Annotated in this window: 64 protein-coding genes and 1 pseudogene (2 of these 65 running past the window's edge); 32 read left to right on the forward strand and 33 right to left on the reverse strand. The window is 65.1% G+C overall.

Annotated features, from left to right (window positions below):
- Window positions 1-108, reverse strand: the start of a protein-coding gene (locus QA642_RS26615; protein WP_283079494.1) for an adenylate/guanylate cyclase domain-containing protein. The gene continues 1299 nt to the left of window position 1, outside the view; the window shows 108 of its 1407 coding nt (coding positions 1-108); it begins with the start codon at window positions 106-108; its stop codon lies beyond the left edge, outside the window.
- Between the two features lie 132 nt (window positions 109-240).
- Window positions 241-1161: a DMT family transporter gene (locus QA642_RS26620; protein ID WP_283079495.1), complete on the reverse strand. Its 921-nt coding sequence runs from the start codon at window positions 1159-1161 to the stop codon at window positions 241-243.
- A 206-nt stretch (window positions 1162-1367) separates the two neighbouring features.
- Between QA642_RS26620 and QA642_RS26625 the strand changes: the two genes are divergently transcribed.
- Window positions 1368-1691: a hypothetical protein gene (locus QA642_RS26625; RefSeq protein ID WP_283087150.1), complete on the forward strand. Its 324-nt coding sequence runs from the start codon at window positions 1368-1370 to the stop codon at window positions 1689-1691.
- A 196-nt stretch (window positions 1692-1887) separates the two neighbouring features.
- Here QA642_RS26625 and QA642_RS26630 read toward each other — a convergent pair whose 3' ends face one another.
- The 3 genes from QA642_RS26630 to QA642_RS26640 form a co-directional block, all read right to left on the reverse strand.
- Entirely contained in the window at window positions 1888-2142 is a 255-nt protein-coding gene (locus QA642_RS26630) for a hypothetical protein (protein ID WP_283079496.1), read from the reverse strand.
- A gap of 142 nt (window positions 2143-2284) precedes the next feature.
- Window positions 2285-2488 carry a hypothetical protein gene (locus tag QA642_RS26635; RefSeq protein WP_283079497.1) on the reverse strand — a complete coding sequence of 68 codons (204 nt, stop codon included), beginning with the start codon at window positions 2486-2488 and terminating at the stop codon, window positions 2285-2287.
- Window positions 2489-2603: 115 nt separating this feature from the next.
- Complete coding sequence (locus tag QA642_RS26640; protein ID WP_283079498.1) at window positions 2604-2774, reverse strand: Flp family type IVb pilin; 171 nt, start codon at window positions 2772-2774, stop codon at window positions 2604-2606.
- A 338-nt stretch (window positions 2775-3112) separates the two neighbouring features.
- On the opposite strand from QA642_RS26640, the gene QA642_RS26645 reads away from it, so the two are divergent.
- Complete coding sequence (locus tag QA642_RS26645) at window positions 3113-4420, forward strand: hypothetical protein (protein ID WP_283079499.1); 1308 nt, start codon at window positions 3113-3115, stop codon at window positions 4418-4420.
- A 4-nt stretch (window positions 4421-4424) separates the two neighbouring features.
- On the opposite strand, the gene pdxY is transcribed toward QA642_RS26645, so the two are convergent.
- The 3 genes from pdxY to QA642_RS26660 form a co-directional block, all read right to left on the reverse strand.
- On the reverse strand, window positions 4425-5243 hold the full coding sequence (gene pdxY, locus QA642_RS26650; protein WP_283079500.1) for a pyridoxal kinase: 819 nt from the start codon (window positions 5241-5243) through the stop codon (window positions 4425-4427).
- Window positions 5244-5280: 37 nt separating this feature from the next.
- On the reverse strand, window positions 5281-5922 hold the full coding sequence (locus tag QA642_RS26655; protein ID WP_283079501.1) for an FMN-binding negative transcriptional regulator: 642 nt from the start codon (window positions 5920-5922) through the stop codon (window positions 5281-5283).
- 88 nt (window positions 5923-6010) lie between these two features.
- The gene (locus QA642_RS26660) at window positions 6011-6655 is read right to left on the reverse strand and encodes a TetR family transcriptional regulator (protein ID WP_283079502.1); all 645 of its coding nucleotides are present in this window, start codon (window positions 6653-6655) and stop codon (window positions 6011-6013) included.
- 97 nt (window positions 6656-6752) lie between these two features.
- On the opposite strand from QA642_RS26660, the gene QA642_RS26665 reads away from it, so the two are divergent.
- The 3 genes from QA642_RS26665 (at window position 6753) to QA642_RS26675 (ending at window position 8518) form a co-directional block, all read left to right on the forward strand.
- The gene (locus QA642_RS26665) at window positions 6753-7418 is read left to right on the forward strand and encodes a class I SAM-dependent methyltransferase (RefSeq protein ID WP_283079503.1); all 666 of its coding nucleotides are present in this window, start codon (window positions 6753-6755) and stop codon (window positions 7416-7418) included.
- A 186-nt stretch (window positions 7419-7604) separates the two neighbouring features.
- Window positions 7605-7949 (forward strand): multidrug efflux SMR transporter, encoded by a 345-nt coding sequence (locus tag QA642_RS26670; RefSeq protein ID WP_283079504.1) that lies wholly within the window; start codon window positions 7605-7607, stop codon window positions 7947-7949.
- On the forward strand, window positions 7949-8518 hold the full coding sequence (locus QA642_RS26675; protein ID WP_283086984.1) for a TetR family transcriptional regulator: 570 nt from the start codon (window positions 7949-7951) through the stop codon (window positions 8516-8518). The genes QA642_RS26670 and QA642_RS26675 overlap by 1 nt, the downstream gene beginning before the upstream one ends.
- A gap of 15 nt (window positions 8519-8533) precedes the next feature.
- Here QA642_RS26675 and QA642_RS26680 read toward each other — a convergent pair whose 3' ends face one another.
- Together QA642_RS26680 and QA642_RS26685 are read right to left on the reverse strand one after the other, a co-directional pair.
- Window positions 8534-8854: a hypothetical protein gene (locus QA642_RS26680; protein WP_283079505.1), complete on the reverse strand. Its 321-nt coding sequence runs from the start codon at window positions 8852-8854 to the stop codon at window positions 8534-8536.
- A gap of 72 nt (window positions 8855-8926) precedes the next feature.
- Complete coding sequence (locus tag QA642_RS26685; protein ID WP_283079506.1) at window positions 8927-9106, reverse strand: hypothetical protein; 180 nt, start codon at window positions 9104-9106, stop codon at window positions 8927-8929.
- Window positions 9107-9246: 140 nt separating this feature from the next.
- Between QA642_RS26685 and QA642_RS26690 the strand changes: the two genes are divergently transcribed.
- Window positions 9247-9528, forward strand: coding sequence for a DUF3551 domain-containing protein (locus tag QA642_RS26690; RefSeq protein WP_283079507.1), 282 nt, complete (start codon window positions 9247-9249; stop codon window positions 9526-9528).
- Between the two features lie 15 nt (window positions 9529-9543).
- On the opposite strand, the gene QA642_RS26695 is transcribed toward QA642_RS26690, so the two are convergent.
- From QA642_RS26695 to QA642_RS26705, 3 genes are all read right to left on the reverse strand, one after another.
- The gene (locus QA642_RS26695) at window positions 9544-9822 is read right to left on the reverse strand and encodes a hypothetical protein (RefSeq protein ID WP_283079508.1); all 279 of its coding nucleotides are present in this window, start codon (window positions 9820-9822) and stop codon (window positions 9544-9546) included.
- A gap of 169 nt (window positions 9823-9991) precedes the next feature.
- Complete coding sequence (locus QA642_RS26700) at window positions 9992-10984, reverse strand: SH3 domain-containing protein (protein ID WP_283079509.1); 993 nt, start codon at window positions 10982-10984, stop codon at window positions 9992-9994.
- A gap of 152 nt (window positions 10985-11136) precedes the next feature.
- On the reverse strand, window positions 11137-13059 hold the full coding sequence (locus QA642_RS26705; RefSeq protein ID WP_283079510.1) for an FAD-binding monooxygenase: 1923 nt from the start codon (window positions 13057-13059) through the stop codon (window positions 11137-11139).
- 103 nt (window positions 13060-13162) lie between these two features.
- On the opposite strand from QA642_RS26705, the gene QA642_RS26710 reads away from it, so the two are divergent.
- Both QA642_RS26710 and QA642_RS26715 read left to right on the forward strand, forming a co-directional pair.
- Window positions 13163-13627, forward strand: coding sequence for a MarR family transcriptional regulator (locus QA642_RS26710; RefSeq protein ID WP_283079511.1), 465 nt, complete (start codon window positions 13163-13165; stop codon window positions 13625-13627).
- 133 nt (window positions 13628-13760) lie between these two features.
- Window positions 13761-14195 (forward strand): hypothetical protein, encoded by a 435-nt coding sequence (locus QA642_RS26715; RefSeq protein ID WP_283079512.1) that lies wholly within the window; start codon window positions 13761-13763, stop codon window positions 14193-14195.
- A gap of 18 nt (window positions 14196-14213) precedes the next feature.
- Here the strand turns inward: QA642_RS26715 and QA642_RS26720 are convergent, their stop codons facing one another.
- On the reverse strand, window positions 14214-14411 hold the full coding sequence (locus QA642_RS26720; protein ID WP_283079513.1) for a hypothetical protein: 198 nt from the start codon (window positions 14409-14411) through the stop codon (window positions 14214-14216).
- 146 nt (window positions 14412-14557) lie between these two features.
- Window positions 14558-15211: a L,D-transpeptidase gene (locus QA642_RS26725; RefSeq protein ID WP_283079514.1), complete on the reverse strand. Its 654-nt coding sequence runs from the start codon at window positions 15209-15211 to the stop codon at window positions 14558-14560.
- A gap of 277 nt (window positions 15212-15488) precedes the next feature.
- On the opposite strand from QA642_RS26725, the gene QA642_RS26730 reads away from it, so the two are divergent.
- Window positions 15489-16499 carry a hypothetical protein gene (locus QA642_RS26730; protein WP_283079515.1) on the forward strand — a complete coding sequence of 337 codons (1011 nt, stop codon included), beginning with the start codon at window positions 15489-15491 and terminating at the stop codon, window positions 16497-16499.
- 420 nt (window positions 16500-16919) lie between these two features.
- Entirely contained in the window at window positions 16920-17150 is a 231-nt protein-coding gene (locus QA642_RS26735; RefSeq protein ID WP_283079516.1) for a hypothetical protein, read from the forward strand.
- On the opposite strand, the gene QA642_RS26740 is transcribed toward QA642_RS26735, so the two are convergent.
- Window positions 17147-17932, reverse strand: coding sequence for an SDR family oxidoreductase (locus QA642_RS26740; RefSeq protein WP_283079517.1), 786 nt, complete (start codon window positions 17930-17932; stop codon window positions 17147-17149). The two genes, QA642_RS26735 and QA642_RS26740, sit on opposite strands and share 4 nt — an antisense overlap.
- A 132-nt stretch (window positions 17933-18064) precedes the next feature.
- Between QA642_RS26740 and QA642_RS26745 the strand changes: the two genes are divergently transcribed.
- From QA642_RS26745 to QA642_RS26755, 3 genes are all read left to right on the forward strand, one after another.
- A complete protein-coding gene (locus tag QA642_RS26745) occupies window positions 18065-18457 on the forward strand; it encodes a hypothetical protein (protein ID WP_027557742.1) in 393 nt (130 codons plus the stop codon).
- An 88-nt stretch (window positions 18458-18545) separates the two neighbouring features.
- Window positions 18546-19676 carry a hypothetical protein gene (locus tag QA642_RS26750; protein ID WP_283079518.1) on the forward strand — a complete coding sequence of 377 codons (1131 nt, stop codon included), beginning with the start codon at window positions 18546-18548 and terminating at the stop codon, window positions 19674-19676.
- 95 nt (window positions 19677-19771) lie between these two features.
- A complete protein-coding gene (locus QA642_RS26755; RefSeq protein ID WP_283079519.1) occupies window positions 19772-20023 on the forward strand; it encodes a hypothetical protein in 252 nt (83 codons plus the stop codon).
- Window positions 20024-20039: 16 nt separating this feature from the next.
- On the opposite strand, the gene QA642_RS26760 is transcribed toward QA642_RS26755, so the two are convergent.
- The 4 genes from QA642_RS26760 to minC all read right to left on the reverse strand — a co-directional run bounded on the left by QA642_RS26760 (window position 20040) and on the right by minC (window position 22230).
- Window positions 20040-20225: a hypothetical protein gene (locus QA642_RS26760; protein WP_283079520.1), complete on the reverse strand. Its 186-nt coding sequence runs from the start codon at window positions 20223-20225 to the stop codon at window positions 20040-20042.
- A gap of 191 nt (window positions 20226-20416) precedes the next feature.
- Window positions 20417-20698: a cell division topological specificity factor MinE gene (gene minE / locus QA642_RS26765; RefSeq protein ID WP_283079521.1), complete on the reverse strand. Its 282-nt coding sequence runs from the start codon at window positions 20696-20698 to the stop codon at window positions 20417-20419.
- Window positions 20695-21510: a septum site-determining protein MinD gene (gene minD, locus QA642_RS26770; protein ID WP_283079522.1), complete on the reverse strand. Its 816-nt coding sequence runs from the start codon at window positions 21508-21510 to the stop codon at window positions 20695-20697. The genes minE and minD overlap by 4 nt, the downstream gene beginning before the upstream one ends.
- Window positions 21511-21531: 21 nt before the next feature.
- Window positions 21532-22230 (reverse strand): septum site-determining protein MinC, encoded by a 699-nt coding sequence (gene minC, locus QA642_RS26775; protein WP_283079523.1) that lies wholly within the window; start codon window positions 22228-22230, stop codon window positions 21532-21534.
- A 404-nt stretch (window positions 22231-22634) separates the two neighbouring features.
- On the opposite strand from minC, the gene panB reads away from it, so the two are divergent.
- Window positions 22635-23456, forward strand: a complete 822-nt coding sequence (panB, locus tag QA642_RS26780) for a 3-methyl-2-oxobutanoate hydroxymethyltransferase (RefSeq protein ID WP_283079524.1) — start codon at window positions 22635-22637, stop codon at window positions 23454-23456.
- A 30-nt stretch (window positions 23457-23486) separates the two neighbouring features.
- Here the strand turns inward: panB and QA642_RS26785 are convergent, their stop codons facing one another.
- Entirely contained in the window at window positions 23487-24491 is a 1005-nt protein-coding gene (locus tag QA642_RS26785) for an ABC transporter substrate-binding protein (RefSeq protein WP_283079525.1), read from the reverse strand.
- A 100-nt stretch (window positions 24492-24591) separates the two neighbouring features.
- Between QA642_RS26785 and QA642_RS26790 the strand changes: the two genes are divergently transcribed.
- The 6 genes from QA642_RS26790 (at window position 24592) to QA642_RS26815 (ending at window position 29787) form a co-directional block, all read left to right on the forward strand.
- Window positions 24592-25239: a TetR/AcrR family transcriptional regulator gene (locus QA642_RS26790; RefSeq protein ID WP_283079526.1), complete on the forward strand. Its 648-nt coding sequence runs from the start codon at window positions 24592-24594 to the stop codon at window positions 25237-25239.
- An 84-nt stretch (window positions 25240-25323) separates the two neighbouring features.
- Window positions 25324-26094 carry an ABC transporter permease gene (locus QA642_RS26795; protein WP_283079527.1) on the forward strand — a complete coding sequence of 257 codons (771 nt, stop codon included), beginning with the start codon at window positions 25324-25326 and terminating at the stop codon, window positions 26092-26094.
- Window positions 26095-26109: 15 nt separating this feature from the next.
- Window positions 26110-27147 carry an NAD-dependent epimerase/dehydratase family protein gene (locus tag QA642_RS26800; RefSeq protein WP_283079528.1) on the forward strand — a complete coding sequence of 346 codons (1038 nt, stop codon included), beginning with the start codon at window positions 26110-26112 and terminating at the stop codon, window positions 27145-27147.
- Window positions 27134-27955: a GNAT family N-acetyltransferase gene (locus QA642_RS26805; protein WP_283079529.1), complete on the forward strand. Its 822-nt coding sequence runs from the start codon at window positions 27134-27136 to the stop codon at window positions 27953-27955. Before QA642_RS26800 ends, QA642_RS26805 begins: the two co-directional genes overlap by 14 nt.
- Window positions 27956-27961: 6 nt before the next feature.
- The gene (locus QA642_RS26810) at window positions 27962-29017 is read left to right on the forward strand and encodes a dihydrodipicolinate synthase family protein (RefSeq protein WP_283079530.1); all 1056 of its coding nucleotides are present in this window, start codon (window positions 27962-27964) and stop codon (window positions 29015-29017) included.
- Complete coding sequence (locus QA642_RS26815) at window positions 29005-29787, forward strand: ABC transporter ATP-binding protein (RefSeq protein ID WP_283079531.1); 783 nt, start codon at window positions 29005-29007, stop codon at window positions 29785-29787. The genes QA642_RS26810 and QA642_RS26815 overlap by 13 nt, the downstream gene beginning before the upstream one ends.
- A 148-nt stretch (window positions 29788-29935) precedes the next feature.
- On the opposite strand, the gene QA642_RS26820 is transcribed toward QA642_RS26815, so the two are convergent.
- From QA642_RS26820 to QA642_RS26830, 3 genes are all read right to left on the reverse strand, one after another.
- On the reverse strand, window positions 29936-31027 hold the full coding sequence (locus tag QA642_RS26820) for a TRAP transporter substrate-binding protein (RefSeq protein WP_283079532.1): 1092 nt from the start codon (window positions 31025-31027) through the stop codon (window positions 29936-29938).
- Window positions 31028-31497: 470 nt separating this feature from the next.
- A complete protein-coding gene (locus QA642_RS26825) occupies window positions 31498-31755 on the reverse strand; it encodes a hypothetical protein (protein WP_283079533.1) in 258 nt (85 codons plus the stop codon).
- Between the two features lie 64 nt (window positions 31756-31819).
- A complete protein-coding gene (locus QA642_RS26830) occupies window positions 31820-32770 on the reverse strand; it encodes a DUF2778 domain-containing protein (protein ID WP_283086985.1) in 951 nt (316 codons plus the stop codon).
- A 204-nt stretch (window positions 32771-32974) separates the two neighbouring features.
- On the opposite strand from QA642_RS26830, the gene QA642_RS26835 reads away from it, so the two are divergent.
- Window positions 32975-33412, forward strand: a complete 438-nt coding sequence (locus tag QA642_RS26835) for a DUF1810 domain-containing protein (RefSeq protein WP_283079534.1) — start codon at window positions 32975-32977, stop codon at window positions 33410-33412.
- A 10-nt stretch (window positions 33413-33422) separates the two neighbouring features.
- Here the strand turns inward: QA642_RS26835 and QA642_RS26840 are convergent, their stop codons facing one another.
- Together QA642_RS26840 and QA642_RS26845 are read right to left on the reverse strand one after the other, a co-directional pair.
- Entirely contained in the window at window positions 33423-34199 is a 777-nt protein-coding gene (locus QA642_RS26840; RefSeq protein ID WP_283079535.1) for a crotonase/enoyl-CoA hydratase family protein, read from the reverse strand.
- Window positions 34200-34234: 35 nt separating this feature from the next.
- Window positions 34235-34717, reverse strand: a complete 483-nt coding sequence (locus QA642_RS26845; protein WP_283079536.1) for a tautomerase enzyme — start codon at window positions 34715-34717, stop codon at window positions 34235-34237.
- Window positions 34718-34819: 102 nt separating this feature from the next.
- Between QA642_RS26845 and QA642_RS26850 the strand changes: the two genes are divergently transcribed.
- From QA642_RS26850 to QA642_RS46585, 3 genes and pseudogenes are all read left to right on the forward strand, one after another.
- Window positions 34820-35434, forward strand: coding sequence for a helix-turn-helix domain-containing protein (locus tag QA642_RS26850; protein ID WP_283079537.1), 615 nt, complete (start codon window positions 34820-34822; stop codon window positions 35432-35434).
- A gap of 16 nt (window positions 35435-35450) precedes the next feature.
- Complete coding sequence (locus QA642_RS26855; protein WP_283079538.1) at window positions 35451-36236, forward strand: fumarylacetoacetate hydrolase family protein; 786 nt, start codon at window positions 35451-35453, stop codon at window positions 36234-36236.
- A 141-nt stretch (window positions 36237-36377) separates the two neighbouring features.
- Window positions 36378-38458, forward strand: a pseudogene (locus QA642_RS46585) (methyl-accepting chemotaxis protein).
- Here QA642_RS46585 and QA642_RS26870 read toward each other — a convergent pair.
- Window positions 38455-39045, reverse strand: coding sequence for an NAD(P)H-dependent oxidoreductase (locus QA642_RS26870; protein ID WP_283079541.1), 591 nt, complete (start codon window positions 39043-39045; stop codon window positions 38455-38457). The pseudogene QA642_RS46585 and the gene QA642_RS26870 overlap by 4 nt on opposite strands.
- Window positions 39046-39082: 37 nt before the next feature.
- Window positions 39083-40033: an AraC family transcriptional regulator gene (locus tag QA642_RS26875; protein WP_283079542.1), complete on the reverse strand. Its 951-nt coding sequence runs from the start codon at window positions 40031-40033 to the stop codon at window positions 39083-39085.
- Window positions 40034-40335: 302 nt separating this feature from the next.
- Between QA642_RS26875 and QA642_RS26880 the strand changes: the two genes are divergently transcribed.
- The 3 genes from QA642_RS26880 to QA642_RS26890 are packed head-to-tail and all read left to right on the forward strand — an operon-like array spanning window position 40336 to window position 42927.
- Complete coding sequence (locus QA642_RS26880) at window positions 40336-41400, forward strand: DUF2336 domain-containing protein (RefSeq protein WP_283079543.1); 1065 nt, start codon at window positions 40336-40338, stop codon at window positions 41398-41400.
- A gap of 29 nt (window positions 41401-41429) precedes the next feature.
- The gene (locus tag QA642_RS26885) at window positions 41430-41750 is read left to right on the forward strand and encodes a PilZ domain-containing protein (RefSeq protein WP_283079544.1); all 321 of its coding nucleotides are present in this window, start codon (window positions 41430-41432) and stop codon (window positions 41748-41750) included.
- A gap of 55 nt (window positions 41751-41805) precedes the next feature.
- A complete protein-coding gene (locus tag QA642_RS26890; RefSeq protein ID WP_283079545.1) occupies window positions 41806-42927 on the forward strand; it encodes an HD domain-containing phosphohydrolase in 1122 nt (373 codons plus the stop codon).
- Window positions 42928-43309: 382 nt separating this feature from the next.
- Here QA642_RS26890 and QA642_RS26895 read toward each other — a convergent pair whose 3' ends face one another.
- The gene (locus QA642_RS26895; protein ID WP_283079546.1) at window positions 43310-43987 is read right to left on the reverse strand and encodes a nitroreductase; all 678 of its coding nucleotides are present in this window, start codon (window positions 43985-43987) and stop codon (window positions 43310-43312) included.
- Between the two features lie 136 nt (window positions 43988-44123).
- Here QA642_RS26895 and QA642_RS26900 point away from each other — a divergent pair, with 136 nt between their 5' ends.
- The 3 genes from QA642_RS26900 (at window position 44124) to QA642_RS26910 (ending at window position 46862) form a co-directional block, all read left to right on the forward strand.
- On the forward strand, window positions 44124-45086 hold the full coding sequence (locus tag QA642_RS26900) for an alpha/beta hydrolase (protein WP_283079547.1): 963 nt from the start codon (window positions 44124-44126) through the stop codon (window positions 45084-45086).
- Window positions 45087-45199: 113 nt separating this feature from the next.
- Window positions 45200-45448 carry a hypothetical protein gene (locus QA642_RS26905; RefSeq protein ID WP_283079548.1) on the forward strand — a complete coding sequence of 83 codons (249 nt, stop codon included), beginning with the start codon at window positions 45200-45202 and terminating at the stop codon, window positions 45446-45448.
- Window positions 45449-45716: 268 nt separating this feature from the next.
- Window positions 45717-46862, forward strand: a complete 1146-nt coding sequence (locus tag QA642_RS26910) for a type II asparaginase (RefSeq protein WP_283079549.1) — start codon at window positions 45717-45719, stop codon at window positions 46860-46862.
- Window positions 46863-47025: 163 nt separating this feature from the next.
- On the opposite strand, the gene QA642_RS26915 is transcribed toward QA642_RS26910, so the two are convergent.
- Complete coding sequence (locus QA642_RS26915) at window positions 47026-47415, reverse strand: DUF3551 domain-containing protein (protein ID WP_349253795.1); 390 nt, start codon at window positions 47413-47415, stop codon at window positions 47026-47028.
- Window positions 47416-47647: 232 nt separating this feature from the next.
- Between QA642_RS26915 and QA642_RS26920 the strand changes: the two genes are divergently transcribed.
- Together QA642_RS26920 and QA642_RS26925 are read left to right on the forward strand one after the other, a co-directional pair.
- Window positions 47648-48757: a DUF937 domain-containing protein gene (locus QA642_RS26920; protein ID WP_283079551.1), complete on the forward strand. Its 1110-nt coding sequence runs from the start codon at window positions 47648-47650 to the stop codon at window positions 48755-48757.
- A gap of 88 nt (window positions 48758-48845) precedes the next feature.
- Complete coding sequence (locus QA642_RS26925) at window positions 48846-49340, forward strand: hypothetical protein (protein WP_283079552.1); 495 nt, start codon at window positions 48846-48848, stop codon at window positions 49338-49340.
- 85 nt (window positions 49341-49425) lie between these two features.
- On the opposite strand, the gene QA642_RS26930 is transcribed toward QA642_RS26925, so the two are convergent.
- The 3 genes from QA642_RS26930 to QA642_RS26940 form a co-directional block, all read right to left on the reverse strand.
- Window positions 49426-51048 carry an ABC-F family ATP-binding cassette domain-containing protein gene (locus QA642_RS26930; RefSeq protein WP_283079553.1) on the reverse strand — a complete coding sequence of 541 codons (1623 nt, stop codon included), beginning with the start codon at window positions 51046-51048 and terminating at the stop codon, window positions 49426-49428.
- 303 nt (window positions 51049-51351) lie between these two features.
- Window positions 51352-51570, reverse strand: a complete 219-nt coding sequence (locus QA642_RS26935; protein ID WP_283079554.1) for a hypothetical protein — start codon at window positions 51568-51570, stop codon at window positions 51352-51354.
- Between the two features lie 154 nt (window positions 51571-51724).
- Window positions 51725-53175, reverse strand: the final stretch of a protein-coding gene (locus QA642_RS26940; RefSeq protein ID WP_283079555.1) for a CusA/CzcA family heavy metal efflux RND transporter. 1741 nt of this gene lie beyond the right edge of the window; 1451 of the gene's 3192 nt are visible here — the last part of the coding sequence; the start codon falls outside the window, past its right edge; the stop codon is at window positions 51725-51727.

Genomic DNA, 53175 nt, shown 5'->3' on the forward strand with positions numbered 1-53175 from the left:
GGAGAGCGCATGGTCGGGCGCCTCCCGCACCATGCGCTCGATGAGGTCGGCAACTTTCTCGTCGACCGACTGGCGCAGCACACCGAACAGCGTTTCGATCTCGCTCATGCAATGATTTTACGTGAAAGGGGGCGGCGCGGAAATCCGCGTTCCCCATAGCTATGCCGGCGGTGGCGGGGCACAAGCACTAGCAGCCAATTGCCGCCTCACGATGACGGGAGGTTGATCCCTCGACGGGAATCAGCGCTGCCGTTGCGCCAGGTAAAATCCGCACAGCACCGTGCCAAGTCCCGCCAGTTGCAACGTGGTCGGGGCCTCGCCGAGCAGCAGCCAGCCGACCAGCAGCGTCAGGGCCGGCACGATCGCCGGGAACACGGCAGCGCGGGCAACGCCGAGACGCTGGACCGAGACCGCGTAGAGATAGAGCGCGGCGGGCCCGGCGAGCACGCCCTGCGCCAGCGCCTGGATCGCGTTCTCGCTGATGCCAATTGCTGCCAGCCTGGCGAGGCCCCCGGTGGCGAGGTAGATCGGCAGCAGGAGCAGCGACAGCACGTTGATGACCAGCGCGGCCGAGACCGCCGAGACGCGCCAGTGCCGTAGCAGCGCGCCGAAGCCGGCGAACATCAGCCCGGTCAGCACGAAGATCAGATCGCCCTGCACCCCGTCGGCCCCGATATGGCCGATCGATTCGGCGCCGATCACACCGAGCCCGCCGACGATGACGAGGGCACCGACCAGCCGCGAGGCGGAGATCCTCTCTTTGAGGAACAATGCCGCCAGCAGCAGGCCGCCGAGCGTGGCGCAAGAGGGCTGGATCACGCTGCCATGGCCGAGCGGCACGAACATGAAACCGGCATAGGAGATCAGCGCCATCACGGGGCCGCCGAGCACCATCAGCGCAAGGCCCCTGCCCCAGCCGATGCCGCAGAGATCGGAGATTCCGGCGCGCAAGACCAGCGGCAGGAAGGCAATGCCCGACCAGACGTAGCGATGCACGAGCAGATCGACCGGCGTGAAGCCGACCTTCAACCCGTGCCGCGTGCCGGCAAAGCCCAGCGCCCAGAACAGCGCTGCCGACAGGCCGCAGACGACGCCCAGCAGCGCCGGTGTCGCATCATTGTTGTGAGCGAGAGCGTCAGCGCCGCTCGTCCGCTGATCCATGGGGCAAGCCTTATGTCAGGGGGCCGTGCTGCTCAACCCACGTGACTGCAAGGCTGGCACGCAGCCATGATGCGAAGCTTCGCAGCCCGGATCAGCGCGCTTCTAGGCTGTCACGCGCCGCGGCGCGCTCGATGAAGACTCTGTGGTGACGCTCGCAATACGGCTCGGAATCTCCTCGCGCCATCTGGCGCGGTTGTTCAAGCGCCATGTCGGCGCGACGCCGCTTCAACGCCGACTTCGCCGAGCTCTACGGGAGATCGCCATCGAGCCTGCGTTCATCGAACAATGCGCAGCCGGCTTTAGAAAAACCCGGGGCTGAGATCGAGCCCGTAGGTCAGGCTCAGCACGAACACGAACAGAGCGGCGGCTGCGAACAAGGCGAGATGCTTGAGAATGAACGAACGCGGCGAAGCGGTGGCAATAACGGCTTTCTGCGCAACAGGCATGACGAACTCCATTATGAAAACGATTCTTGGCCGCCAATGAGCAGCGCCCGCATCAAGCACCGCGACCTGCAAAGCAACTATTAAAGAGATCACACTCGTTTTGAACGGCGGTACACAACACGCATGTTGCGAAGAACTTTTTCGCCGACGAATTCTCAGTGAGCGCATCGACACGCAACGTGCGATGGATCATCGCGCGCAAAAAAAGGCCGGGACGAGCCCGGCCATGATGTCGCGGAAAGTTTTGGAACCAAGCTCTCGGGCTCGGTGCGATGTCGACTTAACGGGCCGACCCCGTGGTCACGGTCGCGGTCTTCACCTTGCGCGGGGTCAGGACGCTGACCTGGAGCGCCGTCACGCTGGTGGCGGGCGCCGCGACCTGCTGCTCGACATTCTTGGCGCCGAGCACGCTCACCTGCACGGGCGACGCCGGAATGCCATTGGCCTCATAGGCCGGCAGTTCGCCGGCGAAGGTGGCAGTCGAGCCCGCGATGGCGAGGGCCGCAACTGCGATCGACAAAGTCTTCTTGTTCATGGTGATGCTCCTGGAAGAAGTGCGGAGCACATGTAAGCCTGATTTGCTGCATTGCGATATGCATTGCTGCAACGCAATATCGCGCACCATGCATGGCGATATGCCTAACGCGCCCAACTCCTGGACGCGTTCCGGCGAAGGCTTAACCGCCCATCACGTTGCCCCAGCCGTCGAAAACATAGGCCTTCCAGACCACCGTTCCATCGCCGCGCAACCGGCTGGCCCGGCGATAATCGTCGGCCTGATCGGCGGTCCAGGTGATGATCGCGCCGGAAACGCGATCGTGCAGGATGGCGGGCTCGGTGGGATCGAAGGCGTCCATGGGACGAAGCGAGGAATGCGTCATGACCGATCAACGCGCCTGCGACAACAAGGTTGCCGCAAGGCGCCCGGGCAAAACGCCGCGCATCCTCCGCGTCGTCATTTGCGAGCGCAATGACGAAGGGAGCCCGCGTAACGCCCTATTTCAAGGCCGTTGCCAGCGCTTGCAGCTTTGCGACGAGATTGGTCCCGAGTGCATAAATCACTTCGATGATGGCGAGCGCGATGCCCGCTGCAATCAGGCCGTATTCGATTGCGGTGGCGCCGGATTCATCGGCGGCGAAAGCGGCCAGCGTGGATCTCAATTTCACTATTGCATCCTTCCCAACTCTACCGGACGTTGCCGGCGCGGGAGAGATGCACCTGATCAATCCAAGATTGAGTAAATCCAGCCCCCTCAATTTGTTGACAAAGAACCTTGAATTTGCGGACCTTTTCCGGTGTCCCAGCCCTGGAACCGCGATGGAACCCGCGTTGCTGTTGTGCAACACCCACGCGAAAAGCCCAAACTAGGCCATTTGCGCCATTGCGCCGCCACATCGTCCCCCGAACAATCGACGCTGCTACATGCCTTTCCGTGCAAGACTGTTTGCATCAAGACTGTTCGGACAAGACGGGTTTTGAACAGAACCGTTTGGAGGCAGGGATCATGAACGATCGGCGGTCTCTTCTTGTGGCTGTCGCGTGCCCTTCGGCCGTGATGGTCGGCTGGCTGGCGCTCTCCCTCTCCGCCTACGCTCCGGCGCTCATCGAGAACAGCGGCGCCGACGCGGCCTCGGTGTCCCGTACGAAAGATCTTACTCGTCTCGAACTCGCCGATGTTCCGCGCGCAGCCACCATTGAGGATGGCATCGCGCTGACGGCCGACATCGCAGCGGCCGCCGCGGTGGCCCCACAAATCGCGGAAGCAGCGGCGCCCGCGGAGCCCGCCCCCGCCGTCAAGCTCGCTTCGGCTGATCCGGCGCTGATCCTGCCGGCGGAACCGCCGCCCACCCCGCAGATTTCGCCTGAACCGGAGCCCGTGGTTAGCGAGGCTCCGCCTGCACCGGCGCCGGAGCCCGTCAAGATTGCATCCGCCGATCCCACTGAGATCGTGACCACCGACGAACCGTCGCCCGCGGAAATTGCGGGCGGTCCCGCCCCGGCGCCAAGCAAGGCATCGCCGCCGGCCGACACCGTCGCCGTGCTCGACGAATGCTTCGTCATCGATGTCTGCATCGACCGCTATCTCTGGACCCTCTACCAGCGCACGCCCAAGGAAGACTCCATCAAGGTGCAGGAGCGCCGCGCCGTCACCATCAAGCGCAGGGGCAAAACGGTCACAGTGATGCGCAGCTTCACCAAGCTGGTCGACGAGGATTTCGGCTGGAAGGACCCGAAGGCAGCCGAGCACGCCGGCATGTCGATGATGGACTATGTCATCGGCGGCATGGACAAGAGCTTCAAGCGAAAACTGTTCCGCGCGCTGCTCGCCGCCGAAGCCGCCGGCCTCTCCCCCGGCATCACCAGTGCGTTCCGCGACGACTATCGCCAGTCGATCGCGAGCGGCCTGAAGGCCGCCTCCGACCGCTCCTACCACGGCGGCAGCACGCGCGGCGGCTACGGCCACGGCATGGCGGCCGACATCGTCAGCACCCAGGGTAACAATCGCGCGCAGCGCTGGGTCTCCACTGAAATCCTGTGGAAGTGGGTCGACGCCAACGGCAAGGCGCTCGGCATCGGCCGGCCCTATCTCGACCGCGATCCGCCGCATGTCGGCCCGATCGACGGCAAGGAGTACATCTCGAAGCGTGGCGGCGCGAGCGACCGCAAGGAAGCCGCGAACACCAGGTCCAAGAAGGCGCGGGCTGTGGCCAGCACCAAGCCGTCGAAGTCGAAGGCGCATGCTGCGCGCGAGCAGAAGAGCCCGGCCAAGCCGCAGAAGTCGGCGCAATCCGCCGGCAAGCGCACGACCTGATCCGTTACGATTTGGGCTCCGGAATCGGCAGCGGCACGAGACGCATCTCGGCAGTGCCGGATTCCTGCGTGCGCACCAGCACCGCAAAGATGGTGTCGACGGCGAGCCGCACCGCTGCCTCCATCGCTTGGCCCTTGGCCAGATGCGCCGCGATCAGGCCGGTGAGGAGATCGCCGGTGCCGTAGGGACGGATCGGCAGACGCGGCGTCGCAAAGCGCGACAATTGCCCATCCGCGCACAAGATCGTCTCTACCTGCCCCGCCGGCGTGTCGGCGAGCGCGCAGCCGGTGGCGACGACGTCGATGCGGCCGGTCCCTGCGAGCGCCGCACATGCCGCGCGCAGGCCTTTCGCATCCGCAATCGTGATGCCCGACAGCAGTTCGAGCTCGAACTGGTTCGGCGTGGCGATCTTCGCGGCCGGCAGCAGCCGGTGTTGCACCACATCCAGAATGCCGTCGGCGACATAGACGCGGCCATCGTCGCCGATCACGGGATCGCAGAGATAGACCAGCTTCGAATTGCGCGTGAGCGCCCGCTCGACAAAATCGGCGATCATAGCGGCATTGCCGACCGAGCCGAGATAGCCGGTGACGAGCACGGCCGCCTCATCGACGAGACCGCGCTCCTCGACGCCCATCAGGAGATCGGCGACGAGCTCGGTCTCCAGCACACGTCCGCGCAGGGTCGGATAGCGCGGATGGTTCGACAGCAGCGTCGTCGGCACCGCCGCGACGTTCACGCCCTCCGCCTGCATGGCATAGGCGGCCGCGCTGTTGCCGACATGGCCGTGGACCACCTGGCTTTGAATGGAGATCACGAGCATGCGGAGGTCCGTACGGTCAAAAGCTGGATGTGGCAAGCTATGGGACCTCATACCCGAGCTCCGGCCGCAGCGCCCGCATCTTCCGTGCCAGCCGCCGGTGTCCGCTCTCCTCCGACCGCGCCAGCTGGTTTGCCACCGCGACATGGTCCGCATCGGGTTTGTGCTGATTGAGCTTGGCCTGTCCCTCGATCTGGTCCACCACGAGATCGACGACGCGGATCGCAGCCAGCATGCTCTCGCGCTTGCCACCTTCCATCTGAGCGAGGTCCCAGGGCTGTTTCGGAAGCCGCGCCTCGGAGACCGCCAGCAGCGCATCGCCATGTCCGCGGTTCTCATCGAGCCCGCGCAACTGCGCCACGCCCGACAGGTGCACGGCCTCGTAGAGCCAGGTCGAGACGTTGTCGCGCGAAGCATACCAGTCGTTCGAGATGTAGGCGTCGTCGCCGGCAACGATCAGCAGGAAGCGCCGCGAGCCATCCGCCAGCGCGACCAGCGGATTCTTCGCCGTAAAGTGAATCTGCACGATCGCGCGCCCCTCGCGCCGATGCAGCACGAACGGCACGTGCGAGGCGCGTGGTCCGCGCTCATCCGCCGCCACGATCATACCGAAGCCGCGCTCCCCGGCAAATTCCAGCGCGCGCTGCTCCTCGATGCGGAATTGGGGACGGAGGACATGCATGGCGGCGCTCGGACTGGACGAAGGACGATGCGAGGCTAACCCATCATGCCCCGGACTCCGAAACGATATTGGTCCGCAAATGCGGATGTCAGGAATGATCCCGGCCGCGTGCGAGCTCCGCGAGATAGGCGCAGAACATGTCGGCCAACCCGTCGGCATGATGCGCGATCTCGGCCTCGCTGCGCAGTGTCTCCGAAAACCGCTTGCCGACCTCGCTCAATGTCGTCTTGACCAGCTCGCCAGCGAGGATACGTGTCGCATCCGAGGCCTTGGGCAGCGCCTCCCGCATGAAGGCCGCGACGATGCCCTCGCCCGCGGCCCGCGCGTCCTGCGCCTCGGGCGCGTCGCGATAGAGCGGCGCGGCATCGCTAAGCGCCGTGCGGATCGCAGCCTCCTCGCACTCGGAGCGGATGAAGGCATGGACCAGCGCACGCAGCCGCGCCAGAGGCGGCCTCGCCCGGTCTTCGAGAATGCCGCGCAGCATTTCGCTCGTGCGCCGCCACTCGTCGCTCTGGAGGCGGAACAGGATCGCCGCCTTGTTCGGAAAGTATTGGTAGAGCGACCCGACGCTCACCCCGGCCCGCTCCGCTACCCGCGCCGTGGTGAAACGCTGCGCCCCTTCCTTCGCCAGGACCTGAACAGCGGCATCCAGAATGGCCGCCACGAGCTCGTTGGAACGGGCCTGTTGCGGCTGTTTTCGTGAGGAAACTGAACGGCTTCGACGATCGGCCATGGCATGCCCGGGCAATGCGAATAGGAAATGCGACGAATTAGTCGTATTTCAGGCTCCGCGCAAGCATGCGCTTTCCCACCGATCCCGGAGACCTCGAATGACCACCCCGATCATCACATCGCTTGCGCCGCTGCTGGACCGCCTGTTCCTCGAGGCCGACGCCGCAAGCGGCACGACGCAAGCCGCTTTCGCCGACCTGTCTGATGCCGACCGGGCGCGGATGATGCGGAGCAAGACCGATTACGCCGAGCTCTATGGCCGGCTGAAGGACGCACCGCTCGCGGTGTCGCGCGAGACCGGCATGCTGCTCTACATGCTGACGCGCGGCTCCCGCGCCAAGGCGATCGTCGAGTTCGGCACCTCGTTCGGACTCTCGACCCTGCACCTTGCCGCGGGCTTGCGCGACAATGGCGGCGGCCGCCTCATCACCAGCGAGTTCGAGCCCTCCAAGGCTGCGCGGGCACGGGAGAACCTGTCGGCCGGCGGGCTGATCGATCTCGTCGAAATCCGCGAGGGCGATGCGCTGAAGACGCTTCGCACGGATCTGCCCGAGACGATCGATCTCGTGCTGCTCGACGGCGCCAAGGCGCTCTACCCGGAGATCCTGGATCTGGTCGAAGGCCATCTCAGGCCGGGCGCGATCGTCGTCGCCGACAATGCCGACTTCAGCCCCGACTACCTCGCACGCGTGCGCAGGTCCGGCAGCGGCTACATGTCCACAGCCTTTGCCGACGACGTCGAACTCTCCGTGCGGATCAACTAGCGCGAGCCGGAGCCGCTACGACCATCCGAAGCCGCCGCACGCCGTGCGGCGGCTTCGTGCCGTGATCCACGCCTGTCGCAGGCGCGTCACTCACACGTGATAAGTCGTGCAGCCAAAAGCTACGTCCTGCGTGCTAAACATACCTACCGCGCGGTATCTTTCGACCCGGAAACCACCCGATTGCCCATGACCTCCGCCTTCAATGCCTACGCAGCGCTTGCCCTCGCCATCGTGTTCGAGGTCACGGCGTCCGCCTTCCTCCAGCAGTCCGCGCAGTTCACGCGACCCTGGCCGACGCTGGCCATGGTGCTGTTCTACGTGGCCTCGTTCTACGCGCTGTCGGTGGCAATCCGGGTCATTCCCCTCAGCATCGCCTATGCGATCTGGGGCGGCGTCGGCATCATCCTGACCGCCACTGTCTCGTTCGTGCTGTTCCGCCAGATGCTGGACGCCGCGGCCTTTGTCGGCATCGCGCTCATCGTATCGGGGGTCGTGGTGATCAACCTGTTCTCGGAGACCACGGTGCATTGATGGCGGAAAGCGCCTACACCCGCGCCAAGCAGCCCGAGCAGGTGCGGCGCGCCCTGCTCGACTGCGCCGCGGCGATCGCCATGGACCATGGCGTGCCGGGCGTCACTGTGCAGGCGGTGGCGGCGGCGGCCGGCGTCACCAAAGGCGGACTATTTCATCATTTCGGCAGCAAGCAGGCGCTGATCGAGGGGCTGTTCGCCGACCTCCTCTCCCGCGTGGATGCCGAGATCGACGCCGCCATCGAGGCCGATCCCAAGCCGCGCGGCAGCTTCACGCGCGCCTATGTCAATGCGGTGTTCACCGGCAAGGCGTTCGGCTTCGCAACGCCCTGGGCCGCGCTGAGCATGGTCGTCGTCACCGATCCGTCATTGCGCCGGCTCTGGAACGACTGGATGAAGGCGCGCCTGAAGCGCCATCGCGCGACTGACGCAACCCCCGAGCTCCATGTCGTCCGCCTCGCCGCCGACGGCGCCTGGCTGTCCTATGTCACGACGGGACAAACGCGGATCAACGCCGACCTTCGCGCCGTGCACGATCGCCTGATCGCGCAGACCTATCGGCGCACCTAGCGCACTCCAGCCGGGCTACGGGCTCTGAACCGGCTTTGGCGGACGCGACACCAGCTTGGAAGGCTTTGCGCGATGCTTGCCCGCGGCGCTTGACGGCGGCCCATCGACGGATTCCAGATAGGCCGCGAGCGCCCTGGCGGAGTCCGGGCTGGTTGCGTAATGGTCCTTCAGGAACCAGGCGAGAGTCACACTGAAGCGACCCTTCGCCAATCCCCGCGGGCTGCGATGGCACGTCGCGCAGCCGTCCGCAAAGAGTTTTGCGGGCGATTTGCCGGCGTCAAGATTCTGTGCGGACGCGACCGTCGCTGTCAGTGCGGCGGCGACTGTGAGAGTCATCAAGGGCGCGATTATCTCGCGCCCCGGTCGGAATAGCGAAATCAAGTCTGGTCCCCTAGCCCCGTCGCGCGGTCACGCCGCCAACAACTGATCGAATTCGGGCGGAGTATATGACTTGCCGTCCTGGTCGGTGATGACAACCTGCCATCCCTCGCTCGCCCACACCTTCGCCTTCGCCACGATCAACAACCGGCTCTCGCGGGCAAAACTGCACTTCTCGTTGTCGCGTTCTGCGACCATCTTATAGGCCAATGCGCATCCCCTTGCGTTGCCCTGCCACCCGTTCCCCTCGTGGCAGCGGGCTTTGGCGGCAATTCGCCGGGAGCGTGGCAATTTGGTGCCAACCACGGCAGCATTGTGCCTGGGTCCTGCCTGAACGAAGAAGGTTGATCATGTCAGGCGTCAAAAACGCGATTCTGCTTGTCGCGAGCTTGCTTGTCGTGAGCCTGCTTGGCGCGGGATTGCCGGCCGAGGCGCAGACCTACGATCCGCGTTATCCGGTCTGCATCGAGGTCTATACCCTCGACGGCAGTTCCATCGCTTGCAGTTTCATGTCGATGGCACAATGCGCGGCGACCGCATCCGGGCAGTCCGCCCAGTGCTACGCCAATCCCTATGCTATGCAAGATCGCCAGCCGGGCCCGGGCCCATCGCCGCCGCGACGGAACCGCTAAGCGCCTGCAATCCGCTCAGTGCACGCGGATCACGTGAGGGCGGCCGAGATCGATCAGCCCCTGCACCGCCGAGAGGCGATCATCCAGGGCTGCGATGGTGAGCAGCAGATTGTTGCGACGCTCGTCGAGCATGCCGATCTCGGCGCCAGTGAGCTTGGAGCTCGCCCGCTCCTTGTGAATCCCGTCAAGGGATTTGCGCAGTCCGGCGATCAGGCCGGCCAGCTGCTTGGCCTTCTTGGTCATCGAACGCTTCGCGACATTTTGGCGGCGCGTTTCCGCCTGGCTCTGTCTCATCGTCATCCTCCCGTGCCCCGCTGCCCCGAGTGGATGCCGACATCTTTGGGTACACATCTTACGATCGATGAAATCTGCCCGCGAAGAACTTTCTTAAATTGTACGCGCAGGGAACTCGCCCCAATCCAAACGGAAAGCCCGGCGCGAGGGCCGGGCTTTCGTCGCAATGCTAATGCTTTTGATGACCGCCACCGGGGCCGCCGGCCGGCGCGCCACCGCCATGCGGAGCAGGAGCAGCATTGATGTGCGGGGCACCGCCGCCGCCGGCATGCGGCATCGCAGGCGCTGCCGCGCGCGGCGCCGGCATCTGCGCATGGGCATTCATCGGCGCGCCATGACTTACGTTCGGCTGAGCCACGTGCGGCATCGCCGGCCGGGCCGACGGCGCCGCCGACACGCGCGGCGCTTCGTGCGCGCGTGCCATCGGCTGCGCATGCACCGCGGCGCGGCCCGCCGCCTGCTCATGCATCATGCGCGCTTGCGCATCGCGCGGATTGCGGCTCGGCATATTGGCCCGCTCATGCGCAAAGCGCTCACTTCGCCCGGCGCGAGCCCGGTCCGTCGTCACCGCCGCGTCGCGTCTGCCGATGGCGGCATCATGGCGTGTGATTGCGGCGTCGCGCCCGGAGACCGCGGCATCGCTCCTGACACTAGCCCTGGCGTGCACACCCTCACGTCCCAGCGCGACCGCGGCATCGCGCGTCGCCGTGCGGCCGATGCGGGCCGCACGCGGATCGATCGTCATCCGTGTCGCGAGGCGCTGGTGCGAGGTCCAGTAATTATTCCAGTAGGCGTGGCGGCGATACCACGGCCGCCCCTCATAATAGCTCGACCAGTACGAGGTCAGCACGAAGGGGACGACGGGCACGTCGATCTCGTCGACATAATCGGGGAGATAGACGTAATGATTGCGGTAGAGATATTCGAGATATTGCGACGACACCCAGCCGCGATCGTCCGAGAAGCTCACGTCGCACCAGGCATTGCCGCGCAGGCAGCCATGGATGTTGACGCGGGCACCCTCGGGGATGCGATCGACCAGGGGAAAGCCCGAACCCGGACCGGCGCGCAGGCCGGTCGAGACGGTGACGATGCCCGGCGCGGCCAGCGCGGCCGTCGGGGCGAGCAGCAATGCTGCAACCAAAACGCTTTTCAGTCTCATGGCGTATTCCTCCTCTCAAGGCCGAACGCGCCATTGAAACGAGCGTTCCGCGCGCGGTCGCTGCATCATCTAAAAGATTGAGATGCGGGCCGCACGCGGTTCAATATTCATTCGTCGTTCATCGGCACAGCGCTGGCAAGCGCTGCTTGGCATCAGCTCGCCTGCAGCATGAAGCCGTCGAAGTACGACGCAAGCGCAGCAAAATCATCGAGCGGCAGCACGGTCGAGACATACTGGTCCGGCCGCACCACCACCATACAGCCGGCCTTCCGGTCGATGCCACGCATGGCGAACACGTCCTGGCCACTCTTGAGGTCCGGACAGAACATCTTCTCGTAGTCGATGAGACCATAGCGGCCTTTGCGCGGGAGCAGCAGCGGCGGCATCGCTTCGATCGCGAGCGCGCGATGATCTTGCTGAAACACCGCGCGCAGATCGATCACGCTGTCGATGTCGGCGCCAGCAGGCGTATAGCGCCGCACTGGCGACTCTTTCGCGCTGGTGAGGAAATTGCACAGCGCGCGAATGGCTGAGCCCGCGGCCGCCGGATCTTCCGCGGGAGAAAACGCGTAGATTCGGAAGCGACCATCCGCCTGCGCGGCATGGCCGAGATGCACCGGCTTGGCGTCTCCCAGCCGGATCACCGGCGCAGAGTGAAAACGCTTGCCGATGACGATGCCTTCGGCGAGTCGCTGATGCGACGCCGCGCCGGTGAGGATCGATGGCCTGTAATGCGTCGCCGTGCCCGCGGTGTAGCGGCCGTGCCGGACAAAATAGTCCTGCGTCTTGGCTGCATCGGCGCCGCCGGCTTTCGCGGCGGACGCCAGGATCCCCGCCCATTCGCGGTCGAAGTCGATCAGCTCCTTCGCAACCGCTTGCCGTTCCGCCGAATAGGAATGTAGCAGGTGTGGCGCACATTGCTTCCGCAGCACGGCGGCGAGCTTCCAGCCGAGATTGAAGGCGTCCTGCATCGAGACGTTCATGCCCTGCCCGGCCTTCGGGCTGTGGGTATGGCAGGCATCGCCGGCGATGAAGATGCGCGGCAGGCGGCTCTCGATCTCTGCCTCCGGCACGTCGTCGAACTTGTCGGTGAGGCGCTGGCCGATCTCGTAGACCGACCACCACGCGATCTCCTTCACCTCGAGCGTATGCGGCTTCAGGATCCGCTGCGCTTTCGCGATCACGTCATCGGCGGTGATGTTGCGGTTGGCGACACGTTCGCCGATGTCGAGCTTGGCAAGCTCGACATAGAGGCGCACCATGTAACCGCCCTCGCGCGGAATGATCAGCAGGCTGCCGTCCTTCGCCGACTGGATCAGCGCCTTGAAGCGGATGTCGGGAAAGTCGGTCACCGCCAGCACGTCCATCACGCCCCAGGCGTGATTGGCGGAATCGCCATGCAGCTCGCGGCCGATCGACTTGCGCACCGTGCTGCGCGCGCCGTCGCAGCCGACGACGTAGCGCGCCTTGATGGTCTCGATCGTCCCTTCGTTCGCGGCATCGACGCGTTCGAGGCGCACGGTTACGGCATGATCGGCCGGGCCCGCGGCCGGATCGACCGCGAGATCGAGCAGGCGGCGGCTGTAATGCGGCTCGAGCTTGGCCGGCGATCTGCGCATGACGTCGAGAAAGCCGTCATGGATGCGCGCCTGGTTGAGGATGACGTGCGGGAATTCGGACAGGCCGTCCTCGACGTCCTGCACCCTTCCGCTGCGGACGATCTTTTCCGGCGCCCGCTCGTCGGGCTTCCAGAACGTGGTCTCGTTGACCCAATAGGCCTCCTTCAGCACGCGCTCGCTGAAGCCGTAGGCATGGAACATCTCCATGGTGCGGCAGGCGACGCCGTCGGCCTGCCCGACCAGCAGGCGTCCCGGCTTCTGCTCGACGATGCAGGTCTTGATGTCAGGGAATTGCGCAAGCTGCGCGGCGAGCGTCAGGCCCGCAGGGCCGCAGCCGACGATGAGCACATCGACCTCGTCAGGCACGGCGCCCGGCGCGCCCGAAGCCTGAATGCGCTCGGCGGGATCGGCGATCTCAGGATCGCCCGGCTGAAATCCATTGAGATGGAATTGCATGAGCACCTCTCCCGGCAAACGTTCTGTTTGGATATTGATCAGTATGCTGACTATCAGTATACTTGTCAACGTCCTGCCTTTCCTGCCCCGAACGGAGAATACGGTGAAAGACCACGACGACATGCCCGGGCATCTGGCGCGCCGGTTCCAGCAGATCGCGGTGGCGGTGTTCCTGGCGGAGGTCGGCGATGCCGGCTTCGACCTCACGCCGGTGCAATACGCCGCACTCGCGACCATCAAGGCCAATCCGGGGCTCGACCAGGTGACGCTCGCCGGCCTCATCGCCTACGACCGCACCACCATCACCGGCGTGATCGACCGCTTGGTGCAGAAGGGTCTTGCCGAGCGCCGCGCCAGTCCGCGCGATCGCCGCGCCCGCGAGCTCGAGATCACGGACGAGGGCCGGCGCACGCTGCGCAGGATCACGCCGGCGGTGGAGGAGGCCCAGCGCATCATGCTGCGGGGCCTCACCGCGAAAGAAGGCGACGAGCTGGTGCGACTGCTGCGCAAGGCCATCGCGGCCGGCAACGAGCTCAGCCGCGCCCCGCTGCGCGAGACCCACGCATAATCCGGGGTTTTTGGTCCCGTCGTTTGTCCGTAATTGCCGCAGGCGTGCGAAACCTGGAACTAACCTTCGGCTGCTACCGTCGGCAACATTCGGCGCTTTACGCGCGATTAACTTTGCCGGTTGGGAGCTTGGAATGCGCAGATTGGTCATTTTTGCCGCGGCGGTTGCGCTCTCGACCGTCCCTGCGCTCGCGAACGGCCATGGCGGCGGCGATGCCCCTTCTCCGCCGAAGCCCGAGGCAACCAGCGCACCAGCGAAGGTGGTCCTGACCAAGCAGGGTCCCAAGCTCGTCGATCTCAAGGGCATGACGCTCTACACGTACGAGCGCGACACCACCGGGAAGACCTCGAACTGCAACGGCAAGTGCACCGAGAGCTGGGTGCCGCTGCAGGCAACGGCCGACGCCAAGGCCGTCGGCGACTTCACCGTGATCAGCCGCAACGACGGCAGCAAGATGTGGGCGTACCGCTATCGCCCGCTCTATACGTCACCCGCCGACAAGGCGCCGGGCGATGCCAACGGCAACGCCACGACGCTGCAATGGCGCATCGCGCGGCCTGACGAGTAAGGAGCGGCGGCAGACGGATCAGCGCCCCGGCGTGCTGACCGTTTTCGCGTGCACGCTGGAATCGACCGAGGCGTAATTCACCTCCGCATTCCAATGCATGGCCACAAAGAGCGCCATGCCGGCCAGGAGCGATCCATAAAAGCCGAGTGTCGCGAGCCGCCACTTCCGGACAACACGGCGGTCAGTCTCATTCAATGGATGAAAGAATTTCTGCATGATGCCTCCGATGGCAACGAGCCATCGGGGCATAACGCAACCGCAGCAAAAAGACTGTGAGGTATTTCACTCTGGACGAAGCGCCGATCGCGCGCGCCTTCACGCTTGAGTGAGCGCCGCGACCGCTACGCGCAGAATCCCGCGCCTTACCCGTGCCAGCTGGGCCCCGCCTCGACCCTCGCGTTCTGGCCCGGCGGCAACACCACGACGGTCGAATTGAGCTTCACCCGGTCGTAGAGATCGATCACGTCCTCATTGCGCATCCGGATGCAGCCGGACGAGATCGCCTGCCCGATATATTCGGGCTGGTTGGTGCCGTGGATTCGGTAGAGCGTGTCCTTGTTGCCGACATAGAGATAGATGCCGCGCGCGCCCAGCGGATTGGCGGGCCCGCCGCGAACGCGCGCCGGATACGGCCCGAGCCGCGCCTGGATTTCTGCGGTCGGCACCCAGTCCGGCCATTCCGCGAGACGCCCGACGCGCGCGACGCCGGAGAAGGCCATCGCCTCCTCGCCGACCGCGACGCCGTAGCGGATCGCCTTGCCGTCGGGCAGCACGTAATAGAGATAGCGCGCGTCGGTATCGACCAGGATCGTGCCCGGCTGCTCCTTGCGTGGATAGTCGACGATGTGACGCAGATATTGCTCAGGCACACTGGCCTGCGCGTAAGGCGTGTGCGCGAGCAACTGCCGGTCGCGCAACGTCATGCTCGCATCCGTCGATGGCGAGAGCGTCGTCTGCACGCAGCCGCCAAGCGGCAGCAAGGCAACGACGAGCAAAGTGATCAGAGATTTTGGCACCACCGGCCCCCCGATAGCAGATAGCAGCAGCGCCCCCAGCCGCTCCAGATGCTGCCCAAATCGTGCTGAAAACAAGGCAGACCGGGAACAATTGCGCGTGTTCAATCGACCGGGTTCCATCACCACAAACGGCGGAAGAGCGCCGCATCATCTCCACCCCCTCGCCTTGCTTTGGTCAAACCCGGCTGGACTCGTGCGTCATGGGACTTGGGAATGGGCTCACCTCAACGAATCGGCTCGCGCCAATGCGGACGAAGAGCGCTTCAAAGGAGCTGCGATGCTCGCGACGCTGAACAGCAAGCAAATCGTCGATGAGATCGTGAAGGACACGATCAAGGACAACGATCCGCACGATGCGGTTCAGATTTCGCCGGATATGGTGCTGGCTTCACGCCCCATCAGCGTTTCTCCGACGCTGGCGCCTGACATCGCGACTCGCCCGGAGCCGAAGTTCGCGCCGGAGCAAAAGATCAGCATCGTCTACGGGCCCCAAGCTGCGGCCCCGTCGGTCGACACCGCGGTGCGCGTCGAGGCCGGCGATGGTCACGGCCGGCGGAAGCGATCCGCAGTCGGCACATGGTTGCGCGGCGCATCTGTCGCATTTCTGTTTGCGGGCGGCAGCGCGGCGGCCGCGATCGCCTGGGAGCAGCACGGCGACACCGCAAGGCAGATGCTCGCGCAATGGACACCGGCATTGGCCTCGCTGCTGCCTTCGACATCGCAGCTGCTGCCTTCGACACCGCAGACGGCGCCGGTCGCCGCTGCACAGGCCGCCCCGCCCGCGGCAGTTGAGGCCCCGCCTACGGCGATCGATCAAACCGCCGATCAATCTGCCTCGCCGCCTCCGGCTCAACCTACGGCCGCCACCGCAGCAACGCAGCCCGATGCGACGCAATCGATGGAGTCGATGACGCGCGACATGGCCGCGATGGCGCAGCAGATCGAGCAGCTCAAGACGACCATCGCCGAGTTGAAGGCCGGCCAGGAGCAGCTGGCCCGCGAGATGACCAAGCCGCCAGTGCCGAAGCCCGTGGCCGAGGTCAAGCCAGTCGATCCGCGCGCACGCGTGTCTGCGATTCCGCCGCGGCCCGCACCGCCGCCGGTTCGCAAACCGAAGCCGGTCGTGTCGCGCACCTACATGCCGCCCTACTCGCCCGCACCGCTCGCGCCACCGCCGCCGCCATCACAGGCAGCCGCGGCACCGCCGCCGGTCGCGCCCGTGACGACGACGCAGGCTGTTGCCGATGACGACGGACCAGTCGTGCGTCCGCCGATGCCGGTGCACTAGACGAACACCAGTCAGCGTCTCTGCACGCTGTCCGAGTCGATGCGATGCGTTGAGTCCGGGTGATTACGGGAAGCGATGCTGACTCGTCTTCGCCAAGGACGCTTTCGTGAAGCAAGTTCACGACGAAAGCTTCCTTCAAGAGAAAAGGCCGTCGGGATCTATGCCGCCGGCCTTCTCTTGCAGCTGCCGGTTCCCGGAGCCCGGTTCTGCTGCAATTCCATGCTTCATGATCACGCGGACATATTTAATAAAATCTTAACGATGCCGTTCATTGCTCATCATTTCTGCGCCTTAGGCACAGAGATTGTGCGGCTTGTTCATCCGATAAATATCGACTCAGTGGTACGATCCAGCATGTTGTGAAGACTTCCGTCGAAGGCTTCCTTTTGGGAATTTGGGTCGTCACACCGGAGAATTCGGATGCCATACTACTCCTTCGATCTCGTGGTTGGTGAAGAGTTCAAGAACCAGGGCGGAATCATCCTCGAAGACATCGAGGTCGCTTCGGATCGCGCCGTTCAGCTCGCATGCGAGCTGTCGCAGGTGAAGCCGGAGCTGCAGCAGAGGGGCTGCGCGGTGCGCGTCACCGATCGCGACCACAACGAGGTCTATCGCACGCCGCTCGATCCTGTGCCGGCCTGGCAGCGCTAATCTTCCAGCACCGGCGCTTCGAACCAGTTCGTCAGCGACAATCCGCCGTCGACGACGAACGCTGCGCCAGTGACATAGGCTGACAGCTTGTTCGAGAGCACTGTGAGCGCCATCGGCGCGAGGTCATTTGCTTCGCCGAGACGCCCAAGTGGAATGTGTTTCGCCAGCGAGGCATCGGCAACGAATCCGCCTGCCGCGATCGCGCCGGGCACCAGCGCGTTGACGCGGATGTTGTGACGACCAAAGGTCTTCGCGAGCTCCTTCACCAGCATCGCCATCCCCGCCTTCGTCGTCGAATAATGCGGCAGGTTGCGCGGCGTGCCTGCATGCAGCGAGGTGAGGAACAGGAACGAGCCGGGCCGCTTCGCCGCGATCAACCGTTTTGCAAGTTCGCGCGCCAGATGAAAGCCGGCGTCGAGATTGACGGCGTGCATCTCCTGCCACGTCCTGCGGTCGACCGCGAGCGCATGATCGGCCTCGCGCCGCGGCGGCGAGGCGCTGTGCACGAAATGCGTGACATCGCCCAGCGCGGCATGCGCTGAGGCCAGCAGCTCGTCGCAAGCCTCGAGCTTCGCGAGATCGCCGACCCAGGGCACCGCCAGCTCAGGCGAGCTGCTCGCGCCGATCGCGGCACTCACCCGCTCCGCGCTCACATCGGCGAACATGGTCCGGACGCCCTCGCCGACCAGGGCCAGCGCGATCGCGCGGCCGATGCCGTTACCGGCGCCGGTGACGAGCGCGATATCGTGGGCGGGATCGAACGGGGTGCTGAACAGGCTCATGTCGCTCTCCGTGGCCGGGATATCCGCTACGATAGCGCACCGCATCGAGGCGCCACAATTACGTCCCGGCACCATTGCGGAGCGGCCCGCCTGACGCTAGCCTCCCAAAAAAATCGAGGAGGATACCCAAGAATGCGCACCGGTTTTCTGATCGCAGGCCTGTTGTTGATCGCCGCGCCGGCCCAAGCGGGCGATGCGCCAGTCCGCTCGACCTATGTGACGATGGTCCTGCAGGCCTTCGCCGCCAAGGTCGAATGCCCAGGCACGGATCTCGTTTATCAGGACCTCGTGCAGAAGGCACAGCAGATGCAGCTGCCCGACGGCACCACCGAGAAGGTGCGCAAGGCGATCGCCTGGATGCACACTGGCGGCAAGATGGGCGAGAAGCAGGACGACGATCTAATGGCCGAGGTCGCGGTGGCGACGCAGGCAACCGACATGGATCAGCGCCGCCTCGGCATGCCCGGCTGGTGCGAGGCACAGAAGACCAATCTCGCCGGCCTGATCCGCAGCAAGGGCGGCTAGCCGCCCTCGGCGGCCCGGCTTTGCCGGTGAACCTTGGCGCGCCCCTCCGAGTCCAATGCTTCGAGCTGAGGACAATGCGAGAGGGGCCATGTCTGCCGATATGCTTTGGACGCGCCGGATGGCGGCGCTTGCGGCACTCGTCGCCGCCAATTTGGCCCTCCCCGCTTTTGCCGCGACCGCGGACAATCCGGTCGCCGGCAAGCAAGTGCGCTTTCCGCAAGGGGTATGGAGCGCCCTGCCCCAGATCGGCCCTGACGGCAAGGTGAGGCAATGCGTGCTGATTGCGCCGAGGCAACGCAGCAAGGCGGGCGGCAAGGTCGACACCGCCTTCGCCCTCAACATCAGCCGCGGCTCGGGCCTCTCCCTCATGTTGATGGATGACGGCATGCCGAGCGAACGCGTGCTGGACGACCAGGCCGAGATCGTCATCGACGGCCGCAGCTTCCCCGCGATCGGCTTCCCGGTCGGCAACGCCTTCGCGCTGCATCCGGGCGATGCCGAGGGCATGCTGGCGGCACTCGGCAAGGCGCGGGACGTCACGCTGCGCTCGGACGGGGCCGGCGTCGATTCCGGACCGATCGCACTCAATCTGCCGGCGGATGCGCTGAGCTGGCTGAAGCAATGCGGCAAGACCTTTGACATCGCGATCGACAAGCCGACCGATCCCGATGCGCCGGAGCTGCCGGCGGCGCTGCCGCGCTCGCCGAAGGTCGCGGTGATGCAGCAGACGCCGGCCGGCCCGCCCGGGATCGAGGACAAGCAGAAGATCGAAGGCTGGGATGCATCCGAGCTGCGCAACGGCGACGGGGCGATCGTCGCCTGCTTCATCCGCCGGCGCTATCTCATCGGCACGGACGCGCCCGCGCCGCAACGCCGTCTCGGGATATTCCTGATCGTCAGCCGCGCGAAGGGGCTGACCATGATGCTGAAGGATTCCAAGCTCAACCGGCCGGAAGGCCAGGCCATCGAGGCGACGCTGAGAATCGGCAATGCGCCGTTCGAGGCGTTCTCCGCGCAGGTCGAGGGCCCCGACGAGATCGGTCTATTCCCGCAGCATGGGGCCGCGTTGGCCGAAGCGATCGAGACGGGTTCGGTCCTGGCGATCAAGGCCAAGACGATCGAGGACAATTACGAGTTCTCGGTGCACCCGGGCGTGATCGGCTGGCTGCGCGCCTGCGCCAGGCGCAACGCCATTGCCATCGAGCTCGCCGGACGATGAGGCGCCGTTAAGCATCGCGGCGTGGAACCGCCGCGTTGGCAAATATTCGTCACAATCGTCACCAGCATGCGGCCTGCTTCGAACAGGAGCACCGCATGCGAATTGCCAACCTCGTTTTCGCCGGAGCTCTCATGGCCGGCTCCGTGCTGACTGCCCCGGCACCGGCGAAGAATACCGAAGCCCAGAAAGGCGAGGACAAATCGGCCCCGTCGTCATCGTGCAGCGCCTATCAGCAGGCAGCGGACGGATCGTGGGAGCAGCTGCCCTGCAAGGAAACCGGCGAGCGCGCCCAGCCGCAGACGCAACACCGCGCCCCGGCACAAGGACCGGATCACGAGGAGCGCTGACCGGCCGTTTCCGCGGTCAGCCCTGGGTAGGGCCGCGCATGATCTTCATGGCGGCCTCGATGTGGCGCCATTCGTTGGCCTCATCGGCCTCGCCGCGGCCCTCGCAGGCCTGGGCCTGCTCGGCGGCCTTCGCAATCGCAGCGAAGCCGTGCTTTTCCAGCATCTGGCGCGCGATGGTGTGGACCTGGACCTCGGACATCATGGGCGCTCTCCTATTTCAGGAAACCGCGGCGCCTGGCTCGGCGCTCCGCGGTCTCTGACAACGATCGAGCCGCCGCCCTCGTTCCGCGCCGGTCCACATCCACACAACAACAAAGGCGGCCCGCCATGCCCGGCGGACCGCCTGTTCACCCACCCCAAGTACGCCAAGGTTGGCAGCCTTCGTCAGGTCCCCTACCCGACGGCGACCCTCTTGCGCTCGATATCGTTGGGCACCTCGATATCGACCTCCAGGGTCGAGACCTCGTCGCCGCGCTCGAGCCGGACGATGACCTTGGTCGGATCCAGCGTGACATGCCTGGAAACGACGGCGAGGATTTCCTCACGCAGCACACCGAGCAGATCGGGCTGGCCGCGCAGTCCGCGTTCATGCGCAAGCAGGATCTGCAACCGTTCGCGGGCGACCGGTGCGGAGGCTTTCTTGCCGCGAAGAAGTCGAAGCAGACCCATGCTCATGCAGCCCTCCGTCGCAGCAGGCGATCCATCAGACGCCTGCGCTCGGCGGGAACATGCATCGTCACGCTCTCACCGCAGAGGCGCTTGGCCGCGTCCATATAGGCCCGCGCCGGCGCACCATCCGCGTTCGAGAGCGTCACCGGCGTGCCGACGTTGGAGGCCTTCAACACGTCCTGGCTCTCGGGGATGATGCCGAGCAAGGGCGTTGCGAGGATTTCCAGGATGTCGTCGATCGTCAGCATCTCGCCGCGCGCGGCGCGGGAGGCATCGTAGCGCGTGATGAGAATGTGCTTCTCGACGCGCTCGCCCTTCTCGGCCCGCACGGTCTTGGAATCGAGCATGCCGATGATGCGGTCGGAATCGCGCACCGAGGAGACCTCCGGATTGGTCACGATCACGGCCTCGTCCGCGAAGCGCATCGCCATGGAGGCGCCGCGCTCGATGCCGGCCGGGCTGTCGCAGATCACCCAGTCGAAGCGGCTGCGCAGCTCGGCGATGACCTTGCCCACCCCCTCTTCGGTCAGCGCGTCCTTGTCGCGCGTCTGCGAGGCCGGCAGCAGCCAGAGGTTATCGAGCCGCTTGTCCTTGATCAGCGCCTGCGGGAGTTTCGCGACGCCCTGCACCACGTTGATGAGGTCGAACACCACGCGGCGTTCGGCGCCCATCACAAGGTCGAGGTTGCGCAGGCCGACGTCGAAATCGACGACGACGACCTTGTCGCCACGTTGCGCGAGCGCAGCCCCTAGCGCGGCGGTCGTCGTAGTCTTGCCGACCCCGCCCTTGCCTGACGTCACGACCAGTACCTTACTCATCTGAAATGTCTCCTTTGCTGGTCAGTTCAGTGCTGTAATTCGCATGGTATTCCCCTGCAGCCAGGCCTGCGCCGGCTTGCCGCGCAAGGCGGCATCGATGTCGTCCGCAGTCTGGTAAAACCCATCAATTGCAAGCAGTTCGGCCTCGATCTTCTGACAATAAATCCGCGCGCTCTTGTGCCCATTGACGCCCGCCATGGCGCGGCCGCGCAGCGCGCCATAGATGTGAATGGAGCCGCCGGCGACGACCTCGGCACCGGAACCGACCGAGCCGAGAATGGTGACGTCGCCTTCGGGAAAGATCACGGTCTGGCCGGAGCGCACGGGCGCCTCGAGCAGCAGCGAGGTCGGCTTGGCATCGGCCTTCGCCTCAGGCTTCTTCGGCGCGCTCGGCTCGACCACGCAGCTGCGCCCGCCCGAGAGCAGCGGCGGCATCGCCGGCGTCAGCCGCGATTCGTCCACGCCCTCGATGCCGAGCACGCGGATGTTGCGGTCCTGAAGGCTGGTGAGTAGATGGCCGATGCCGGACTGGCTAAGGTCGACCGAGGACAGGTCCACCACCACCGGCCGGCCGACGAAGAAGCCCGGCGAGCGGGCGATCGTGGTATCGATCTCCTGCAGCCAGTCCTGAATCGGAACCGTCGGCACGAACACGAAGGCCACATAGGAGCGCCCGCGCAGGCGCACCATTTGGCGTTGGACTTTTGCTGCAGCCTCCATGACGGCCGACTCGTTCCCCGTTATTGAATAGTTAACGATGCGGCCGATTTGGTTAATGGCTGGTTAATTCCGCTGTGGGGTTACGTGGGGGCGAGCTGCGCTGCGATGACCGGCAGGGCCCCGGGCGAGCGTTGGACGGACGCCCTCGCCCAGCACGCCACTGTCATCGCCCGGCTCGACCGGGCGATCCAGTACTCCGAGACGGTTGTGGGTCAGTTGAGAAGCCGCGGCGTATTGGATGCCTCGGTCAAGCCGGGGCATGACACCGGTGTGTGGGGCGGGCGCTGCCCCCTCTTCCTTCACCTTTGCTCGCGTCCATTTTGATCGCAACGTCAATCATCCCGCATTGACATGCCAATGGCATCTGGCTTCGATCCGCCTCCCCCCGGATATGGAGCCCGAGCATGTCAATCCAGTCGTCCATCAGGCGGAAGACCGCGCCGGACATTCGGGCCCGCAAGCGTGGCGAGCCGATCGTCATGCTGACGTCCTACCATGCGCATACGGCAGCGCTGGTGGACCGGCATTGCGACGTCATTCTGGTCGGCGATTCCCTTGGCAACGTCATGCACGGCTTCGAGACGACGGTGCCTGTTACGCTCGACATGATGATCCTCCAGGGCGCGGCGGTGATGCGCGGATCCAGGCAGGCGCTGGTCGTGGTCGATATGCCGTTCGGATCGTATGAGGCCTCCAAAGAGCAGGCGTTCAACTCCGCGGTCCGGATCATGAAGGAAACCCAATGCGGCGCGGTGAAGCTCGAAGGCGGCGGCCGCATGGCCGAGACGATCGCATTCCTGTCCGGGCGCGGCATCCCGGTGATGGGTCATATCGGCCTCACTCCGCAATCCATCAACACCCTCGGCTCGTTTCGCGCCCAGGGGCGCAACGAGGTGGACTGGGGCCCGATCGAGGACGATGCCAAGGCGGTCACCGATGCCGGTGCATTCTCGGTCGTCGTCGAGGCCGTGGCCGAACCGCTGGCGCGCAAGATCACCGAGGCGATTGCAATCCCGACGATCGGCATCGGCGCGAGCGCGGCGTGCGACGGCCAGGTGCTCGTGCTCGAGGACATGCTGGGGCTATCGCCGCGAACGCCGAAATTCGTCCGGCGCTACGGCAATCTCGGTCCGGCCATCGAAGCCGCGATCGAAGCGTATGCCGCCGACGTGCGCTCGCGCGCCTTTCCCGGGCCCGAACACGTGTACGACATGAAAAAAAGCTGACGACGCGCGGCCGCCATCAGGCCGCGTGCCCTACTTCTTCACCTTGCTCGCATCCATCTTGATGCTCGGATCCAGCATCTTGGTCGAAAACGCCGTCGTCACGTCGAACGGCTTCTCCATGCCGAGATAAGTCTGGACCAGCTCGTAGTCCTTCTTCATCCGTTCGCCGTCGATCCAGCCGAGCCCCTTGGTCGTGGTGAACTCGTCGGTCATCAGGAATTTGATGCGCTCCCACTGGCGCTCCTGGTTCTCCTTGTCGAGGCCGGAGACCTGATCGAGCAGCGCCTTCAGGCACGGCGAGACGTCGGCGACGCAGGCCGCGAAGGCCTTCTGCGAGATGCGCACGAAGTCCTCGACCAGCTTTGGATTCTTCTGGAGGTAAGCGCCGTTGACGATCAGCGAATTGCCGTACGGGTTGAGCCCGATGTCCTTCCAGTTGACGTAGCCGAGGTCCTGTCCGAACTCGATCACCTTCAGATCGTGCTCGTTGTAGAAATCGCTGATGATGTCGACGGTGTGGCTCTTGAGCCCAGCGATCTTCGCGGTCGGCCCGATATTGACGAAGCTGACGGAGTCAGGGGCGATGCCCGCGGCCTTGGCGAAGGCCGGCCACATCACGCGCGAGGCATCGCCGGGCGGATTGCCGATCTTGTGGTTCGGAAAGTCCTTCACGCCGTTTACGCCGTAGCTCTTCAGCCAGTAGAAGGTCTGCCCGGTGTTGGCGTAGATGCTCATCAGCGCGACGTCGTCGGCGCCCTTGCTCTTGGCGACCAGCATGGTGGCGAGATCGGCGATGCCGAAGGGCGAGCCGCCGGAGCCGACCTTGGCGGCGGAGACGCCGGAGCCCTTGCCGACCTCGATGGTGAGGTCGATGCCGGCCTTCTCGTACCAGCCCCGCGCCTTGGCGTAATAGAACGGCGAATGGTCGGCCGTCGGCGTCCAGTTCAGGATCAGATTGACCGCCTCGCCCGCGCTGGCCGGCACCGCCGGCAGACCGAGCACCAGCGCCACAACAGCCGCCTGCAAACGCTTCATCGCATCTCTCCCTGTGCCCGCGACCCGGCTTGTCGCTCTCCCCATGTGAGGATACCAATGCAACAAGGCCGCCCCTAACTTGTCAACTGTTTGGTTGGAAATGCCCGCAAAACGTTCAGGCGACACCGCGCCGCAGCGGCGCGACCCCGTCGCCACCCGCAACAAGCTGCTCACGGCGGCGCGCCTGGAGTTCGCCAAGCACGGCTTTGCCGGCGCCCGCGTCGACGAGATCGCCGAGCGCGCCGGCGTCAACAAGCAGCTGGTCTACCATTATTTCGGCGACAAGGACGCACTCTATCTCGCCGTGCTCGAATGGGTCTACGCTGATATCCGCGAGCAGGAGCGCCAGCTCAATCTCGAAGGCTTGCCGCCGGAAAAGGCGATCCGGAAGCTGATCGAGGCCTCGTTCGATTACCTCGCCACCAACCCTGATTTCATCGTGCTGCTGAACGACGAGAACCGCGGCGGCGCCCGCCACGTCCGCGGCTCGACGCGGCTCGAGGCGATGCACTCGCCGCTGGTCCGGAGCGTGTCCCACATCCTGCACGAGGGCGTCCGCGCCGGGGTGTTCCGCAAAGGGATCGACCCGATCCAGCTCTACATCTCCATCGCCGGCCTCAGCTATTTCTATCTCTCCAACACGCCGACGCTGTCGGCGATCTTCGGCAAGGACCTGTCGAGCCGGGCTGCGCGGCGCGCCCGCCGCCGCCACGTCGCCGACCTCGTGCTGCATTCGCTCCGGCCGTAATCAACCAACTGGTTGAAACTTACCCCAGGGACGTTTAAGCTGACCACCAGCGGCATCGTCGCTGCTAGCAACAGGGAGCAAACGGTGGCAGGAGACGCAGCCCGCACCTCGCGCAGCTTTGCGGTCATCCTGATCGTGCACCTCGCCGTGCTCGTGCTGTGGCAGGTTGCGGTCGACGCTTTCCACGTGCCGAAATTCATCCTGCCGTCCCCGCTGGCGACGGTTCAGACGCTGGGAACCGCAAGCTATGCCTGGGGCGCCAACACGCTGGTGACGGCGGTCGAGATCCTCGGCGGCTTCGCGCTCGGCGCTTTCGTCGGCGTCGCGCTCGCGGTGATCTTCAGCTGGGCGCCGCTGGTCAGCCTCGTGCTGCTGCCGCTGTTCGTGACGCTGAACATGATCCCGAAGGTCGCGCTCGGCCCGCTCTTTATCGTCTGGTTCTCCTACGGCATCGTGCCGAACATCCTGATCGCCTTCAGCATCTGCTTCTTCCCGATCCTGCTCACCACCGCGCGTGGGCTGCGCGAGGTCGAGCCTGATCTGCTCGATCTCGTCAAATCGCTGCGCGGCTCGCGCTGGACGCTGTTCCGCAAGATCCAGCTGCCGGGATCGCTGCCTTACGTGTTCTCCGGCATGAAGGTCGGCGCCATCCTCGCGGTCGCCGGCGCCATCGTCGGCGAGTTCATCGCCTCCGAGCGCGGGCTCGGCTACCTCATGATCCAGGTGCAGTCCTCACTCGACACGCCCGCGATGGTGATGGCGGTCGTGCTGCTGACCCTGCTCGGCGTCGCCCTCTACGGCCTGGTCCTCGCCCTCGAACGCGCGTTCGTGGTCGGCGACGCCAGGCAAGCCTAACTGAAGGACCGCCCCATGCTGCTCACCCGCAAGAACCTGCCGAAGACCATCCCCGATATCGCGGCACTGGACGATCTCCTGTGCCGCCCGACCCAGGCGCTGATCGACGACCTCGATAAGGTCGAGGGCGACATCATGATCCTTGGCGTCGGCGGCAAGATGGGCCCGACACTGGCGGGGCTCGCGAAGGCCGCTGCCCCGGATCGCCGCGTCATCGGCGTCGCCCGCTTCAGCGAAGCCGGTGTGAAGGACTGGCTGCACGCGCGCGGCGTCGAGACCATCAATTGCGATCTGATGAACGAGAAGGCGATTCATTCGCTGCCGAAGGCGCCGAACATCATCTTCATGGCCGGCCGCAAATTCGGCGCCGAGGGCGATCTGTCGCTGACCTGGGCGATGAACGCGCATGTGCCGGCGCTGGTCGCGCAGGCGTTTCCCTCGTCGCGTATCGTGGCGTTCTCGACCGGCTGCATCTATCCCTTCGTCCCCGTCGACGGCCAAGGCTCGACCGAGGAGATGGCGCCGAACCCGCCCGGCGAATACGCCCAATCCTGCGTCGGCCGCGAGCGCATGTTCGAGTATTTTTCCCGCAAATTTTCGACGCCCGGCCGGCTGTTCCGCCTCAACTACGCGATCGACATGCGCTACGGCGTGCTGCACGACATCGCCACGAAAGTCCTGAGCGGCACCCCGATCGACGTCAGCCTCGGCCACGTCAATTTCATCTGGCAGGGCGATGCGTCCGCGCAGGCGCTGCGGTGCCTTGCGCATTGCACGGCGCCGACCTCGCCGATCAATGTCAGCGGCCACGAAATTCTGGCCGTGCGCGATCTCGCGCAAAAGTTCGGCGCGCGCTTCGGCCGCGCGCCGGTGCTGACGGGCAAGGAAGAGCCGACGGCCTGGCTCACCGACACGTCCAAGGCGGTCGAGCTGTTCGGCCTGCCGGTTGTCGATACCGAGCAGCTGATCGCATGGACCGCGGACTGGGTGTCCCGCGCCATGCCGAGCCTCGGCAAGCCGACCAAATACGAGGTGCGTGATGGACGCTACTGACGCTCCGCCGATCCTCAAGCTCGGCGTCGCCGACGCGATCGCCGGGCTCGCGCTGTCGACGGAGGCGCACTGGAACCAGACTGAAGAGGACTGGCGCATCTTCCTGCGCGACGGCATCGTGTTCGGCATTCGCGACGGCATGCGGCTGGTCGCCACCGCAGCCCTGCTGCCCTATTCCGGCAACAACGCCTGGATCAGCATGGTGCTGGTGTCGGCCACACATCGCCGCCGCGGCCTCGCCACGTGCCTCGTCGATGCTTGCCTCCAGACCGCGCGCAAGAACGGCCTGACCAGCTGGCTCGACGCCACCCCCGACGGCGCCGCCGTCTATGGCCCGCTCGGCTTCACGCCGACGCTGCAATTGCGCCGGCTGAAGCTGGTGAAGCCGACGCAGGCCTCCGCGCCGTCGCTGTCAGCCTCCACGCCCGAGGCGCTTTGCGTGCGCGACCGGCGGGTCACCGGGTTCGACCGGACCGCGCTCCTCACCGCCTTTGCCCAACGCTCCGGCTCTCGCATCGTCGCAGCGAATGGATGCATCGCGCTGGTCCGCGACGGCCGAACCGCGCGCCACATCGGCCCATTATTCGCCGACAATGCCGCGGACGCGCTGGCCCTTGTCCATGCGATCGCCAGCTCCGAACCCCGCCCCCTCCTGATCGACGCCGTCGCCTCGCAAGCTGCGTTCCTGGAAGGATTGACCGCCTCTGGCTGGACCATCGAGCGGCCGTTCCAGCGCATGCGGTTCGGCCCTGCCACATCAGCGGGCGACGAAATGCCATTCGCCGTCGCCGGCCCCGAATTCGGATAGGACATCATGCACCACAGCCAGATCAACGCAGACGTCCGCAAGCTGATCGCCGAGGGCACCGTGCTGCCGGCGCATCCGCTCGCCCTCACCGCCGAGCGCCAGCTCGACAAGCAGCATCAGCGCGCGCTGACGCGCTATTACATCGACGCCGGCTCCGGCGGCCTTGCCGTCGGCGTGCACACCACGCAGTTCGCGATCCGCGATGTCGGCCTCTACCGCCCCGTGCTCGAGCTCGCCGCCGAGACTGCCGCCAACTGGACCAAGCGTCCGCTGGCGATGGTCGCGGGCCTTGCTGGCCCCACCACGCAGGCCGTCACGGAGGCCCGCACCGCCCGCGACATCGGCTATCACGCCGGCCTGCTCAGCCTCGCCGCGATGAAGAGCGCCTCCGAGGACGAGATCATCGCGCACTGCACCGCCGTCGCGGCGGAAATCCCGCTGGTCGGCTTCTACCTCCAGCCCGCCGTCGGCGGTGTTGTCCTGTCGAGCCGGTTCTGGCGGCGCTTTGCCACGATCGACAATGTCATCGCCATCAAGATCGCGCCGTTCAACCGCTATCGCACGCTCGACGTGCTGCGCGGCGTCGCAGCGGCCGGCGCGCTCGACCGCGTCGCGCTCTACACCGGCAATGACGATCACATCCTGCTCGATTTGATGCTGCCGTTCGATCTCCGCAACAAGGGCGTCACCACGCGTACCTACTTCAAAGGCGGCCTGCTCGGCCATTGGTCGGTCTGGACTGCGAGCGCGATCAAGCAGTTCGAGCGCTGCAAGGCGGCGCGGCACAAGGACAGCGTGCCAGCCGACCTGCTCGCGCTCGATGCCCGCGTCACCGACTGCAACAGCGCCTTCTTCGACGTCGCCAACAATTTTCACGGCTGCATCGCCGGCTGCCACGAGATCCTGCGCCGTCAGGGCCTGATGCCGGGCCTGTGGTGCCTTGATCCGAACGAGGGCCTCAGCCCCGGCCAGAAGGACGAGATCGACCGGGTCACGCGCGAGCATGCCGACCTCAGCGACGACGCTTTCGTTGCGGCAAACCTCAGCAAATGGCTGGCATGAGCTCCGAGGCCTTCATCAGCCTGCAAGGGGTCCGAAAAGTCTATCGGACCGGCGGCGCCGAGTTTTTGGCGGTGTCCGACGTCACCATGGACGTGCAGGAAGGTGAGCTGGTCTCGCTGGTCGGCCCCTCCGGCTGCGGCAAGACCACGGTGATGAAGATTCTTGCGGGCCTGCACAGCGCCGACGGCGGCAAGGTGAAGATCGGCAATGCCAAAAGCCCGTTCGATCCGACCCGCGACATCGGCATGGTGTTCCAGCAGGCGTTGCTCCTGAAGTGGCGCACCATCCTGGACAACGTGCTCTTGCCGGCCGAGATCGTCGGCCTGCCCATGAAGGCCGCGCGCGAGCGGGCGCGCGACCTGCTCGACCTCGTGGGCCTTGCCGGCTATGAGCAGAAATATCCGCAACAGCTGTCCGGCGGCATGCAGCAGCGCACTGCGATTGCACGCGCGTTCATCCACGATCCAAAACTGATCCTGATGGACGAGCCGTTCGGCGCGCTGGATGCGCTGACGCGCGAGCAGATGAACCTGGAGATGCTGCGGATCTGGCGCGAGAGCGGCAAGACCATCATCTTCGTCACGCACTCGATCCAGGAAGCGGTGTTTTTGTCCTCGCACTGCGCGGTGCTGACGGCGGGCCCGGCGAAGATGGCTGATTATTTCCCGATCGACCTGCCCTTCCCCCGCGACCTGCCGCTGAAGACGACGGACGCGTTCGGCGCCTATGCGCGGCGGATTTACGCGAAGCTGGGATTAGGGGCGGGCTAAGACGCCACGATCAGTCCCGTAGGGTGGGCAAAGCGAAGCGTGCCCACGCATCTTTGCGGACGGAGACAGATGGTGGGCACGGCGCAGATGCGCCTTTGCCCACCCTAGGAGAGTCGGGCGCGGCGTGAAAACCGCACCCTCCTCATGCTCACGTCTTGTTGCGCATCTTGCTGAGCAAATAGTTGTCGTAAAAATTCTCAGCGATCTGCGTGTAGAACAGCAGTTCCTTCTGATACGCGTCGTGACTCTCCTTGGTGCGCTTGAACAGGTCGCTCTTGGCGGCGAGCTCGTTCAGATGCTCCTGGGTGGCGTTGTAGCAGGCCTCCAGCACCGGCTGCGGGAATGCCTTCAGCTCCGCGCCGTTGGCGATCAGCCGCTTCAAGGCCGCCGGATTCACGCTGTCGTACTTCTCGAGCATCCAGGCGCCGGCCGCCGACGCGGCCTGGTTGACGATCGCCTGATAGTGCTTCGGCAGGCTCGCCCATTTCTCGTCGTTGACGATCATGTGCAGCATGGCGCCGCCTTCCCACCAGCCGGGGAAATAATAGTACTTCGCGACCTTCTGGAAGCCGAGCTTCTCGTCGTCATAGGGACCGACGAATTCGGCCGCATCGATCGAGCCCTTCTCCAGCGCCGCGTATACGTCGCCGCCGGCAAGCTGCTGCGGCACGATGCCGAGCCTGGCCAGCACATGGCCGCCCATGCCGGCGATGCGGAATTTGAGGCCCTTGAGATCGTCGACGGTCTTGATCTCCTTGCGGAACCAGCCGCCCATCTGGGTGCCGGAATTGCCGCAGAGGATGGCGTGCGCCTTGAAGGGCTTGAGCGCCTCGTTGGCGAGATCGGCGCCGCCGCCGAAAAACCACCAGGACTCCTGATGGCGATGGTTCATGCCGAACGGTGCGCCCGTGGCGTAAGCCAGCGCCGGCTCCTTGCCGATGTAGAAATAGAGCGGCGTCTGCGCCATCTCGACCGAGGCGACGCTGACGGCGTCAAGCGCCTGCAGGCCGGGCACGAGCTCGCCGGCCGCAAAGGTCTGGATCTGGAATTTGTTGTCGGTGGCGTCGGCCACGTATTTCGCAAAGGTCTGCGCCGTGCCGTAGATGGTGTCGAGTGACTTCGGGAAGCTCGAGGTCAGGCGCCATTTGATCTCGGGCGCGCTCTGCGCGATCGCGGGTGCAGCCACCAGCGTCGTCGCGCCGGCGACCGCGCCGCCCTTGAGAAATGTACGGCGTTTCATAATGGGGGCTCTCCCTTGATGTCAGCTTCGAAACGGGTGGCCTCGTGAACCGGCTTCGGCCACGATCTTGGCGGACCGTTTGCCCGTTCCTGGCGCAGAGTTCAAGCTGCGAGAACACATGGGGGCGCGGCCATCGGCGCCAAAAGAGCGCACCGAACCAAGGGCTTGCCGAGAATGCCTCAGGCGTCGTTGGATCAGGTCTCCTGGAGGAAGACCGATAGCGCCCGCTGCAGTTCCCTGAACGCGCGGGGCCCGGCCGCTCTGCGTCTACCCGAAGATCGCGTCCTACAAGGGCAGCGGCATGACCAACGACGCCGGCAACTTTGCCTGCATCGACCCCGGCTTCAGGCACGGCGGCGACCACGACTTCCACGATGACGACGACGGGCGCGGCGACGAAAGGCACTGAGGCGCTGTCCACGCATTGACAAGCGAAACGAGCACGGCAATTTGTGGAATGAGCATACCGCTCAGAGCAGCTTCGCGCTCACGAACAGCGCCCGCACGGCGTTGGTTGCCTGCACCGCGAGCATGGCGTTCTCGGCGGCGCCTTCGAGGGCCGCGACCGCGTCTTCGTGCAGCGCGCGGAATTCCATCCACTCGACAGATTTGAAGTTGGTGAGGAACTGATAGGCTTGGCCGACGGTCGCGATCGCCAGCGTGTCACCGTTCAGGCGGATCTTGAACGTCGTACGCAGCGGGGTTTCGGACTTTGATGGATCACTCATGGGCTGCTTCTGGACGATGACGGCTTAACGAAGGGAAAACGGCAGCCCCGCCGTCCGGCGAATATCAGGAAGCGGTGCTGGCGCGTTGCGACGCCGTCGCCGATCCGCCCAGGCTCGGCACCACGACGAGGCGGTTGAACTCGCCATTGTCCCAGGCCTTGAGGAAGCGGTCATAGTCCCTGATCGAGACGCAGCCGTTGGAATCGCCGCGCGGCCCCAGCATGTAGCTGTGGGTGAGCAGGCCGACGCGGCCGAGCGCGCTTGTGCCCTCGGTCGGCGTCAGGCGCAGCGCGCGGATGCCGTGGAACAGCTTTTCACGCGGCTTGAGATCGTAGATCGCGGGCGGGGTCGCGCCCACCATGCGCTGGTCGACATGGTCGGGGTCGTCCATCAGCGCGCCCATGCCCGAATGCGCTTCCAGCGCGACGCCGCTCGGCAGGTAAAGCGCCTTGGCCTTGATGTCGTAGACCGCGGTGCGCGAATCGTAGCCGAGGGCGGCGAGATCAGGCCCCTTGGCGAACAGACCATCGCCGGGGGTCAGCGAGGCGAGCTTGATCTTGTCGGTGAATTTTTCGAAGAAGCTCCGGTTATCGACCTTGGGACTGGTCTCGGCATAGGACTGGCTGGAGGCGACCTGGGAGGCGAAATCGGCCTGCACCGGACGCGAGCGCGGCATCGGGACGGCGTCGGCGCGCTGCGCGGGTCTCTGCTCCTCGACGGCATGCCGGTCGTCATCGGTCAGCGTCGAGCGCCACTCGTCGCCCTGAAGCTTCTGGGCGAGCATCGCCTTGGCGTCGCGGAGCTTGAGCTGGACCGCGTTCAGGGCGGAGCGCTCGATCGTCCGCAGGCCCAGATCACGAGCAGGCGGGTTGCCCGACAGCGATGCGAAGCGGTCGTCAAATGAAGGGGTATTGGCGGGCGGCAAGGACGCGGTGACCAACGGGGCCGAGTCGCCGATATCCGCAACCCAGGCGGCGGCACCCAGCGCCAGCGCGACGGCGGCCAGAGACAGCAGTATCGTTTCGGTCCGCCCAATACGGCGGCGCGACGACAACAGCCTCTCGGCGCGTACGCGGTCGGAAACCATCAGATCCCCAAATCGACCCCCGGGGGACCCACCCCCACCCGGAGATTCTCTATACCAGCTACCACATTGGGAGCCAAAAGTTAGGCATAATCGCGGCCGGCAACGGCCCGTCTAGGCGTCCCAAGGTATCCTATGTCCGATCCTTTCGATCTAGATCGCTTCATCCGGGCCCAGGACCCGGTTTTTCACGCCGTCCGGGAGGAGCTGGCCCGGGGACGGAAGCAGAGCCACTGGATGTGGTTCGTCTTCCCGCAAATCACCGGCCTCGGCTTCAGCGCCATGTCGCAGCGCTACGCCATCGGCTCGCGGGCGGAGGCTGAGGCCTATCTCGCCCACCCCACGCTCGGCCCGCGCCTGATCGACTGCACGCGCCTCGTGCTCGCCGTCGAGGGGCGTACCATCAACGCCATCCTCGGCGCGCCGGACGACGCCAAATTCCGCTCCTCGATGACGCTGTTCGGCGCGGTGTCCGACCAGCCCGTCTTCGGCGAGGCGCTCAGGCGGTATTTCGCAGGCGAACGCGACGGCGCGACGCTGGAGATCCTGTCGAAGCTCGACCGGCCGGCGTAGCCGCCTGCGATCAGCGGCCCTGGAAGAGCGCCGCGCGGCGCTCGATGAAAGACTGGATGCCTTCCTTCGCATCGGCGCTGCCGAGCACGCGATCGCGGATTTTCGGGATGTAGGCGATCGCAGCCGCCTCGCCGCCTTCGATATATTTCGCCGCCGCTTCCTTGGTCACCTGAATGCCGAGCGGCGCGTTGCGCGCGATGATGGCGGCGAGCGCCATCGCCCGCTCGACCTGCTCTCCCGGCGCCACGATCTCCTGGACGAGGCCGATCGCGTGGGCGCGCTCGGCCGAAAACTCGTCGCACAGGAACAGGTGATACATCGCATCACCCCAGCCGGCGCGCGAGAGAAAGCGGAAATGCGCGCCGCCGAGCGGCGCGATGCCGCGCTTCGCCTCCATCTGGCAGAAGCGCGCATCGTCGGCCGCAACCACGATGTCGCCGGCGAGCATCAGCTCGATGCCGATGGTGAAGACGATGCCCTGCACGGCTGTGACGATCGGCTTGCGGCAGCGCTTGTTAAGCCCGAACGGATCGACGTTGCCGTCCTTGATGTTGCGCTTCTCCGCGGTGGGACCGAAGAACTTCGGCATATCCAGTCCCGCAGTAAAATCCCTGCCGTCGGCGCAGATCACGCCGACGCGGTAGGCCTCGTTGTCGTGCAGCTCGGTGAGTGCATCGGACAATTGTTCCATCATCACCGGGGTGAACGCGTTCTTCTTCGCGGCGTTGTCGATGATGATCTTGAAGACGTGGCCGTGCACCTCGGTGCGGATCTGACCTTCGCTCATGTGCTTCTCTCCAGATTGTTGGTGTTGGCAGCAGATCAGGCCGGCGGCTGAATCGCGGCGCGGATCGCCTCGATCCGCGCCGGCGTGAACACGCCGGAGTCGAGGAGCTGGAGGATCGAGAGCACCCCGCCCCGCGATCCCCAGCTGCCCTCGTCGATGATCTCGAAATTGACCCACCATGTCGGCGACGGCGCCGGCATCCCGCAGGCTTCCGCAAGCCGCGCCAGCACGTTGCGGATCACCTCCGCGCGCACCGCCGCAGGCCAGGCCGCGTTCATCACCGCGATATTGACGGTCATGATGTCGCGCGGTGCGTCCTGGTCGGACAGCAGCCGTCCGCCGATCGCCATGCTGTCGGGCGGCAGGTCGTGGAAATGCACCTGAAAACCCATTCGCGCCGCCGGCGCGTGCTGACCGACTTCGGGCTCAAGCACGGCGTCGGTCAGGCTTTCCGCAAGAAGCCGGCGCTGCGGCAGGCCAAGCCGCCCGGCCGGCGCGGTCACGGTGATGATGGTCAAGCTGGCACCTCCGCATACTATGACACGCGTCATATTTCAGCATGGCTTGCCTATGTCAAGCGTCATAGTCTAGATGGAGGGCAGCCAATTGTGGAACTCCCGATGACCACCACCACCACACGCGACAAGATGATCGCCGGCGCCGCCGACCTGATGAGCCGCCGCGGCGTCAATGCCACCAGCATGCGTGACGTCGTCCGCCATACCGCCACGCCGCGCGGCTCGATCAGCCACCACTTCCCGGACGGCAAACGGCAATTGATCGCCGAGGCCGTGACCTTCGCCGGCAAGCAGGTGGCCGTTCCCCTGGAGAAATCCATAAACCAGCACGGCGTGATCAGCGGCCTCGAGGCTTTCGTCGCTTCGTGGCGTCGCAGGCTGGAAGCGACTGGCTTCGAGGCCGGCTGTCCGGTGCTGGCCGTCGCCGTCGACCGCTATGTCGGTGAAGGCTCCGACAAGGACGACGAGACGGCGCAGCAGCATCTGCTCGATCTCGCCGACGGAGTGTTCGCCGATTGGCGGCAGATCATGCGCGCTGCCTTGCTGCGCGAAGGGCTGGCTGCGGAGCGCGCGGAGCGGCTTGCCACGCTCGTCGTGGCCTCGATCGAAGGCACGGTCGCGATGTGCCGCGCCAATCGCAGCGCTGATGCGCTCGATCAGGTTCAGGACGAACTGGAGGCGGTGCTGTCCACCGCCCTCGCCCGCACGGCCCGATAGAATGGGAGACGCTCCGATGGACCTGTCCCGACAACGCGAGCTCGCCCGCCATCTCGCCAGTCTGCGGCGCGAGAGCCGCCAGCAAAGCGGCCTCGATGCGCATCTTGTGCCGCCGGACCCCGACACGGCGTACCGCGTCGCGCAGATGGTGGAAGAGGAATTGGGCTGGGCCGTCGTCGGCTGGAAGATTGCCGGCATGAAGCCCGGGCTGCAGCGCCAGCTTCGCACCTCCTCGCCGATCTACGGGCGGGTGTTCGCGCCGCTGATCAAGACCTCGCCCGCGAGCGTCGAGCATGCGAGGCAATGCAGCCCGATCCCGGAGGTCGAGTATCAGGCACGCCTCGGCGCGGACCTGCCGCCACGCGCCAAGCCGTATACCGTCGAAGAGATCGGCGCTGCCGTCGCCTCGCTACATCCCGGCATCGAGCTTGCCGAATGCCGATTCGTCCACGACGCGGCGTTTCCACCGTTGCCGGCGATCCTGGCCGACGGCGCAGGATCGGGGACGATCGTCCTTGGCGAGGCGATCGCCGACTGGCGCAGCCGCGACATCGCGAATCAGGAGGTCGTGCTGAATTGCAATGGTGTGGAAAGGCGCCGCGGCAGCGCGGCGGAGGCGATCGATCATCCGCTGGTGCCGCTGACCTGGCTCGCCAACGAGCTGTCGCGAACCGGAATTGGTCTCAAGGGCGGACAGACCATCAGCACCGGCACGCTCACCGGCATGCTGCGGCCGAAGGCGGGCGAGACGTACATTGCCGACTTCGGTCCGTTCGGGACCGTGAGCGCGACCTACGCCTAGTTTCATCGGAACGGCGTCTTGGACGAATGGACGCATGCGGGCCAGGCATGGCGGCCGCCAGCGTAAACCGGCGATTAAGACGGTCCGCCTATTTTTACGAGAATATCTTTCTCCTCTCCCGCGCCAATTGCCGGGCTGCACATGAAAATCGGTACTCTGCTGACCACTGCGATCGTCTCGCTCTCGACTGTCGGCGGCGGCCTCGCCGTCTACGTTGCGGTGACCAAATACCAGACGATGGAGCGGATCACCGAGGCGCAAGGCCGGCTTGCGATCGTCCGGGCCGTCAGCGACATCCCGCGCTATCTCAACCCCGAACGGGGCTATTCCACCAACATCCTCTACGGGCCCGCGACCATCGACCCCGCGCTGCTTGCCGAGCAGGACAAGCTGCGCAAGCAGACCGATGGCGCCCGCGACAAAATGAGCGCGCTGCGCAAGGAGCTGCCCGGCCCGTTCGACGACGGCACCACCATCGGCAGCAATATCGACGGCATCGATGCAAAGTTCACGGCGCTGCGCGAGGCCATCAACAAGGCGCTGGCCGGGCCGGCCGAGGCGCGCAAGGACGCTGCCAAGAAGATCGTCGCCGACAACGCCGTGCTCAACGGCGGCGTGACCGCGCTGCTCAACGAACAGGTGCGCCGCATGGCGATCCTCAACGGCGACGCCTACCGGCAGGCCAGCTACGCCAACATCGCCATGACGCTGCGCGACGTCGGCGGCTTCAACTCCAGCCTGCACAAGAATCTCGTCGGCGGCAAGAAGCCGGCGACCGATGCCGAGAAAGCAGACATCAGCCGCTCGCAAGGGCGCAACGACCAGATCGTGATGTCGCTGCTGGAACTGCGCGGCAATCCGGCAACGCCCGCGAACGTCGCCGCTGCGCTGGAGAAGTTCAACGCGATCTATGTCGAGGAGTTCGGCCGCGAGCTCAAGCTGGCCAAGGACGGTGCGGTCACCGGCAAGTACGAACACGACGTGGACACCTATTACACCGCCACGCAGCGCGGCCTCAGCACCATCATCGAGGTCCGCGATGCCTTCTACGACAATGCCGAGCAGATCCTCGCCTGCGCCTCCTCCGCGGCGCGCACCAGCTTCACGATCGCACTCGTCGGCCTCCTCGCCGTACTGATCGCCAGCGCCGGCCTCATTGTGATCGTTCACCGCCGCGTCTGCGCGCCGATCGTGAGCCTGACGAATCGGATGTCGCGGCTCGCCGATGGCGAGGTTGCCGAAGAGTCCCGGGCGCCGCGCGTTCCGACGAGGTCGGGGCGATGGCCGCGGCCGTCCAGGTCTTCAAGGACAACATGATCCGCGCCGACCGCCTCGCCGCCGAGAAACAGGCCGAGAACGACGGCAAGATGCGCCGCGCGCAGGCGCTCGACGAGCTCACCCGCGCCTTCGAGGCCAAGGTCACCGAGCTCGTCGGCGGCCTGTCCCGGGCCTCCTCCACCATGGAAAGCACGGCGCAGTCGATGACCTCGACCGCAGCCCAGACCAACAGCCAGGCCGCCGTCGTCGCCGCCGCGTCGCAGCAGACCTCGACCAACGTGCAGACGGTCGCCAGCGCCACCGAAGAGCTGACCTCCTCGATCACCGAGATCGGCCGCCAGGTCGCGCAGAGCACCGAGATCGCGGCTCGCGCCGTCGACAATGCCCGCCGCACCGGCGACACCGCGCGTGCACTCGCCGAGGGGGCGCAGAAGATCGGCGACGTCGTCACTCTGATCCAGAGCATTGCCGAGCAGACCAATCTTCTCGCTCTCAACGCCACGATCGAGGCCGCCCGCGCCGGCGATGCGGGCCGCGGCTTTGCCGTGGTGGCGTCCGAGGTGAAATCGCTGGCCGGCCAGACCGCCAAGGCGACGACCGAGATCTCCGAGCAGATCACGGCGATCCAGACCGCGAGCGACGAGACCGTGGCCGCGATCCGCAACGTCGCCGACGTCATCGCCGAGATCGACCAGATCGGCACCGCGATTGCGGCGGCGATCGAGGAACAGGGCTCTGCGACCAAGGAGATCGCCCGCAGCGTCCAGGAGGCCGCCCGCGGCACCCAGGAGGTCAACACCAACATTTCAGGCGTGCAGCGCGCCGCCGACGACACGGGCGCGGCCGCCAGCGAAGTGCTGGGCGCAGCCGAGCAGCTCTCGACCCAGTCGCGCGACCTCGCCGGCCAGTTCGACCGTTTCCTCAGCGAAGTCAGGGCGGCTTAGTAAGGCGGCGGCTTGCGCGCCCGCTGCGCTTTCGCCGCCTCGATCCACCAGGCGAGATCATCGGCAAAGCGCGGGAACGACCGTTCCAGCGCCTTGCCGCCCTCGCCGATCGGCTCGCTCTCGGCCGACAATGTCTGCGCGATCGGGCCGACGCCGATGGTGCTCGAGATCACCACCATGCCCATCTCCGACAGCGTGCCGTGCCAGGCGGTCGATGCGCGCGCGCCGGACAATCGGCCGGCGGAATAGCTCACGATCGCGGCCGGCCGCCAGAACCACTCCTCGAGGAAATGGTCGGTGAGGTTCTTCAGCCCGGGCTGGATGCCCCAATTATATTCCCCGGTGACGAAGACGAAGCCGTCGGCGCCGCGTATCTGCCCGGCCAGCTTCTCCAGCGCCTCGGGCGCCGAGCCCTTGGGATATTCCTTGTACATGCGGTCGAGCATCGGCAGGCCGATCGCCTTGGCGTCGATGAACTCAACCTCCTCGCCGCGCCCGCGCAGCCGCTCGATGACGAAATTCGCAAGGCGGATGCCCATGCGGTCGGAACGGTAGGAACCGTAGAGGACGAGGATGCGATTGCTCATGGCCGGCACGTTAGCACGAAACGGCGGGCTGCCCGCACTAACGTTTTCGTCTGAGCTCCAGCGTCTGTGACGGCGTCTCGCCGAACTGGTCGCGATAGCTTCTGGAGAAGTCGCTGAGATGCCAGAAGCCGAAGGCGAGCGCGACGGCCTTGACGCTGTCGGCTCCTCCGCCCAGCAGCCGCTGGCGCACCAGCCAAAGCCGGCGCAGGCGCAAATAACGGTGCAGGCTCATGCCGCGATAGCGGCGGACGACGTCATGCATGGTGCGGACCGGCACGCCGAGCTTGCGTGCGAGGTCCTCGCTGTAGATGGGCTGAGACAAATCGCCGGAGAGCAGCGCGCGGATGTCCTGGAAGATCTTGAAGTTGCGCGCGTCATTCGGCCACACCGTCCATCGTGCCGGAACGATGTCGGCGATGGCCGCATCGACGACAGCGAGCAGGGACTCCCGCATCGCGGCCGCCTTCATCGGCACCTCGGCGGCCTCGACGGGCTCCGATGCGGCGGCGACCACCTCCGTGACGGTTCGCCGCAACCGATGCAGGGCGTGGTCGCTGGTCTCGAACAGCTTGAAGTTCGACTTCGCTTCCGGCCAGCCACGATCCTTTACCTCCGGCCTGAACACGACGGAGCCGACCTGACGCTGAACCTCCTCGATCGCGTTGTAGGCCGCACCGCTGCTGCCGACGACGATGACCGAGCGATCCCGCTGCGCGCCGTTGAAACGAACGGGCACCTCGAGATCGTCCATCGCGAAACCGATCGCGGTGCAATCGTCAACAAGCTGCCCATCCACGACGCGCGGGAATGCGCGCGTGACGTTCACGTCGCAGCCGGGCAGATGCAGGATGATCTGCTCGGTCGCAATCCTACGCACGAACGGCGTGAACTCGATGTTCAGCCCGCGTATCGAACTGCGAAACTCGTCGACGTCGAAAAACCGAAATCTCTTTGGCGCCAGCAATGGCGCACCATCAATGCTGCTCATGACAAATGAAAAATCGCGTCCTGAACGACGCAAGTCCGGCAATAAACGCCGATCTGTTCCCCCTTTCGGTGCCCCCGTTAGAGCGAAAGAATCATCCTACCCGTAACGCATCAATTGGCGAGTGTCCCATCTCAAAGGACAAGTCGTCGCAACTCGCCTCGCCGAATTTCGATAGCGATTCCGGTTGTATCGGCGGTGCATTAATACCCCAGCGTTCAATACCTAAATTTCAAATTAACCGCGGTGCGGCGCAATCAGGGGCGTTGAATAGTCGAAATATATTTTGAGCACAGGCCACTGCCATGATGGCAAATTCGCCTGCAGATATTCTGGTTGAATTGGAACAGGCGGTCGCAACGTGTCCGCTTGACCGCTGCGACCGCATCCTCGCCGGCATTGTGCAGTTGCTCACTGGCAGCCGCGACCGGTCACAGGAACTGCTCGCCAGCGTGGTCGACGGCGTTCTGCTCCGATTGACGGAGCGGGTCGAGGCCCGCGCACTGGCTCAGCTCAGCACCACGCTCGCCGAGCTGAAGGTGGCTCCGCCGCAGACGTTGCGGCGTCTCGCAGCGCACGATGATCCGGACGTCGCATGTCCCGTCCTGCTCAAATCACAGATACTCGGCGCGGCCGACCTTGCGGCCGTCGCGGCTTCCAGCGGCGAGCGGCAGCAACGCGCGATCGCCGCCCGGGACGACATCGAGCCGGTCGTGACCGAGGCGCTTGTGCAGTGCGGCAGCCCGATCTGCCTCGCGCTGATCAAGAACCCCGGAACCAAATTCTCCGACGCGGCCTACGCCGCGCTGATCGCGAAGGCTGACGAGGACGGCGAAATTGCAAAGGCGCTGGTGCTGCGGCCCGGCACGCCCGACCTCGTCGTGCGGAAGCTGCTCTCCGCCCCACCCGGCCAGAAGGCGTCGGCCAAGCCCAACGCCTCCGCCGTGCCGCCCGCCCAAACAGCCGCGCCAGCGCGCCCCTGCCCGGCCGACTATGCCGGCGCACGGCCGGAGATCGTCGCGCTCAATCGCGTCGGCAAGCTCAACGATTCCACGGTGAACCGCTTCGCGATCCGCGGCGAGACCGCCAGCCTGTTCACGGCGCTGTCGGTGCTGTCAGGCGCTCCGATCGAGGTCGTCGAGCAGATCATGGCCGACGGCGATTGCGAGGGCCTGGTGATGGCCTGCCGGGCGTCGCGGCTGAACTGGACGACCACGCTCGCGATCCTGAGCAACCGCCGCGGCAAGCGGCTCTCCTTCGCCGAGCGCGAGCGCGCACACCACATCTACGAGACCCTGCTTCTGTCGACCAGCCAATGGACGGTGCGCTGGGGGGAAATTGCGGCAAGCGCCAAAACGAACGATCGGTGACATCGCGGCGCGACAATGGGGGATAGAAAATGAGGTTCGACGGTCGAAAGGCGGCTCGCGTAAGGATGGATCACAAGCAACCCGTCAACCTGATGGGCTCGGACGGCACGTGGCGGCGCAGCTGCGTCCTGCTCGACGTCTCGCAAACCGGCGCGAAGCTCGAGGTCGAAGGCACGCTCGACGTGCTCCAGGCCAAGGAGTTCTTCATGCTGCTGTCGTCGACCGGATTGGCTTACCGGCGCTGCGAGCTGGTCTGGATCGACGGCACTACGGCCGGCGTTCACTTCATCACCGCAGATGGCAAGAAGAAGCCGAAGGCCAAGGCCGAGAGCGCGGCCCAGAGCAAGTAACCCGATCATGCATCCAGCGAATTGAACGCAAGTGCGGTAACATCCAGGTCAGACCGTGCAGAACGCGGGAACCATACAAGACCCCGTCAATCGAGACGGCGGTATCCGGGAGACGGAGGCCGCGCGCCCTCTCGTGCAAGTGCTGGCCGACACGTCCGACAAACTGTCGCGCATTCACTCGATCCTCGAAGAGAGATTTACCGTTGCCGGCGAACGGCTCGATGCCGATGCCAAGCTGGCGCAGGTACCGTCCGCCGTCATCATCCGCGCGGAGCTACGCGACGTCGACAATATCGCCGCCATCAAGAAGCGCGCCGGCAAGCTCGCCAAGGCGAAGAAGCGCATCTTCCTGCTCGAGCACACCTCTCACGTCGGCATTTCACAAGCCTACGCGCTCGGCGCGACTCTCGTGCTTCCGGCGATGCTCACCCGGACCAGACTGCTGGCGGCGCTGTCCGATCCTGCCGACCCGGCGTCGGCCTCGTCGAATGATCCGGCCGAGCCCGACAATGCGGTCGAGACCGCGGCGACCGCCATCGCCTCGATGTTCACCGCCGTCACGCTTGGCGAGCCGCTCGACGTGGACGGCACCAAGCAAGCCGGTCGCCAGATCGCCGATCGCATCACCCAGCACGGCCTGTCCGAATGGCTCTCGACGGTACGGCGCCACCACGAGGGAACCTACCAGCATTGCCTGCTGGTCACCGGCGTCGCCATCGACTTCGGCTTGAGCCTCGGCGTCCGCCCCGCAGACCTGGAGCGCCTGTACACGGCGGCGATGTTCCACGACATCGGCAAGGCCCAGATCCCCCTTGCCATCCTCGACAAGCCCGGCCGGCTCGATCCGCAGGAGCGCGCAATGATCGAGACCCATCCGGCCGCTGGCTACGATTTTCTGAAAAACCACGACAAGATTACGCCGGAGATCCTCGATGCGGTCAGGCATCATCACGAATATCTCGACGGCAGCGGCTATCCGGACGCGCTCTGCGCCGAGAACATCAGCGACATCGTTCGCATCCTCACCATCTCCGACATCTTTGCGGCGTTGATCGAGCACCGTCACTACAAGCCGACCATGCCACGCACGGAGGCCTATAACATTCTCTGCGGAATGAATGGAAAGCTGGAGAAGGTGCTGGTGAGATCATTCAAGCAGGTCGCGCTCACGCGGTGAGCACGTCGACCTCGTCTTCGCGATGGCGCTTCATCGCGCTCTAGTGCGTGGCCCGGAATTTGGCCCGCTGCGGCATCGATCGGCGGGCCAAGCCTTCCGCAAGCAGCCTCATGTCCTCGCGTCTTCCGCTGCGTATGAGCCTGCCGAACTCTTCAGGTGTGAAGGGAAGACTTGGATCCTCATCGATCGGGCGCCGCAATCGCGGACCGAAGAACCACCGAACCAGGCTAGCCAGCCGCCGCATATCAATTCCCTCGCGCCAGCAACAAACCTTTTAGCCCGCATATTGTTCCTCCTGCACGATCGAGATTGCAAGAGGTCGTAACAACTCCGCACCAAAAATTTCCGCGAGAGAATATTCTCCTCCTCATGAATCGTCGTGCTAATCGGCAAAACCGACGTAGCGCACGAACTCCGCATTGTGCTCGCGATCCGAGCGCACCGCGTTCGCGGCAAAGTTGTCGTCGGGATAGCCCATCGCCACACAGGTGATGATGACCTCGTCCTCTGGAATTCTGGCGACTTCGCGCACGATGTCGGAACGCATGATGCCCTGCCCGTTGATGACGGAGCCGAGACCGCGGTCCCAGGCCGCGAGCACGATGCCGTAGCAGAGCGCGCCGAGATCGAAATGGCAGACCGCGCCGGGGTCGAGCACGCGGTCATAGGTGAGGACCAGCGAGACCGGCGCGTCGAACTGGCGGAAGCCGCGCAGCACCCAGTCCTGGCGCATCGGCTTGTCGTCGCGCGCTATTCCCATCGCCCCGAACAGCTTCTTGGCGATGTCGACCTGCCGGCTGCGGTGCACGCCCTGGTACTCGCCATGGCTGACGATGTCGCGCTTGACCTTGGCGCCGCCGACCATCTCCTCCATATTGCGCCGACGCACCTCCTCCAGCGGCGCGCCTGTCAGCACGTGGACATGCCAGGGCTGGGTATTCATCGACGACGGCGCGCGCTTGGCGCTTTCGATGATCGCCTCGATCACGGCGCGATCTACCTGCTGCTGCTTGAAACCGCGCACGCTGCGGCGCGACTGGATCAGCGTCTCGAATTCCACCTAGGACCTCCCTGCCCGTATATTCGCGCGCATTGCAATCGTAACGCCTCTCCGGTTGCCGATGCGGCGCACCAAATCTATGCTAGGCCGCAAGCAAGACCAAGAACCAAGACCAAGAACCCTTGTGAGGATCATCATGCCTGCACCGCTCGATCCCGTCATCGCCCAGATCATTCCGCTGCTGCCGCTGCGCGATCCCACCACGATGACGCCACAGAGCGCTCGCGATTCCTTGCGCGAACTGGCTGCCTCGCGCGCGGCGGTGCCGCCGCCGCCTGTCGACAGCGTGCAGGATATCAAGGTGAAGGGCGGCGCCGGGCCGCTCGATGCGCGTGTCTACCGGGCCGGCACCAATCCTGCGCCGACGGTGGTGTTCTTCCATGGCGGCGGCTGGGTCGCGGGCGATCTCGAAACGCATGACCGCCAGGCGCGCAATCTCGCGATCGACACCGGCGCGGTCGTCGTCTCCGTCGATTATCGCCGTCCGCCGGAAACCCGCTTTCCCGGCGCCTTCGAGGACGCCTTCGCGGCCATCAGCGACGTGTTTGGCCGCCTCGCGGAATTCGGCGGCGATGCCAAGCGCTTCGGCGTTGCCGGCGACAGCGCCGGCGGCAATCTCGCGGCCAGCACCGCGATCGCCTGCCGCGATGCCGGCATCAGGCTTGCCGCGCAACTGCTGGTCTATCCCGTGACCGACGCCGTCGGCCTCTACGGCAACGCCACCGAGAACGCGCGCTTTCCCTCGCGCGCGGAGAATGCCGAAGGCTACTTCCTCACGCGTGCCACCATGCAATGGTTTTGCGGCCACTACCTCGCCGATCCCGCTCACGCCGCCGACTGGCGCGTCTCCCCGCTCCGCGCTGCCTCGCTCAAAGGCCTCGCGCCGGCGGTCGTGACCACCGCCTGGTTCGATCCGTTGCGTGACGAAGGCACCGCCTATGCGCGGGCGCTGGAAGCTGCCGGCGTGCCCGTCAGGCATCATGAGGGCGCCGGCCTGATCCACGGCTATTTCGGCCTCGGTGATGCCTCCGAGGTGGCGCGCGCCGAGGCGCAGCGCGCGCGGGCCGATTTCAAGGCGTTGCTGGCGCGCGGAATCTGAACCACAGATGAATGGAAACAGCTGCGATTGAGCATGTTGCGCGCGATCCTGCTTGATTGCGCCACGATTCGCGGCTCCAATCCGCTCGCCATGTCTGGTTTAGGGAGACACCCATGATGAAGCGGATTTTCCTCGCAGCGATCGTTGCCACCTTTGCGGCCGGCTCGGCCTTCGCGGATGACACCTGCGAGAGCAAGGCCGTCGGCAAGGACGGCAAGCCGCTGGCCGGCGCCGCCAAGACCTCGTTCCTGAAGAAGTGCAAGGCGGACGCCTGCGCGCCCAAGGCCCTCAGCGCCGATGGCAAGCCGCTCGCCGGCGCCGCCAAGAGCAGCTTCATGAAGAAATGCGAAGTCAGCGCGTAACGCCTGCGCAGCCGCGGCTTCCTTGAATTTGCTGCTGCCTTAGCGAGCAATCGCCCGCTCCCCCGAACTCACGATGCCCGGGCTTGTCCCGCCTGCGAGGCTGAAGCCTCTTCGGCGAGGCGAAGGCCCGGGCATTCGCGTTCTTGTATCCGAATAGAGATAGAGCGGGAGAGCCTTCGCCGCCTCCCCGCAGGCGCCGCGCACCCGAACCAACTCATCCGACGCTATCACAACCCTAGACAGAAAGCTCCGGCTGACGGATCATGCAGTGCTGAGCGAAACGGGGCGCATCGACGAGGCTTTCCAGGAAGGGGACGTCAAGATGTGGCAACTGCGAGTGCGTCATCAGATCATGGCGACAGTGAGCGTGCTGTTCGCGCTGCTCATCAGTCTCGAGGCTGCGAACGCGAGGGGCCCCGGCCTGCCCAACGTCATGGTTCTGGCCACCGGCGGCACGATCGCCGGCAGCGGCGCGAGCAGCACCACCGTTGTCGGCTACACCGCAGCCACGGTGGGCATAGAGACCCTCCTGAACGCCGTCCCCGAACTGAAAACGGTGGCTAACGTCAAGGGCGAGCAGGTCTTCCAGATCGCCAGCGAGAACATGAACAATGACTACTGGCTCAAGCTTGCGAAGCGCGTCAACGCGCTCCTCGCGCAGGACGACGTGGACGGGATCGTGATCACGCACGGGACCGATACGATCGAGGAGACCAGCTATTTCCTGAACCTGGTCGTCAAGAGCAAAAAACCCGTCGTCATCGTCGGCGCGATGCGGCCATCGACGGCGATCAGCGCCGACGGGCCGATCAACCTCTTCAATGCGGTGATCCTCGCAGGCAGTGACGAGGCCGTCGGCAAGGGCGTGCTCGTGGCTCTCAACGATCAGATCAACGCGGCGCGCGACGTCACCAAGAACAACACATCGACGGCAGACACCTTCCGCACCCCGGAACTCGGCTTCCTCGGCTACATGCAGGGCAACAAGCCGTACTTCTATCGTCAATCGACGCGCCGGCACACGGCGGACTCCGAATTCGACGTTTCCAGCCTCGATGCTCTGCCGCAAGTCGATATCGTCTACGGCTACGCCAACATGAACCGGGTTGCGATCGACGCTTTCGTCGCCGCCGGGGCCAAGGGGATCGTGCATGCCGGCGTCGGTGACGGCAGTCTCGCCCGGCCCGCGGTCGAGCCGGCGCTCGACGAGGCCCGTAAGAAGAATGTCGTCATCGTGCGGAGCAGCCGCGTCGGCAACGGCATTGTCGCGCGCAACGGGGAAGCCAAGGACGACGAACACGACTTCGTCGTCTCGGATACGCTCAATCCGCAGAAGGCGCGGATCCTGCTGATGCTGGCGCTGACCAAGACGACCGACACCAAGGAAATCCAGCGGATGTTCTATACGTATTAGACTGCCGGACACACGGCACGACCGTCCGTATGGCACGAACCCGGATTGCGCTTCGCTCCATCCGGGCTACCCCTACGACTACGACCGCAACCCCGGCGCGCCTCCTGCCCCGCCCTCGCGACATATTCCGTGTAGCCGAGCACGTCGAGGTGAGTAAGCCGCATCAGTATGGAGCGGAAGAACGCAGCCGGCCCCCTGACAACCTCGGCTGCGGTCGCCGCCAGTAAGGGTTCTCCAGGCACATCGCTGCAAGTCCGATTGCCGCCGCCCGGCACTGATCCCATGTTGTATAGGCGCATTCGAAATAGGTGCTGCCACCCCACTCCCACTTCTGAAGGCAGACAGGGTTCCTGGGATCGTAAGTTTGAGCAGTAGCTGAGGTGATCACCAGGATCGTCGCACTGCTCAGGATTAGCCAATGGAGCATCCGCATCGCCACCTCCTCGAATGGGTCATCCAACTTATCCGGTTCGACCGCCGCTCGTGTGTCCAAAGGAGACGCTTTGCGGCGCTTCCATCCTCCTGCATTGCTCGCAAAATCACGTGAGAGCATCACGATGGCCGGTTTTGGCTCATCAGCGAATTAGCGATGCCTCTCAATTAGATGCGCCGGATGGGGAACTCGTCACATTTGACCCGCACCGCAAGACCATTGATCTGGATCAAAGTGTCGGACGATCAGTGCAATCTCAGCTTGCGTGATAGGCGAGGTTCGGAACCATCGAAGTCTGTCACATCAAATTATGGGGGCATCAACACACCTGCAACGTAGTGGAGAGACCGCCATGGCCGTCAATCTCATTTCAGCTGCACAACAGCTCTTGACCCCTGAAGTCATCGCGAAGATCGCCTCCTTTCTCGGCATGGACCAAAGCGCGGCGCAGAAGGCCGCGCTAGCGACCATCCCGGCGATACTCGCCGGCCTGTCCGATCTGGTCGGAACCCCGGCTGGCGCCAATCAACTGTCAAAACTGCTGTCCCAACAGCAAGGCAGCAATCCCATCGATCTGCTGCACAGCTCCGGCGCTCCGGGCCTTGCTCAGATGGGTTCGAGCATGTTGTCCGGACTGCTTGGAGGCCGAACCATGGATACCATGGGCCAAGCGATCGGCAACTTCGCGGGAATGGGCGATGCCGGCGGCAAGTCGTTGCTCGCCGTGGTGGGCCCGTTGGTCCTTGGCATGCTCGGCCGGCAGCAGCATGAGGCCGGAGTAGATGCAAACGGACTGGCATCACTTCTGCGCTCGCAGAAAGATCAATTCATGGCGGCGATCCCTAGGGGACTCGGTGATCAACTCAGCGCCTCGGGCCTGATCGACCAAACGCGCAGCGGAATGGCGACGGCTGCCGCCACAGGGAGCCGGATCGCCGGCGCTTCCGGCGCCACTGCCGCGAGCCAGGCCGCCATCGCCGCCGGCCGGACGCAATGGCCGTATTGGCTTGTCGCGCTGGTTATCCTTGGCGGTTTTCTCTTCTATGCGCTTCAACGTCCGACCGAGCAGACGGTCGCTCAGAGTACAACTGCCACGCGGCCCTCAACCGCAACTGTGGGCATGGCGCCCGCGGATTTGACCGTTGACGGGGTGAACCTCGCGAACCAGGTCAATTCGTCCCTTGGTACGCTGAAGGCCCAACTGCCAACCATCACCGATGAAGCCAGCGCGCAGGCGGCCATGCCGAAGATCAACGACGCCATCTCACAACTGGATGGCATCACGGCGCGGGCGGCCAAACTTTCTCCAGAGGCACGACGCACGCTTGCCAAGCTGATCGTCGCGGCGGCACCGGCCATCAACGAGATGTGCGACAAGGTCTCGGCGACGCCCGCCGGCACGATCGCAAAGCCTGTGATCGACAATCTTCGTGCCAAGCTCGACGAGCTGGCGAAAGTCTGAGACGCCACACGCCGCAAAACTCGCCACACCTCAAGCGACGGGAGGTGTTTCGCAGCCTCCCGTCCGGCAGGTGGAAAGGAGAAGACTCATGGCCGACAAGACCAATTTCACCAAGGATGAATGGGCGCTGCTCTTGAGAAGCCCGATGAATGCGGGCATGGCGATCACGGCTGCCGCACCGAGCGGATTGTTTGGCCTTCTGAAGGAATCGTTTGCTGGCGGCACCGCGCTCGCCCAAGCGGCCACCGATCCCAATGCCAACCCTTTGGTAAAGGCTGTAGTCGCCGACTTCCAGACGAGCGACGGCCGGGCCGCCGCTCATGACGGGTTGAAAGCAGAACTCGGCCAGAGCGCACCGGCCGAGATCAAGAGCAAGACGATCAACTCGTTGCGCGAAGTTGCCACGCTGCTGGCTGCAAAAGCGCCGGATGATGCCGCGGCCTTCAAGGGCTGGCTGCAGCAAATCAGTCAGAAGACGGCTGAGGCCGCTTCGGAAGGCGGAGGCTTGTTCGGTGGAGGCGTTCAGGTCAGCGACGCGGAGAAAGCAACCCTCGGCGAAATCTCCAGCGCGCTTGGCATCTGATCTCGGCGGACCGCACGGCCTACCCCTCCGCGCTCTGCGCGGTGGGGTAGCTGGATGACGGACCGATCGAGTTCCGGACCAGCAACTACGATCGCAACCCCGGCGCTTCCTGCCCGGTCCGCGCGACATATTCCGTGTAGCCGCCGCCGTACTGGTGGATGCCCTCCGGCGTCAGCTCCAGCACGCGGTTCGACAGCGTCGCCAGAAAATGCCGGTCGTGCGAGACGAACAGCATGGTGCCCTCGAAATCCGACAGCGCCGTGATCAGCATTTCCTTGGTGGCGAGGTCGAGATGGTTGGTCGGCTCGTCCAGCACCAGGAAGTTGGGCGGATCGAACAGCATCTTGGCCATCACGAGCCGCGCCTTCTCGCCGCCTGACAGCACGCGGCAACGCTTCTCGACGTCGTCGCCGGAGAAGCCGAAGCAGCCGGCGAGCGCGCGCAAGCTCCCCTGCCCCGCTGTCGGAAACTGGTCTTCCAGCGACTGGAACACGGTGCGCTCGCCGTCGAGCAGGTCCATCGCATGCTGGGCGAAATAGCCCATCTTGACGCTGCCGCCGAGCGCCACCGTGCCCTGGTCCGGCTCGCTGGCACCGGCGACGAGCTTGAGCAGCGTCGACTTGCCGGCACCGTTGACGCCCATCACGCACCAGCGCTCCCGGCGGCGGATCATGAAATCGAGTCCGTCATAGATGCGCCTGGCGCCATAGCCCTTGTGGACGTTCTTCAAGGCGACGACGTCCTCGCCCGAGCGCGGCGCCGGCGGGAAGTCGAAGGCGACGCTCTGGCGGCGGCGCGGCGGCTCGACCCGCTCGATCTTGTCGAGCTTCTTCACCCGGCTCTGCACCTGCGCGGCATGCGATGCGCGCGCCTTGAAGCGCTCGATGAACTTGATCTCCTTGGCAAGCATCGCCTGCTGGCGCTCGAACTGGGCCTGCTGCTGCTTCTCGTTCTGCGCGCGCTGCTGCTCGTAGAACTCGTAATCGCCGGTGTAGGTGGTGAGCGAGCCGGAGTCGATCTCGATCACCTTGGAGATCACGCGATTGATGAACTCCCGGTCATGCGAGGTCATCAGCAGCGTGCCTTCGTAATCGTGCAGGAACTTCTCCAGCCAGATCAGGCTTTCGAGGTCGAGATGGTTGCTCGGCTCGTCGAGCAGCATGACGTCGGGACGCATCAGGAGAATACGCGCCAGCGCCACGCGCATCTTCCAGCCGCCGGAGAGTTTTCCGACGTCGCCGTCCATCATCTCCTGACTGAAGCCGAGACCGGACAGCGCTTCGCGCGCACGGCCGTCCAGCGCATAGCCGTCGAGCTCCTCGAAGCGGTGCTGCACCTCGCCGTAGCGCGCGATGATCTCCTCCATCTGATCGGCCTTGTCAGGATCGGCCATGTCGGCCTCGAGCTCGCGCAGCTCGGCTGCGACCTCACTGACGGGACCCGCGCCATTCATGACCTCGGCCACGGCGCTATGGCCGCTCATCTCGCCGACGTCCTGGTTGAAATAGCCGATGGTGATGCCGCGATCGGTCGAGACCTGCCCTTCGTCGGGCAGTTCCTCGCCCGCAATCATGCGGAACAGGGTGGTCTTGCCGGCGCCGTTGGGGCCGACGAGGCCGATCTTCTCGCCCTTGTTGAGGGCGGCGGAGGCTTCGATGAACAGGATCTGGTGGCCGGCTTGCTTGCTGACGTTGTCGAGGCGGATCATGGGGTCTTTTGGAGGGATTTTTGCGTTGCAGCGTGATAGTCCATGCTGGGCCCCAGGGGAAGCCCGGCGGGGTACGGATTTTCGCGCTTGCCAGACACCAACCTCCGGCAAACGGTCCCGACGCGGCTAGGCGCCGCTCTCGCCGGGCTGACTGCCAGCCCGGCGTCCGCTTCAGCCCTGAAGCGTGCCGTCGTCCCTGTCGCCACCAGCAAACATCAGCGTCGAGCGCTGCAATCAAGATCGCTCGATCATCGCGCGATATGGCCGCCACGACGGCGGCGGGAATTCATCACGGGCATCGTTTCAGGGTTGCAGCAGCGAGAGGAGACGTTGCCGGTCCTGATCGCGGCATCGTTGCTCTGTCCGCATGCGTTCGAGTTCGGCTTCTGCTTTGGCCGTCTCCTCATTCTGCTGCTTCATCTCGACAATGAGCGCCTCTTGCTCTGCGAGCCGCCGTTCGCCTTCGACGACTTCGCGCTCCACCTGCTGCAGTTCATCGTATATCGCAGTCCTGTACATCATGATCCCCGAGCGGCTGCGCTGCGAATCCGCCGCAGAGTGGTTTCCGTCAGGCCATCAGCCGTGCCGCAACGTGCATGATTTTCAACTCAATCATCTTCGCGAACGTTCCGGCTGATGCCACTTTTTCCCGTTCATGGCGGAGCGCGGGGAGCAATCATCTCGCGGATAACCGCTCCAGCCGATCGCTCGCTCCCTGATGGGCTTCGGGCGGATAATACTTCCGGTCCTGCTCCTCACGCGGCAATCGGAAGCCCTTCACCAGCCCGAAGATCGCCGGGATCACGATCAGAGTGAGCAAGGTCGACGAGATCATCCCGCCGATCATGGGAACGGCGATGCGCTGCATGATCTCGGAGCCGGTGCCGGTGCTCCACATGATCGGCAGCAATCCCGCCATGATGGCGACGACCGTCATCATCTTCGGCCGGACCCGTTCGACCGCACCGACCATGATCGCCTCCCGCAGGTCGGCCCGGCTCACGCTCCGCGCCTCGGCGGCGCGGCGCTGTTCGATCTCCGCGAGCGCGTGATTGAGGTAGATCAGCATCACGACGCCGGTCTCGGCGGCGACGCCGGCGAGCGCGATGAATCCGACGGCAACCGCGACCGAGAGATTGAACCCCAGCCACCACATCAGCCAGAGCCCGCCCACCAGCGCGAATGGCAGCGACAACATGACGATCAGCGTCTCGGTGACCGACCTGAAATTCAGGTACAGCAGCAGGAAGATGATCAGCAGCGTCACCGGCACGACGATCTTCAGACGGGCGACGGCCCGCTCCAGATATTCGTACTGACCGCTCCAGACCAGATAGTAGCCCGGCGGAAATTGGATGCTGGCCTGGACGGCGTGCTGCGCGTCGGCAACGTAGCCGCCGAGGTCGCGATCGCGGATGTCGACGTAGACGTAGGTGGCGAGCTGGGCGTTCTCGGTCCGGATCGACGTCGGGCCGCGGGCGATCTGCACGGTGGCGACCTCCGCGAGCGGTACGGCACCGCCTGCCGGCATGGGAACGAGGATGTCGCCGGCGATCTTGTTCGGGTTGTCCCTGAGATCGCGCGGGTAGCGCATGTTGACGGTGAAGCGCTGCCGACCCTCGACGGTCGTGGTGACGGTCTGACCGCCGAGCGCGGCGGCGATGGTGTCCTGAACGTCCTGGACCATGATCCCGTAGCGCGCGAGCGCCGATCGGTCGGGCGTGATCTCCAGGTAATAGCCGCCGATGCCACGTTCCGCGTAGGCGGACGAGGTCCCGGGCACCGCCCGCAGCACCTGCTCGACCTGTTTGGCGAGCCTGTCGATCTCGACAAGGTCGGTGCCGATGACCTTGACGCCCACCGGCGTCCGGATGCCGGTCGACAGCATGTCGATGCGCGCCTTGATCGGCATCGTCCAGGCGTTCGACACGCCGGGAAACTGCAGCGCCCTGTCCATCTCGGCGATCAGTCCGTCGATGGTGATCCCTGCCCGCCACTGCTCCTTCGGTTTGAGATTGACCACGGTCTCGAACATCTCGGTCGGCGCCGGATCGGTCGACGTCGCGGCGCGGCCGGCCTTGCCATAGACCGACGCCACTTCCGGAAACGACTTGATGATCCGGTTCT

The organism is Bradyrhizobium sp. CB2312 (assembly GCF_029714425.1).
GTDB lineage: Bacteria > Pseudomonadota > Alphaproteobacteria > Rhizobiales > Xanthobacteraceae > Bradyrhizobium.

What these genes read in the sequence shown, in the direction of transcription:
- QA642_RS26735 (WP_283079516.1), top strand. Translation starts at nt 16,920, where the DNA reads ATGCCATACTACTCCTTCGATCTCGTGGTTGGTGAAGAGTTCAAGAAC.
- pdxY (WP_283079500.1), bottom strand. Translation starts at nt 5,243, where the DNA reads ATGCTCGTGATCTCCATTCAAAGCCAGGTGGTCCACGGCCATGTCGGC.
- QA642_RS26880 (WP_283079543.1), top strand. Translation starts at nt 40,336, where the DNA reads ATGATGGCAAATTCGCCTGCAGATATTCTGGTTGAATTGGAACAGGCG.
- QA642_RS26635 (WP_283079497.1), bottom strand. Translation starts at nt 2,488, where the DNA reads ATGACGCATTCCTCGCTTCGTCCCATGGACGCCTTCGATCCCACCGAG.
- QA642_RS26925 (WP_283079552.1), top strand. Translation starts at nt 48,846, where the DNA reads ATGGCCGACAAGACCAATTTCACCAAGGATGAATGGGCGCTGCTCTTG.
- QA642_RS26900 (WP_283079547.1), top strand. Translation starts at nt 44,124, where the DNA reads ATGCCTGCACCGCTCGATCCCGTCATCGCCCAGATCATTCCGCTGCTG.
- minD (WP_283079522.1), bottom strand. Translation starts at nt 21,510, where the DNA reads ATGAGTAAGGTACTGGTCGTGACGTCAGGCAAGGGCGGGGTCGGCAAG.
- QA642_RS26660 (WP_283079502.1), bottom strand. Translation starts at nt 6,655, where the DNA reads ATGGCCGATCGTCGAAGCCGTTCAGTTTCCTCACGAAAACAGCCGCAA.
- QA642_RS26820 (WP_283079532.1), bottom strand. Translation starts at nt 31,027, where the DNA reads ATGAAACGCCGTACATTTCTCAAGGGCGGCGCGGTCGCCGGCGCGACG.
- QA642_RS26850 (WP_283079537.1), top strand. Translation starts at nt 34,820, where the DNA reads ATGACCACCACCACCACACGCGACAAGATGATCGCCGGCGCCGCCGAC.
- QA642_RS26695 (WP_283079508.1), bottom strand. Translation starts at nt 9,822, where the DNA reads ATGAGACAGAGCCAGGCGGAAACGCGCCGCCAAAATGTCGCGAAGCGT.
- QA642_RS26715 (WP_283079512.1), top strand. Translation starts at nt 13,761, where the DNA reads ATGCGCAGATTGGTCATTTTTGCCGCGGCGGTTGCGCTCTCGACCGTC.
- QA642_RS26675 (WP_283086984.1), top strand. Translation starts at nt 7,949, where the DNA reads ATGGCGGAAAGCGCCTACACCCGCGCCAAGCAGCCCGAGCAGGTGCGG.
- QA642_RS26620 (WP_283079495.1), bottom strand. Translation starts at nt 1,161, where the DNA reads ATGGATCAGCGGACGAGCGGCGCTGACGCTCTCGCTCACAACAATGAT.
- panB (WP_283079524.1), top strand. Translation starts at nt 22,635, where the DNA reads ATGTCAATCCAGTCGTCCATCAGGCGGAAGACCGCGCCGGACATTCGG.
- QA642_RS26825 (WP_283079533.1), bottom strand. Translation starts at nt 31,755, where the DNA reads ATGAGTGATCCATCAAAGTCCGAAACCCCGCTGCGTACGACGTTCAAG.
- QA642_RS26790 (WP_283079526.1), top strand. Translation starts at nt 24,592, where the DNA reads ATGCCCGCAAAACGTTCAGGCGACACCGCGCCGCAGCGGCGCGACCCC.
- minE (WP_283079521.1), bottom strand. Translation starts at nt 20,698, where the DNA reads ATGAGCATGGGTCTGCTTCGACTTCTTCGCGGCAAGAAAGCCTCCGCA.
- QA642_RS26690 (WP_283079507.1), top strand. Translation starts at nt 9,247, where the DNA reads ATGTCAGGCGTCAAAAACGCGATTCTGCTTGTCGCGAGCTTGCTTGTC.
- QA642_RS26800 (WP_283079528.1), top strand. Translation starts at nt 26,110, where the DNA reads ATGCTGCTCACCCGCAAGAACCTGCCGAAGACCATCCCCGATATCGCG.
- QA642_RS26740 (WP_283079517.1), bottom strand. Translation starts at nt 17,932, where the DNA reads ATGAGCCTGTTCAGCACCCCGTTCGATCCCGCCCACGATATCGCGCTC.
- QA642_RS26885 (WP_283079544.1), top strand. Translation starts at nt 41,430, where the DNA reads ATGAGGTTCGACGGTCGAAAGGCGGCTCGCGTAAGGATGGATCACAAG.
- QA642_RS26805 (WP_283079529.1), top strand. Translation starts at nt 27,134, where the DNA reads ATGGACGCTACTGACGCTCCGCCGATCCTCAAGCTCGGCGTCGCCGAC.
- QA642_RS26760 (WP_283079520.1), bottom strand. Translation starts at nt 20,225, where the DNA reads ATGATGTCCGAGGTCCAGGTCCACACCATCGCGCGCCAGATGCTGGAA.
- QA642_RS26745 (WP_027557742.1), top strand. Translation starts at nt 18,065, where the DNA reads ATGCGCACCGGTTTTCTGATCGCAGGCCTGTTGTTGATCGCCGCGCCG.
- QA642_RS26815 (WP_283079531.1), top strand. Translation starts at nt 29,005, where the DNA reads ATGGCTGGCATGAGCTCCGAGGCCTTCATCAGCCTGCAAGGGGTCCGA.
- QA642_RS26720 (WP_283079513.1), bottom strand. Translation starts at nt 14,411, where the DNA reads ATGCAGAAATTCTTTCATCCATTGAATGAGACTGACCGCCGTGTTGTC.
- QA642_RS26835 (WP_283079534.1), top strand. Translation starts at nt 32,975, where the DNA reads ATGTCCGATCCTTTCGATCTAGATCGCTTCATCCGGGCCCAGGACCCG.
- QA642_RS26665 (WP_283079503.1), top strand. Translation starts at nt 6,753, where the DNA reads ATGACCACCCCGATCATCACATCGCTTGCGCCGCTGCTGGACCGCCTG.
- QA642_RS26920 (WP_283079551.1), top strand. Translation starts at nt 47,648, where the DNA reads ATGGCCGTCAATCTCATTTCAGCTGCACAACAGCTCTTGACCCCTGAA.
- QA642_RS26870 (WP_283079541.1), bottom strand. Translation starts at nt 39,045, where the DNA reads ATGAGCAATCGCATCCTCGTCCTCTACGGTTCCTACCGTTCCGACCGC.
- QA642_RS26810 (WP_283079530.1), top strand. Translation starts at nt 27,962, where the DNA reads ATGCACCACAGCCAGATCAACGCAGACGTCCGCAAGCTGATCGCCGAG.
- QA642_RS26700 (WP_283079509.1), bottom strand. Translation starts at nt 10,984, where the DNA reads ATGAGACTGAAAAGCGTTTTGGTTGCAGCATTGCTGCTCGCCCCGACG.
- QA642_RS26915 (WP_349253795.1), bottom strand. Translation starts at nt 47,415, where the DNA reads ATGCTCTCACGTGATTTTGCGAGCAATGCAGGAGGATGGAAGCGCCGC.
- QA642_RS26645 (WP_283079499.1), top strand. Translation starts at nt 3,113, where the DNA reads ATGAACGATCGGCGGTCTCTTCTTGTGGCTGTCGCGTGCCCTTCGGCC.
- QA642_RS26935 (WP_283079554.1), bottom strand. Translation starts at nt 51,570, where the DNA reads ATGATGTACAGGACTGCGATATACGATGAACTGCAGCAGGTGGAGCGC.
- QA642_RS26875 (WP_283079542.1), bottom strand. Translation starts at nt 40,033, where the DNA reads ATGAGCAGCATTGATGGTGCGCCATTGCTGGCGCCAAAGAGATTTCGG.
- QA642_RS26785 (WP_283079525.1), bottom strand. Translation starts at nt 24,491, where the DNA reads ATGAAGCGTTTGCAGGCGGCTGTTGTGGCGCTGGTGCTCGGTCTGCCG.
- QA642_RS26930 (WP_283079553.1), bottom strand. Translation starts at nt 51,048, where the DNA reads ATGATCCGCCTCGACAACGTCAGCAAGCAAGCCGGCCACCAGATCCTG.
- QA642_RS26840 (WP_283079535.1), bottom strand. Translation starts at nt 34,199, where the DNA reads ATGAGCGAAGGTCAGATCCGCACCGAGGTGCACGGCCACGTCTTCAAG.
- QA642_RS26730 (WP_283079515.1), top strand. Translation starts at nt 15,489, where the DNA reads ATGCTCGCGACGCTGAACAGCAAGCAAATCGTCGATGAGATCGTGAAG.
- QA642_RS26905 (WP_283079548.1), top strand. Translation starts at nt 45,200, where the DNA reads ATGATGAAGCGGATTTTCCTCGCAGCGATCGTTGCCACCTTTGCGGCC.
- QA642_RS26855 (WP_283079538.1), top strand. Translation starts at nt 35,451, where the DNA reads ATGGACCTGTCCCGACAACGCGAGCTCGCCCGCCATCTCGCCAGTCTG.
- minC (WP_283079523.1), bottom strand. Translation starts at nt 22,230, where the DNA reads ATGGAGGCTGCAGCAAAAGTCCAACGCCAAATGGTGCGCCTGCGCGGG.
- QA642_RS26755 (WP_283079519.1), top strand. Translation starts at nt 19,772, where the DNA reads ATGCGAATTGCCAACCTCGTTTTCGCCGGAGCTCTCATGGCCGGCTCC.
- QA642_RS26670 (WP_283079504.1), top strand. Translation starts at nt 7,605, where the DNA reads ATGACCTCCGCCTTCAATGCCTACGCAGCGCTTGCCCTCGCCATCGTG.
- QA642_RS26625 (WP_283087150.1), top strand. Translation starts at nt 1,368, where the DNA reads ATGTCGGCGCGACGCCGCTTCAACGCCGACTTCGCCGAGCTCTACGGG.
- QA642_RS26750 (WP_283079518.1), top strand. Translation starts at nt 18,546, where the DNA reads ATGTCTGCCGATATGCTTTGGACGCGCCGGATGGCGGCGCTTGCGGCA.
- QA642_RS26655 (WP_283079501.1), bottom strand. Translation starts at nt 5,922, where the DNA reads ATGCATGTCCTCCGTCCCCAATTCCGCATCGAGGAGCAGCGCGCGCTG.
- QA642_RS26630 (WP_283079496.1), bottom strand. Translation starts at nt 2,142, where the DNA reads ATGAACAAGAAGACTTTGTCGATCGCAGTTGCGGCCCTCGCCATCGCG.
- QA642_RS26680 (WP_283079505.1), bottom strand. Translation starts at nt 8,854, where the DNA reads ATGACTCTCACAGTCGCCGCCGCACTGACAGCGACGGTCGCGTCCGCA.
- QA642_RS26705 (WP_283079510.1), bottom strand. Translation starts at nt 13,059, where the DNA reads ATGCAATTCCATCTCAATGGATTTCAGCCGGGCGATCCTGAGATCGCC.